The 48001-nt window shown below is 32.0% G+C and carries 55 protein-coding genes and 1 tRNA gene; 32 read left to right on the forward strand and 24 right to left on the reverse strand.

Features of this window, described 5'->3' with window-relative positions; all coding sequences use genetic code 11:
- The 3 genes from DEA20_01430 to DEA20_01440 all read right to left on the reverse strand — a co-directional run.
- The coding region (locus DEA20_01430) for a hypothetical protein (protein ID HBS47841.1) at positions 1–848 on the reverse strand (848 nt) is incomplete at its 3' end.
- A 43-nt stretch (positions 849–891) separates the two neighbouring features.
- Positions 892–1464, reverse strand: coding sequence for a hypothetical protein (locus DEA20_01435; GenBank protein ID HBS47842.1), 573 nt, complete (start codon positions 1462–1464; stop codon positions 892–894).
- A 131-nt stretch (positions 1465–1595) separates the two neighbouring features.
- Complete coding sequence (locus DEA20_01440) at positions 1596–2279, reverse strand: ribonuclease HII (protein ID HBS47843.1); 684 nt, start codon at positions 2277–2279, stop codon at positions 1596–1598.
- Between the two features lie 137 nt (positions 2280–2416).
- Here DEA20_01440 and DEA20_01445 point away from each other — a divergent pair, with 137 nt between their 5' ends.
- From DEA20_01445 to DEA20_01460, 4 genes are all read left to right on the forward strand, one after another.
- Entirely contained in the window at positions 2417–3088 is a 672-nt protein-coding gene (locus DEA20_01445) for a hypothetical protein (GenBank protein ID HBS47844.1), read from the forward strand.
- A 276-nt stretch (positions 3089–3364) separates the two neighbouring features.
- Entirely contained in the window at positions 3365–3778 is a 414-nt protein-coding gene (locus DEA20_01450) for a hypothetical protein (GenBank protein ID HBS47845.1), read from the forward strand.
- A gap of 15 nt (positions 3779–3793) precedes the next feature.
- On the forward strand, positions 3794–4081 hold the full coding sequence (rpsR, locus tag DEA20_01455) for a 30S ribosomal protein S18 (protein HBS47846.1): 288 nt from the start codon (positions 3794–3796) through the stop codon (positions 4079–4081).
- A 70-nt stretch (positions 4082–4151) separates the two neighbouring features.
- Positions 4152–4649 (forward strand): hypothetical protein, encoded by a 498-nt coding sequence (locus DEA20_01460; GenBank protein ID HBS47847.1) that lies wholly within the window; start codon positions 4152–4154, stop codon positions 4647–4649.
- A gap of 82 nt (positions 4650–4731) precedes the next feature.
- On the opposite strand, the gene DEA20_01465 is transcribed toward DEA20_01460, so the two are convergent.
- From DEA20_01465 to DEA20_01480, 4 genes are all read right to left on the reverse strand, one after another.
- Positions 4732–6366, reverse strand: a complete 1635-nt coding sequence (locus DEA20_01465) for a hypothetical protein (protein ID HBS47848.1) — start codon at positions 6364–6366, stop codon at positions 4732–4734.
- Positions 6367–6459: 93 nt separating this feature from the next.
- Positions 6460–7017 (reverse strand): hypothetical protein, encoded by a 558-nt coding sequence (locus DEA20_01470; protein HBS47849.1) that lies wholly within the window; start codon positions 7015–7017, stop codon positions 6460–6462.
- 16 nt (positions 7018–7033) lie between these two features.
- Positions 7034–7639: a hypothetical protein gene (locus DEA20_01475; GenBank protein HBS47850.1), complete on the reverse strand. Its 606-nt coding sequence runs from the start codon at positions 7637–7639 to the stop codon at positions 7034–7036.
- Between the two features lie 96 nt (positions 7640–7735).
- Complete coding sequence (locus DEA20_01480; GenBank protein ID HBS47851.1) at positions 7736–8704, reverse strand: hypothetical protein; 969 nt, start codon at positions 8702–8704, stop codon at positions 7736–7738.
- Between the two features lie 118 nt (positions 8705–8822).
- Between DEA20_01480 and DEA20_01485 the strand changes: the two genes are divergently transcribed.
- From DEA20_01485 to DEA20_01530, 10 genes are all read left to right on the forward strand, one after another.
- Positions 8823–10235, forward strand: a complete 1413-nt coding sequence (locus DEA20_01485) for a polynucleotide adenylyltransferase (GenBank protein HBS47852.1) — start codon at positions 8823–8825, stop codon at positions 10233–10235.
- A gap of 167 nt (positions 10236–10402) precedes the next feature.
- Positions 10403–11131, forward strand: coding sequence for a hypothetical protein (locus DEA20_01490; GenBank protein ID HBS47853.1), 729 nt, complete (start codon positions 10403–10405; stop codon positions 11129–11131).
- A gap of 12 nt (positions 11132–11143) precedes the next feature.
- Positions 11144–11551 carry a hypothetical protein gene (locus DEA20_01495; GenBank protein ID HBS47854.1) on the forward strand — a complete coding sequence of 136 codons (408 nt, stop codon included), beginning with the start codon at positions 11144–11146 and terminating at the stop codon, positions 11549–11551.
- A 10-nt stretch (positions 11552–11561) separates the two neighbouring features.
- On the forward strand, positions 11562–12569 hold the full coding sequence (locus DEA20_01500) for a hypothetical protein (protein ID HBS47855.1): 1008 nt from the start codon (positions 11562–11564) through the stop codon (positions 12567–12569).
- Entirely contained in the window at positions 12566–13939 is a 1374-nt protein-coding gene (locus DEA20_01505) for a hypothetical protein (GenBank protein ID HBS47856.1), read from the forward strand. The genes DEA20_01500 and DEA20_01505 overlap by 4 nt, the downstream gene beginning before the upstream one ends.
- Before the next feature lie 131 nt (positions 13940–14070).
- Complete coding sequence (locus tag DEA20_01510; protein ID HBS47857.1) at positions 14071–15954, forward strand: hypothetical protein; 1884 nt, start codon at positions 14071–14073, stop codon at positions 15952–15954.
- 15 nt (positions 15955–15969) lie between these two features.
- Positions 15970–16764, forward strand: a complete 795-nt coding sequence (locus DEA20_01515) for a hypothetical protein (GenBank protein HBS47858.1) — start codon at positions 15970–15972, stop codon at positions 16762–16764.
- A gap of 95 nt (positions 16765–16859) precedes the next feature.
- Positions 16860–17057: a 50S ribosomal protein L28 gene (rpmB, locus tag DEA20_01520; protein ID HBS47859.1), complete on the forward strand. Its 198-nt coding sequence runs from the start codon at positions 16860–16862 to the stop codon at positions 17055–17057.
- A 36-nt stretch (positions 17058–17093) separates the two neighbouring features.
- The gene (locus DEA20_01525; protein ID HBS47860.1) at positions 17094–17378 is read left to right on the forward strand and encodes a 30S ribosomal protein S20; all 285 of its coding nucleotides are present in this window, start codon (positions 17094–17096) and stop codon (positions 17376–17378) included.
- Positions 17379–17419: 41 nt separating this feature from the next.
- Entirely contained in the window at positions 17420–17986 is a 567-nt protein-coding gene (locus tag DEA20_01530; GenBank protein ID HBS47861.1) for a hypothetical protein, read from the forward strand.
- Between the two features lie 68 nt (positions 17987–18054).
- On the opposite strand, the gene DEA20_01535 is transcribed toward DEA20_01530, so the two are convergent.
- Positions 18055–19008, reverse strand: coding sequence for a hypothetical protein (locus DEA20_01535; GenBank protein ID HBS47862.1), 954 nt, complete (start codon positions 19006–19008; stop codon positions 18055–18057).
- A gap of 87 nt (positions 19009–19095) precedes the next feature.
- Here DEA20_01535 and DEA20_01540 point away from each other — a divergent pair, with 87 nt between their 5' ends.
- Positions 19096–19542 (forward strand): D-tyrosyl-tRNA(Tyr) deacylase, encoded by a 447-nt coding sequence (locus tag DEA20_01540; protein HBS47863.1) that lies wholly within the window; start codon positions 19096–19098, stop codon positions 19540–19542.
- Positions 19532–20020: an NUDIX hydrolase gene (locus DEA20_01545; protein ID HBS47864.1), complete on the forward strand. Its 489-nt coding sequence runs from the start codon at positions 19532–19534 to the stop codon at positions 20018–20020. Before DEA20_01540 ends, DEA20_01545 begins: the two co-directional genes overlap by 11 nt.
- On the opposite strand, the gene DEA20_01550 is transcribed toward DEA20_01545, so the two are convergent.
- A complete protein-coding gene (locus DEA20_01550; GenBank protein HBS47865.1) occupies positions 20010–20345 on the reverse strand; it encodes a hypothetical protein in 336 nt (111 codons plus the stop codon). The genes DEA20_01545 and DEA20_01550 overlap by 11 nt on opposite strands.
- A 213-nt stretch (positions 20346–20558) precedes the next feature.
- Between DEA20_01550 and DEA20_01555 the strand changes: the two genes are divergently transcribed.
- Positions 20559–21080, forward strand: a complete 522-nt coding sequence (locus tag DEA20_01555) for a hypothetical protein (protein ID HBS47866.1) — start codon at positions 20559–20561, stop codon at positions 21078–21080.
- Here DEA20_01555 and DEA20_01560 read toward each other — a convergent pair.
- The 3 genes from DEA20_01560 to zwf are packed head-to-tail and all read right to left on the reverse strand — an operon-like array spanning position 21070 to position 23989.
- Entirely contained in the window at positions 21070–21699 is a 630-nt protein-coding gene (locus DEA20_01560) for a cyclase (GenBank protein ID HBS47867.1), read from the reverse strand. The genes DEA20_01555 and DEA20_01560 overlap by 11 nt on opposite strands.
- Positions 21699–22598: a decarboxylating 6-phosphogluconate dehydrogenase gene (gnd, locus tag DEA20_01565; GenBank protein ID HBS47868.1), complete on the reverse strand. Its 900-nt coding sequence runs from the start codon at positions 22596–22598 to the stop codon at positions 21699–21701. The genes DEA20_01560 and gnd overlap by 1 nt, the downstream gene beginning before the upstream one ends.
- The gene (gene zwf, locus DEA20_01570) at positions 22595–23989 is read right to left on the reverse strand and encodes a glucose-6-phosphate dehydrogenase (protein HBS47869.1); all 1395 of its coding nucleotides are present in this window, start codon (positions 23987–23989) and stop codon (positions 22595–22597) included. The genes gnd and zwf overlap by 4 nt, the downstream gene beginning before the upstream one ends.
- A 237-nt stretch (positions 23990–24226) precedes the next feature.
- Between zwf and DEA20_01575 the strand changes: the two genes are divergently transcribed.
- The 4 genes from DEA20_01575 to DEA20_01590 all read left to right on the forward strand — a co-directional run bounded on the left by DEA20_01575 (position 24227) and on the right by DEA20_01590 (position 28803).
- A complete protein-coding gene (locus tag DEA20_01575) occupies positions 24227–25387 on the forward strand; it encodes a hypothetical protein (GenBank protein HBS47870.1) in 1161 nt (386 codons plus the stop codon).
- Position 25388: 1 nt separating this feature from the next.
- On the forward strand, positions 25389–26810 hold the full coding sequence (locus tag DEA20_01580) for a UDP-N-acetylmuramate--L-alanine ligase (GenBank protein HBS47871.1): 1422 nt from the start codon (positions 25389–25391) through the stop codon (positions 26808–26810).
- A 62-nt stretch (positions 26811–26872) separates the two neighbouring features.
- Positions 26873–27427 (forward strand): hypothetical protein, encoded by a 555-nt coding sequence (locus DEA20_01585; GenBank protein ID HBS47872.1) that lies wholly within the window; start codon positions 26873–26875, stop codon positions 27425–27427.
- 326 nt (positions 27428–27753) lie between these two features.
- On the forward strand, positions 27754–28803 hold the full coding sequence (locus tag DEA20_01590; protein ID HBS47873.1) for a hypothetical protein: 1050 nt from the start codon (positions 27754–27756) through the stop codon (positions 28801–28803).
- Positions 28804–28936: 133 nt separating this feature from the next.
- On the opposite strand, the gene DEA20_01595 is transcribed toward DEA20_01590, so the two are convergent.
- The 6 genes from DEA20_01595 to DEA20_01620 all read right to left on the reverse strand — a co-directional run bounded on the left by DEA20_01595 (position 28937) and on the right by DEA20_01620 (position 33361).
- Positions 28937–29488 (reverse strand): hypothetical protein, encoded by a 552-nt coding sequence (locus DEA20_01595; GenBank protein HBS47874.1) that lies wholly within the window; start codon positions 29486–29488, stop codon positions 28937–28939.
- 43 nt (positions 29489–29531) lie between these two features.
- The gene (gene rplS, locus DEA20_01600; GenBank protein HBS47875.1) at positions 29532–29924 is read right to left on the reverse strand and encodes a 50S ribosomal protein L19; all 393 of its coding nucleotides are present in this window, start codon (positions 29922–29924) and stop codon (positions 29532–29534) included.
- A 114-nt stretch (positions 29925–30038) separates the two neighbouring features.
- Positions 30039–31376 (reverse strand): tRNA (guanosine(37)-N1)-methyltransferase TrmD, encoded by a 1338-nt coding sequence (gene trmD, locus DEA20_01605; protein ID HBS47876.1) that lies wholly within the window; start codon positions 31374–31376, stop codon positions 30039–30041.
- Positions 31376–31627, reverse strand: a complete 252-nt coding sequence (locus DEA20_01610; GenBank protein HBS47877.1) for an RNA-binding protein — start codon at positions 31625–31627, stop codon at positions 31376–31378. The genes trmD and DEA20_01610 overlap by 1 nt, the downstream gene beginning before the upstream one ends.
- 44 nt (positions 31628–31671) lie before the next feature.
- Positions 31672–31917 carry a 30S ribosomal protein S16 gene (locus DEA20_01615; protein HBS47878.1) on the reverse strand — a complete coding sequence of 82 codons (246 nt, stop codon included), beginning with the start codon at positions 31915–31917 and terminating at the stop codon, positions 31672–31674.
- Between the two features lie 121 nt (positions 31918–32038).
- Positions 32039–33361 carry a signal recognition particle protein gene (locus tag DEA20_01620; GenBank protein HBS47879.1) on the reverse strand — a complete coding sequence of 441 codons (1323 nt, stop codon included), beginning with the start codon at positions 33359–33361 and terminating at the stop codon, positions 32039–32041.
- A 132-nt stretch (positions 33362–33493) separates the two neighbouring features.
- On the opposite strand from DEA20_01620, the gene DEA20_01625 reads away from it, so the two are divergent.
- Together DEA20_01625 and DEA20_01630 are read left to right on the forward strand one after the other, a co-directional pair.
- The gene (locus tag DEA20_01625) at positions 33494–33931 is read left to right on the forward strand and encodes a hypothetical protein (protein ID HBS47880.1); all 438 of its coding nucleotides are present in this window, start codon (positions 33494–33496) and stop codon (positions 33929–33931) included.
- A gap of 38 nt (positions 33932–33969) precedes the next feature.
- Entirely contained in the window at positions 33970–35046 is a 1077-nt protein-coding gene (locus tag DEA20_01630; GenBank protein ID HBS47881.1) for a choloylglycine hydrolase, read from the forward strand.
- 18 nt (positions 35047–35064) lie between these two features.
- Here the strand turns inward: DEA20_01630 and DEA20_01635 are convergent.
- A tRNA-Phe gene (locus DEA20_01635) sits at positions 35065–35140 on the reverse strand.
- 409 nt (positions 35141–35549) lie between these two features.
- On the opposite strand from DEA20_01635, the gene DEA20_01640 reads away from it, so the two are divergent.
- Positions 35550–35744 carry a hypothetical protein gene (locus DEA20_01640; protein HBS47882.1) on the forward strand — a complete coding sequence of 65 codons (195 nt, stop codon included), beginning with the start codon at positions 35550–35552 and terminating at the stop codon, positions 35742–35744.
- 8 nt (positions 35745–35752) lie between these two features.
- Here the strand turns inward: DEA20_01640 and DEA20_01645 are convergent, their stop codons facing one another.
- Positions 35753–36067, reverse strand: a complete 315-nt coding sequence (locus tag DEA20_01645; protein HBS47883.1) for a hypothetical protein — start codon at positions 36065–36067, stop codon at positions 35753–35755.
- On the reverse strand, positions 36064–36519 hold the full coding sequence (locus tag DEA20_01650) for an AraC family transcriptional regulator (GenBank protein ID HBS47884.1): 456 nt from the start codon (positions 36517–36519) through the stop codon (positions 36064–36066). Before DEA20_01650 ends, DEA20_01645 begins: the two co-directional genes overlap by 4 nt.
- Positions 36520–36664: 145 nt before the next feature.
- On the opposite strand from DEA20_01650, the gene DEA20_01655 reads away from it, so the two are divergent.
- Together DEA20_01655 and galU are read left to right on the forward strand one after the other, a co-directional pair.
- Positions 36665–37696 carry a phenylalanine--tRNA ligase subunit alpha gene (locus tag DEA20_01655; GenBank protein HBS47885.1) on the forward strand — a complete coding sequence of 344 codons (1032 nt, stop codon included), beginning with the start codon at positions 36665–36667 and terminating at the stop codon, positions 37694–37696.
- A 32-nt stretch (positions 37697–37728) separates the two neighbouring features.
- Complete coding sequence (gene galU / locus DEA20_01660) at positions 37729–38649, forward strand: UTP--glucose-1-phosphate uridylyltransferase (protein ID HBS47886.1); 921 nt, start codon at positions 37729–37731, stop codon at positions 38647–38649.
- Here the strand turns inward: galU and DEA20_01665 are convergent.
- Positions 38644–39849: a hypothetical protein gene (locus DEA20_01665; protein ID HBS47887.1), complete on the reverse strand. Its 1206-nt coding sequence runs from the start codon at positions 39847–39849 to the stop codon at positions 38644–38646. The two genes, galU and DEA20_01665, sit on opposite strands and share 6 nt — an antisense overlap.
- The gene (locus DEA20_01670; protein HBS47888.1) at positions 39846–41306 is read right to left on the reverse strand and encodes a hypothetical protein; all 1461 of its coding nucleotides are present in this window, start codon (positions 41304–41306) and stop codon (positions 39846–39848) included. Before DEA20_01670 ends, DEA20_01665 begins: the two co-directional genes overlap by 4 nt.
- Positions 41307–41394: 88 nt before the next feature.
- On the opposite strand from DEA20_01670, the gene DEA20_01675 reads away from it, so the two are divergent.
- Together DEA20_01675 and DEA20_01680 are read left to right on the forward strand one after the other, a co-directional pair.
- The gene (locus DEA20_01675; protein ID HBS47889.1) at positions 41395–41691 is read left to right on the forward strand and encodes a hypothetical protein; all 297 of its coding nucleotides are present in this window, start codon (positions 41395–41397) and stop codon (positions 41689–41691) included.
- On the forward strand, positions 41672–43324 hold the full coding sequence (locus DEA20_01680; GenBank protein HBS47890.1) for a hypothetical protein: 1653 nt from the start codon (positions 41672–41674) through the stop codon (positions 43322–43324). The genes DEA20_01675 and DEA20_01680 overlap by 20 nt, the downstream gene beginning before the upstream one ends.
- 64 nt (positions 43325–43388) lie before the next feature.
- On the opposite strand, the gene DEA20_01685 is transcribed toward DEA20_01680, so the two are convergent.
- Positions 43389–43838, reverse strand: coding sequence for a hypothetical protein (locus DEA20_01685; protein HBS47891.1), 450 nt, complete (start codon positions 43836–43838; stop codon positions 43389–43391).
- A 438-nt stretch (positions 43839–44276) separates the two neighbouring features.
- Between DEA20_01685 and DEA20_01690 the strand changes: the two genes are divergently transcribed.
- From DEA20_01690 to DEA20_01705, 4 genes are all read left to right on the forward strand, one after another.
- Positions 44277–45437 (forward strand): hypothetical protein, encoded by a 1161-nt coding sequence (locus DEA20_01690; GenBank protein HBS47892.1) that lies wholly within the window; start codon positions 44277–44279, stop codon positions 45435–45437.
- 110 nt (positions 45438–45547) lie between these two features.
- Positions 45548–45838 carry an acylphosphatase gene (locus tag DEA20_01695; GenBank protein ID HBS47893.1) on the forward strand — a complete coding sequence of 97 codons (291 nt, stop codon included), beginning with the start codon at positions 45548–45550 and terminating at the stop codon, positions 45836–45838.
- A 126-nt stretch (positions 45839–45964) separates the two neighbouring features.
- The gene (locus tag DEA20_01700) at positions 45965–46648 is read left to right on the forward strand and encodes a hypothetical protein (protein HBS47894.1); all 684 of its coding nucleotides are present in this window, start codon (positions 45965–45967) and stop codon (positions 46646–46648) included.
- A 40-nt stretch (positions 46649–46688) separates the two neighbouring features.
- Positions 46689–48001, forward strand: a 1313-nt coding sequence (locus tag DEA20_01705) for a hypothetical protein (GenBank protein HBS47895.1), incomplete at its 3' end; no start/stop codon positions are given.

Here is a 48001-nt window from a genome sequence, read left to right on the forward strand (position 1 = left end):
GTAAAAATTACACCGTTAGAAGCTGAAGCTTTTGTAATAGTATGTCCTGCTATTTCTAAAGGTTGAGGACTAGATAAAGTCTTGTCAGGATTTATAGTCAAAATTTTGTAAGTATTATCTTCTAATCTAGCAACAATTACACCGTTAGAAGCTGAAGCATTTATAATAGTATGTCCCGCTATTTCTAGAGGTTGTAGGCTGTTGTCAGGATTAATAGTCCAATATCTGTAAGTAAAATCGTCTAATGTAGCAACAATTACACCGTTAGAAGCTGAAGCACCTCTAATAGTATGTCCCGCTATTTCTAGAGGTTGTAGGCTGTTGTCAGGATTAATAGTCCAAGCTCTTGTAGTATGATCTTCTAATGTAGCAATAATTACACGGTCATAAATATTAGCAAATTTAATAGTATGTCCCGCTATTTCTAAAGGTTGTAGGCTATTGTCAGGATTTATAGTCCAATATCTGAAGGTATTATCTTCTAATCTAGCAACAATTACACCGTTTTCAGTTGAAGCATATTGAATAGTATGTCCCGCTATTTCTAAAGGTTGAGGATTAGATAAACTATTGTCAGGATTTATAGTCAAAATTTTGTAAGTATAATCGTCTAATTCAGCAAAGATTACACCGTTAGAAACTGAAGTATATCTAATAGGATGTCCTGCTATTCCTAAAGGTTGAGGACTAGATAAACTATTGTCAGGATTTATAGTCAAAACTCTCCAAGTATTATCTTCTAATTTAGCAACAATTACACCGTTTTCAGCTTTAGCACCTCTAATAGTATGTCCCTCTATTTCTAAAGGTTGAGGACTAGATAAACTATTGTCAGGATTTATAGTCAAAATTTTGTAAGTATAATCGTCTAATTCAGCAATAATTACACCGTTAGAAGCTGAAGCATCTCTGAATAGTATGTCCCGCTATTTCTAAATCGTTAAGGAAGCAGTAAAAATTAGAATTTTTTGTAAGTTGCTTCAATAAATCATGTGGTAAAAAATTTGTTGCAGTATTGAATTCTTCAGATTCAATAAAAGATTCGGGATTTTGTTTAAATCTTTCTATTAATTCTGTAGAGTTACTTATTTGTTTAATTGTTTCATCGCGGATTTGTGGAATATTTAAGAAGTCAACCGCAAGTAAAAGTTGCCTTTGTTGTTCTAATGGATAGTTTTTTATTTTAGTTGCTAATTCAGTCTCGGTATGCCTTGGATTTGCAATTACCCAGCAGGGCATTAACAAATTCATTTGTTGGAGTGTGATATTTGGTAAAGTAATTGCGTCTTCCTGAGCATCTGAAACTTCAATCATACTTTTTAACATTTGAGATTTTTGTATTAGTGTATTATTGATATCAAAAGTTTCTCCGTTTTCTAATTTAAAAGGCAAAGCATTCATTGTGCTTGCAATCAAAACAGATCCAAGCAATGCGAATTTAACGATTTTTGACATATTTTTCATAAATAACTCCATTTTTCTATATTTATATACTAATTGAATTTACGGTATAAACAATCATAGCTTAATAAATTATAATTGCAACGAGGGGGGGGTATGCAAAAATTGTGGGTTTTTGATGTATTTTAAATTTATTAAAACAGATTTTGCTGATTTTCTTTGATTTTTTCGAAATTTTTGAGAAATGAGTCGCGATGAATAATTGATTTTTGATTATTATTCAAAGCTTCATAATGTTTGGATGTTGCGTATCCTTTGTGGTCAGAAAAATAAAATCCAGGAAAATTTTGATCAAATTCGTTCATTAATCTATCACGAGTTACTTTTGCAACGATAGAAGCAGCTGCAATTGATTTTGACAAGCTTTCGCCGTAGTTGAAGTGATAAGTTTCTAGAATTTGTGGCTTTGCAGAATCTGAAATTTGTAGGGGCATAGCATCGATAAGTAAAAACTGTGTTTTTTGAAATATTTGCTGTGGAATGATGCTAAAAAGTTGAATTACTGATTTATGCATAGCGTGCAATGTTGCCTGATAAATATTTATGTTATCGATGGTTCTGTGGTTTATAGCTGCTGTAGAAAAATAACAATTTTGTATTATCCATTCGAAAGCCGCATTTCGTTCATCTTCAGTCATCTGTTTGGAATCCTTTAGAAGTTTATGAGAAGCGTTTTGTGGCAAAATAACAGCCGCGACAATAACCGGTCCGGCTAAACATCCGCGCCCAACTTCATCAACTCCGCAAACAAAATTTTCATTTGCCCAAGCTGTTTTTTCATAAAAATTGCGTTTTTTTTGAAAATTCAATGTTTTCATGCTGTATTTTCACATTTTTTCTATTTGACACGATATATTTTTTATGTAACTTTGAAAGTATAGCAAAAATCATACTATTTTATATATAGTACAAATTCGGAATTTTTGATGTTTTTATTAGTTTTTAGGAGGCAAATATGTCATCAATAGGATTAAGAGTAAGAGAGTTACTCAGAGAGAGAAGCTGGACGACTAAGGTTTTGGCAGAAAAAACCGGCATGTCTGAAAGTTATTTAACTCATATAAAAAATGGAACCAGAAGATGGAACGAAGATGCACTCAAGAAACTTGCATGTGCATTTGAAATTCACCCTGTAGATCTTTTTGCAGAGAGAAAGACTCGAACCGATGATGTTGATAAGAATGTTACAATGCCTGAATCTACAAACGTAGATTTGAGACTTAAAGTTGTTCCTGTTATGGGAGACATTCCTTCAATTCCTTCTCCATACAATAACCAAATTATGCAAGTCACAACTGGATTTAAAGATATTTTTGTACCAGTTTTCAACAAAGATGACGATTCAATGTTTTGTCTTTGTGTAGAAAACAACTCAATGGCACCAAACTTTGTTAAAGGTGATTTATTGATAGTTTCTCCAGAAGAGTGGACAAGATCCGGCGACGTAGCAGCAATAGAGTACGGAAATGATAATCCTATAAGAACCATAATGAAAGTTACTTATATGGATGATTTTATAGTCTTAGAAGCTGTAAATCACAAACAACCTCCGATAGCTCTTGTTCGCGGTAAAGATCATGTAAGAATTGTTGGAAAAGTAATTCACAGATATCAACAATTTGAATAATTAAATTCATATCGAATTTATAGAAACACCCAAAATGTGTAAAATACATTTTGGGTGTTTTGTTTTGGCGGCGTTTATGGTTTAAAGTTGGCCTAATTCCTTTCCAAAATAATGATTTGTAAAATCATATTTTTCATAGTAATATAAAGCGTAATTTTGACATTTTTGTGTAAAAGGTACCGTTAGTGGCTAACCTGCTTAAAAGGCCTGCTGCTATCTCCTTTTTTCCACACAAATTTATTAGTAACTGTTTAATTTGTTTAGGAGAACCTTTTTATGTTGAGATATGAGGTATTAATTCTTGCTAATCCAAATATTGGAAGCGATGACGAGCTGAAATTGCAAGAGTACTTTAAATCGCTTGTTTCTGGTGCTAAAGGTGAATTCATTTCTTTTGACAAATGGGGAAAATATTATTTATCATTCCCTGTTAAAAAACAAGAATATGGTGTTTACTTTTTAATTCGTTTTACTCTTCCGCACGATGTTGTGGTTGGAACTTTGAAAGATATTGAATCTTTCTTCAAAATTAAATTCAATGATGTTGTCATGCGTTATGTAACTAGAAGATTAAAAGAAGGCGTTTCTTTGGAGTATCAAAAGCCAGATCCAATTGGTACAGTAAGAACACCAAGTTTTGATGATTCTAGAGCCGCTGATTCTGATGATGATTTAGAAATGGAAAATTAATAGAAGGAAGATGATATGTCAAAGTTGAAATTAAAAGTTAGTTCCAGATTACTTAGAAAAAGAAAAGTTCGTAAAAAAGCTTTTGCAGGTCCAAAAACTTGCAGATTTTGTGCAAATAGAGAACAAGAACGATCACTTGATTATAAGAACATTAATTTGTTAAGAAGTTTTATCACAGAACGTGGTAAAATTCTACCTTCAAGAGTTTCAGGAAATTGTTCTTTTCATCAAAGAGAACTTTCAGCTGAGATTAAAGTCGCAAGAGCAATGGCTCTTTTGCCTTTCTGTCAGTTGCACAGATAAATTAAATTTAATTTATTTTAGGGGCTATAAAAATAGCCCCTTTTTTGTTGTCTAAATTTAGGAGAAATATATGAAATTTACGCGATTTGTTTTAGGTGCTTTATTTTTTTCGATAAATATTGGTGCTGCAACCGTAGGCCATCTTTGTACTTGTGATTTGAATGTAGGTCAAACAAAAGAATGGAATTTGCATTTTAAACATGAAAAACATGATGATGTAATGAATTTATCTTTAACTTTGCGTGAAAATGGTAAAGTTGTTGTTGTAAGAGCGTTTCCTCAGTTTAGAATTGCTGGAAGTTTTGATTTTTTAAAACCTGTAGAATTTGTCAGAACCGAAAAAGTTGATGTTTACGCACACGATTCTAATTTTATTGATATTGTTTGTTATGTTCCTTGCATTATTCAGCAAACTTTTCAGACATACAAAGAAGCAGGGCCTATAGAAAGTATAAATGTTGTAGATACAAACAGTTCTTGTGACATTGTGATTGTTAAATATGAAAAGAATTGGGTTAGTTTTTGGGTCATTGATTATTATAATTTATATAAAGTTTCGTTAGAATAAGTGAAAAGTTAAATTCATCCAGTTTACAAAAAAAGAGCAGCTACAAATGCTGCTCTTTTTTTGTGTTTTAAAGCTAGTAAAATTATTTTTTTTGCATCCAATTTCGAATTGCCAAAATTGTAAAACTTATTATGATTCCGCTTCCAAGAGATATTGCAAGGTTCGCACTATAAGATAAATTGTTCAAAAATCCAGCAAATAAAAATGCAATAGATGTACCTATAAAAACTGGTAGAGCATAAGTGAGCTGTGTTTGAATATGATCCATTAAATGACACCCGGAACTTTTTGCAGACATGATAGATGTGACTGCAACTGGTGATGTATGATCGCCGAAGACGGCACCGGCTAGTATCGCACCAAGTGTTGGAAATATTCCAATAATATTTGTAACTTCAGCAGGGGTTGTTGCATGCGAAAATGATATTAACATAGGCATCGCAATCGGTAGTAAAATTGCCATTGCGCCCCATGATGAACCTGTCGAAAATGATGTGATAGCACCGGTTAAGAAAAATAAAAATGGTAAAAACCGAATATCAACTGAGCTGATAAGATTTTGTGCAAGATACACGCCGGTTTCTAGATTTTTGCTTAAAATGTCTCCGAACGTCCAAGCCAAAATCAAAATGATAATTGATGAGAACATTAAAACCGTTCCCTCTTTGCAAATTGAAGGAAGTGAAGAGATGTTAATTTTTTTGCGAATTAAAAAAAATAAAGTTGTAACAACGACTGTGAATAAGCCGCCTAAAAATAATGCTTTAGAAGAATTAATGTTTTGCAATGCATTAAGAAATGAGTTGCTCCCGCCAAACAGATAAAAATTACCACAAAATAGCATGCTCAAAAAGACTGCGCCAATTAACATCAAAATTGGCAAAAACATATCTATTGCGTTGCTATTTTTTTTGTTAGCTTCTTTTACAAGAGGCATTTCATTTTTTAGTTCTTTACTATTACCAAATAAATTTCCAGTTTTTTTTGCAGATTCTTCATATTTGCGCATTGAGCCAAAAGAGATTTTGCGACGAATTATGAAAAATACTGAAGCGATCAAAATGATAGAGTAAAAAACATATGGAAGCGTGTGCAAATAAACATAAAATGGTTGTGCGTTGATAAGATTTGAATTATTTGCTGTGGATGTAGATATTCCTGATTTTTGCATTTGCATTAAAATGAAACCGGCCCAGCTTGAAATTGGTGAAAGAATGCAAAGCGGTGCTGCCATCGAGTCAACTAAAAATGCAAGTTTTACACGCGGAATTCTAAAAGCATCTGTGAGCGAATGCATTACAGATCCAACCGTAAGGCTATTGAAATAATCATCGATGAAAAGTGAGCTGGAGAGAAAAAATGTGGCAGTTTCTGCAGCTTCTACATTTTTTATTTTCTTTTTCATTAAATTGCTGTAGGCAAAAGCGCCTCCGCTATGCGCTATCAATGTTATAAGTATTCCAACAATTATTAAAAAGCTATAAATAAAAAGACTGGAGCTTCCCCAAAAACTTGACCAGGAAGAAAGTAATCCTATTTCGGAATTGTTCCACATTTTTATAAGAACAAGTTTTATTGAATCGATAACTGAAAAATTGGTTGCGATCAAGCCTGCTGCAAAAATTCCAAAAATAAGAGAGCGTACTATTTTTTTTGTGATAAATGCGGATACTAAAACTATGAAGGGTGGAAGTAATGATAGCCAAGTTGGCTGCATAATAATTCCTTTTTTATTTTGGTTAAGTTGTACAAAACAGGACTTATTTTAGCATTTTTTAAATGAAAATCGAAACTTAAAGTATTTATGCTTTTAGACTCGAATATTTAGGATTTTGTTTTGTAATATTTCTAAAAAATGTGAAGCAACTTTTAATAATATTTGTTCTTTATCTTGCTTGGAGATTTGTAAATTTATTAATACAACTTGAGGATTTCCTGGGTTAAAATATATAAAAGAAGATGGCATTTGCCCAAGAGTTTCCTTTAATTCTTGTTCAAACAAAAATTGAATTTTATAAGTAATGTCTTTATTTATGAATAACATCAAATGTGTATTTGAACTTGCTGGATATGCTAAAACAATTTCATGAAATTGTGGATTTAATTTTTGTTCAAATAATTCTTTTCTTGCGCATTTATCGTTGGATTCTTTTATATGATTTATTAAAAATCTTAGTTCGTTACAGACTATTTGTAAAAAAATAGGAGAATTTTTGTAAGTGTTTAATATTTCTTGAGCTTCCCTTTGATAAATCAGATCAGCTACTAAAGTTTGTGCTTTTTCTTCGATAGATTTACTTAAAAAACCGCCAGCATGACAATTGTTTGTTGATGTTAAAAAAATTAAAAATAAAAAAAACTTTTTCATAGGTATTTTCTAAATATTACCCTGTTTTTTCCATTGCTCTATAATAAACTGTTTTTATGGCGTTTGCTAGCATTACAGCAATAATGCGATCACGCCCGAGCTCTTCTAGATATGGTGTAGATGACTTGCGGCGGTATTCATTAAATTCGTCCTTACTAATGACTTCAAATTCTTGAGTATTGTTGTCGAATTTTTTAAACATCTCATAATTTGTAAACTCTGTATGTGTTTTTTTATACAGTTTGCACCTGTTGTAGTCGGTAAGTAGGATAAAAATGTCATGAAAGACATCTTGAATTATTTGAATATTGGTTTCTGTTATTTTTAGAATCATTGAAACCTTTTTGATTTCTTTTGGGTCATCCCATCCTAGCATAATATCTCTTTCTAGAGGCGATGTTGCTTCTAGGTCTATAATATAGTGTGCAAAGAAGTAAAAATATTGTAATTGAAATGTTCGATTTTCAAAGAAATGTTGTACTGTTTTTTCGCATAATTGATCAGATATTACTACATTCGAAGAAGATTCTCTTACAGGAAAAGCTCTTGCTGAAAGCATGGCATTACATTTATTTCCGGTAATCAAAAGCAAAAGGGTTAAAAATAAGAATATTTTTTTCATTGAATTTTTCTTTACGTTAAAGTTTTTAAACAAATTATTTATATGATTTTATAGAAAATAGTAGAAGTATTATTTTTTGACAAATTTTGCTGGGTTTTAGTTTCCTAAGAAAATATTGAAAAAATAACCAGTGATCATAATTCCTAATCCAACAGTAGAAGCAAATATTATCAAAAGTTTTGTTTTCATTATTTTTCTTAAAATCATAAATTCTGGTAAGGAAAGTCCAGTAATCGCCATCATAAATGCTAAAGTTGTGCCTATCGAAACACCTTTTTGAGTTAAAACTGAAACTATAGGAATCACTCCCGCAGCGTTTGAGTAAAGTGGTATGCCTATTAAAGTTGCTAATGGAACGGCATACCATTTGGTTTTATCTGCATAAGTAGTCAAAAAATCTGTTGGAACGTAGCCGTGAATAAACGCACCAACCCCTATTCCTAGAATTACGTAACCCCATACATTTTTTAAAATATTTAACGTATAAGTTTGAGCAAATTTTATACGCTTGATAAACGATAAAGTTTGGTTTTGTGGGCCAAAATTTTGTTTGGAATCTGTCTTGAAATTTAGTAAATGTTCGAGCTTTAGTTTTTCTATAATTAATCCAGAACCGACCGCGATTGTTAATCCGCTAAGTGCATAAGTTAATGCTGTTTTCCATCCAAACAATCCTAAAAGTAGCACAAGTGCAACTTCGTTAATCATTGGAGATGCTATTAAAAAAGAAAAAGTTACTCCAAGCGGTATTCCAACTTCTATAAAACCCATAAAAAGGGGAATTGCGCTGCAAGTGCAAAACGGTGTAATAATTCCAAGTAAACCTGCAATTATGAAATTTAAAATACTTTTATTGCTGGATAAAAGAGCTTTTATTTTTTGTGGGGGAAAAAATGATCTGACTATTGACGTAATAAAAATGATGAATGTTAATAATAATAATATTTTTATAGAGTCAAAGATAAAAAAGTTAACAGCTTCTGCGATTAAAGAGTTTTGCTCAAGATGTAAAAGATTGAACGTTATCCAATTTGCTAATAGTTGAACAGGATAAAAAAGTTCCATAATTTCCTTTTCGTAGTTTTTATTTTTGCCAATGATTTTGTTTTTGATTAAAAAAAAATGGTAACATTTTTTGTGTGTTAATAAAAAGATTAAATTAGAAAATAATAGGAAAGTTTTGATGAGCACATTTATCGATGTTAAGAGATTTGATTTCTTAAAAAATAATGAAAAATTAGTTTCGGTTTTGAAAACAATTTATAAAGAAGGTGGAGTTGCTTATTTAGTTGGTGGGAGTGTTCGTGATTTGATTTTAAACAAACCACTAAAAGATTTGGATATAGAAGTACATAAGCTGCCGCTTGAAGATTTTCAAAATGTTTTAGAAAAATTTGGTTTTGTAAAATTGGTTGGCAAGCAGTTTGGAGTTCTGCGGCTTGAAAATGTCGATGTTGATTGGTCTATTCCACGCCAAGATAGTAAAGGGCGAAAACCACTTGTTATTTTTGATCCTTATATGACTTTAAAAGATGCATGTAAGCGTCGAGATTTGACGATAAATGCGATGGCGATTGATTTGAAATTTTTGACCGAAAAAAATGCTCAAGAACAAATAGAAGTTCTAGATCCTTTTGAAGGTTTTGAAGATTTAAAAAATAAAAAGTTAAAAGCTATTGACAACGTTTTGTTTTTGGATGATCCACTGCGTTTTTTTCGCGTGATGCAGTTTGTTGGTCGGTTTGAGATGGAGCCTGACGGAGAGTTAAATGAGATTTGTAAAAAAATAGATCTTAGCGAAATTGCGCGGGAGAGAATTTTTGAAGAATTGTGCAAGCTTTTTTTGAAATCCCGGCGACCATCTCTTGGAATACGATGGTTAAAAAAAATTGGAAGATTAAAAGAAATAATGCCAGAAGTTTTTGCACTTGTTTCTGTGCAGCAACGTAGCGATCATCATCCAGAAGGGAATGTTTTTGAACATACTATGCAGGCTTTAGATGCCGCTGCAATGTCTGATAAATATGAAAGTGAAAAAGAAAAGTTAACCATGCTTTTTGCTGCACTTTGCCATGATTTTGGAAAACCTATTGCTACGACTGAAGATTTGCGTTCAATTGGACATGAAAAAATAGGGAGTGAGATGGTGCAGCCTTTCATGAAAAGATTTACCGAAGATTATGAAATGATAAAGGCGGTTGAAAAACTCGTTCTTTATCATCTTTTGCCTTGGGAATTTGTTGAGCAAAATTCAAGCTTGAAAGCTTACAAAAGGTTAGCTCTAAAACTTTCGCCTCAAACAAATTTAAGGCAACTTGCATTACTGCAAATGGCGGATTCTCGCGGAAGAAATGCAAAAAGTGATTTGCCTCTAGCGGGACAAGAAGAAATTTTTGAAAAGTTTATGCAAAAAGCAAAAGAAGCTTTTGTTGAAAATAAACCAGAAGTTCCAGTTTTGCACGGGCGAGATTTAATGGATGTTATATCTCCTGGGAAGGAAATGGGCGAACTTTTGAAAAAAGCTTATGAAATTCAAATCGATGAGGGGATAAAAGATAAAGAAGAATTAAAAAAACTGATTTTAAAAAAAGAATAAATATATGGCTTAAAGCTACTAGATTAAACAAAGCATTCATTTAAAATTTTATTTTTCGTATACTGAATTTCAAATTGAGAAATTTGAATAATTCTTAAAATTTGGGGCATCAATTTAAACCAATTTTTGCTTGAGTAGTATTAAATAAATTTAGAGAGGGCTTTATAATGTTAAATGTTTTTAAATCTTCTGCGTGGGAACTTGTCGCACAGACTGATAAATTTTCAAAATTGATATTAATAGCATTGCTTGTAGTTTCTGTAATTTGTCTTGCTATTTTTATTATTAAATATTTTTTTTACAAAAATGAACTTGCTGCTGTAAAAGTTTTGAAATTTAAAATCAAGCATATAAGAGATTTCAATGAGCTTATTTCGCTGCGAAAAGAGTTTGAAGAAACTTTGAGCGGAAAATTCTTGGAAGAGAATTTACTTGAACTTCGAAAAATTATAGAAAGCAAAATAAAATCTGCAGAATCTGAACTGTTAAACAGTGAAAAAATTCCAACAAATAAAGTAACTTTAACTCAAGAAGATTTGGAAGATTTTAGTGAAGTTTTAGACCATTCATTATCTGATATTAATTACGAATCAGAAAAATATTTAACATTTCTTTCTACGAGTATGACAGCAGGTCCGCTGATAGGACTTTTTGGAACTGTCTGGGGGTTGATCCACGCATTTATAAATATTAGTCATGAAAAAGTTGCCGATATTGCAACAGTTGCTCCTGGTATTGCAGAAGCTTTGATCGTAACTCTTGTTGGTTTGGTAGTTGCTATTCCCGCTATGATATTTTTTCATTACTTTGTAAGCAAACATAGAAGATTAGAGCAAGAATTTATAGATATAGCAGACTTTTTTTTCTTGAAAATAAAACAAACTTTTTCTAAATAAAAGGAATATTTTATGTTCAAGCGTCAGAAAAGAAAAATTAAACCGATCAGCATTCCGGAGATAATGCTTACACCTCTTATCGATACTGCTTTAACTTTGTTGATTATTTTTATAGTTACTGCACCTATGGTGCAAAATAATGTAAAAGTTGATTTGCCTTTTGGAAAAAGCAGAGAAGCTTCACATCAACAAGAATACATTGTTTCAATAACCAAAAATCATGAACTTTTTTTTAATAGTAATCCTGTAAAAAAAGCAGAATTAACTAACATGGTGAGGGAGGCTTTGGGCGGAAATGTTGATACTCCAGTTTATGTAGAAGCGGATAAAGCTCTATCTTATGGGCAAGTTGTTTCCCTTATCGATGAGTTAAAGGGTGTTACAAAGGTTGTTGTTTTGTCTACAAAAAGTGCTGTATAGGCAAATTTAGATGAAGAATGAACTGAATTTAAGAATTATTTTATATTCTTTTCTACTACATATTTTTATTTTAGTTTTTGCAAGCTTCATTTTAAAGGAGCGATCTCCTGTCAGAATTTTTATAAAAGGTGATGCAACATCTACAAGATTTTGGGCTTCGCGAAAACATTTGAAGTCTATCGCTTTAGTAGATTTTTCAAAAAAACGAAAACGTCGATTTGCTTTAAACAAAAAAATTTCTAGTAAGGTAACAAAAAAATTTGTGCCTAAAACTATTAAAGTTGCACAAAAAACAAAAATTAGAGTTGCAAAAAAAGCAAATTTTGTGGATGAGTTTTCAGGTAAAATAGCTAAAAATAAAAAAATTGTTAAACAACAAAAGCAAGTATTGCTTGAAGAGCAAAAAATGTTAGACGCTGAAAAAAAAGAACTGCATAAAAAAGAAAAACAATCACAAGCGAAAAGTGAAGAAGTTAAAAAAATTGAGACTGCTGAAAAAGAAGAAATCAAAAAAATAGAACAGAAAACAGAAGACGTTAAACCTTTGCAAGAAGATATTAAGCCGCAAAAAGAAGAGATTAAACAAGAAGTTGCAGATATTACTTCTCAAGAAGATCCGACAGCTGTTGAAGCGGAAGTTTCTTCTGAAGGTATCGGAAGTTCAAGCAAACCAATTTTGGGAAGAGAAGAAGACTTGGGTGTTAACATCGAGGGGGAGAATATAGATTTTGCAACCGCAGAGAGATTTTCAAAAGAGTTTGGAGGCAAGCTTCGCGCGGTACGTTTATTTAGAGAATTTAATATGCCGGTTAAATTTTTAGTTTGCTCTGATGGTAAAGTAAATGATATAAATTTCCCTAAAAACGTTGGTACAAAAGTAGATCAGGTTGCTATCATCAGAGCTTTGAGACAAATTGATTTTGCAAAAGATTATCCTGATATTTGTGGGCGAGAAATGTTCTTGGTATTTAATAGAAATAAAAAAGGAAAAATTAGCATAGGTGGAGATTTGGCATGAGTTTAAAATTTTTAAAAGTTATTATTTTTGCATCTTGTTTTACAACTTCTTTTTATGCGGCTGATAATGATCAGATTAAACAAAGTGATTCAATAAAAAAAACATATTTTGAGGGAAAAGATTTTTCCGCACAAGCAGGGAAATCGAAATGTTTTATTTTTTGTTTAAATGACGATGAAAATTTGGCAAAGATGGTTCAAGTAATTGAAGATGATCTTAAAATTACGGATGTTTTTGAATTTGCATTGAAAAAGTCGGATAGAATTTTTGATCAAAAAGAGCATTTTGTTTTGTTTGAAAAAGAGCAAAGCGATTATAGCTTTTATTTGCAAAGTTTTCAGGATTCAAAAATTGATAGTTTAAAAATAAAGATTGTTATCAAGAATAATTATTCGAATGCGACAGAGTTTGAAAATGTTTTTGAAGGTAAGAGAAAAGATTTAGTGTGGCTAGGGCATAATATTTCAAATAATATCATGGAAGTATTAACCGGGAAAAAAGGAATATTTATGCAGCAGCTTGTTTATTGTAAGTTTATTTCGCAGTGGCATAAAGTTATAATGATTTCTGATTATCGCGGTAATGGAGCTCATGAACTTGTATCGGGGAAAGGAATAAATTCAGTTCCGACCTGGCATCAATCGTCACCTATTTTGTTTTATACGAAATTAATGCCTTCAAAAAGTTATTTGATTGCAGCAGATTTAAAAACTAATAAGCACAAAATAGTCTGCGATTTTGACGGATTAAATATGCAGCCTTCAGTATCTCAAGATGGTAAGAAAGTTGCTTTGTGTCTTGCAAAAACAGGAAATTCAGAAATATATCTTTTTGATAAAGATGAAAGTGAAAAATTAAAAAAGAGAGCTTATAAACAGATCACAAAAAATAGCGGAAATAATGTCTCCCCAATCTACTTGCCAAATGGGAATCTTATTTTTTGTTCTGATTTTGAGATTGGAATACCTCAAATTTATCATATGGATATGAAGACAAATAAAGTTAGAAGATTAACAAAAGGTTCTTATAGTGCCGCACCTTCTTATTGTAACGAGCGAAATTCAATAGTTTATACAAAGGTAGTCGACGGAATTTTCCAGCTTTTTACTATGGATTTAAATGATTTGGATAAAAAATCTATAAAGGAAGAACAATTGACCTTTGGAAAGGGTGATAAGCAAGATCCATGCGTTGCTGATAATGGAGATTATATTTATTTCTCGTATAGATGTCCTGATAGTTCTAAAAAAAATAGAACAATGCAAATAGCAGTTTTAAATATAGCAAGCAAAAATACACATGTGTTAACTGATGGCAAAGATACAAAAAGCTTTCCAAAATTGAGTATTTTAGAAAAGGTTTTATCTTAAAAATTTATTTGTTATACTGCTTTTTCCTTATTTTTTAGAATTTAAAGTTTATTTTATTTTTCAATTAAAACGTTTTATTGGATTACTAGTAGTATTAATTGGTGGGAGATTTCATGAAGTTTAATTTTGATATGAAAAAGAAGCCTGGTGGAAACAAAAAAAATAATTCTTTTTGGCTAGTTTTAGTTCTTTTAGGCATATTTTTTAGTTATTTGATTTGGTTTAATCAGGTAAACAAAACTATGGAATCGATAGATTATTCCGAGTTTGTTGAGCAGGTAGATAAAGGGAATATCGAATCTGTTTTGATCAAATCAAATCATGTCCAAGGCGCTTTTAAAACTCCTGTTAATTTTAAAAAAGAGGGACAGGTAAAAAAAGTTACCAATTTTGATGTAGTTGTAATACCTAGTGATACTTTATGGGATAAGCTTGTAGATAAAAAAGTACAAGTAAAAGTGTTATCTTCTGAAACGAGTCAGACAGCGGGCTGGGTTTTTCTATTTTTGACTCTTATTTTGCCACTTTTAATTTTTGGATTTTTTATATTTTTCTCAAAGCGAGATAATCAATCTTCTGGTGGCGGTAAAATTTTTAACATTGGCAAAAGTAAAGCTAGATTCTTTTATCCAAATGAAATCAAAATAAAATTTAAGGATGTTGCTGGAGTCGAAGAAGCAAAAGAAGATTTGCGCGATATTGTAGATTTTTTGAAAGAACCTACAAAGTTCAAAAAAATTGGTGCTAAAATTCCTAGAGGAATTCTTTTGACTGGAGCGCCGGGAAATGGAAAAACTATGCTTGCAAAAGCTGTGGCAGGAGAAGCAAATTGTCCATTTTTCAGTGTTAGCGGATCAGATTTTATGGAAGTTTTTGTGGGAGTTGGAGCTTCAAGGGTAAGAGATCTTTTTGCCCAAGCAAGAAAACATGCTCCTTGTATTGTTTTTATAGATGAAATTGATGCTGTTGGTAGACATCGTGGTGTTGGAATTGGCGGCGGAAATGATGAGCGAGAACAAACATTAAACCAGTTATTATCTGAAATGGATGGATTTGCAACGGAGCCTGGTGAAGTTATAGTTTTGGCTGCAACTAACAGATCAGACATTTTGGATAAAGCTTTGATGCGTCCTGGAAGATTCGATAGAAAAGTTGAAGTTCCTTATCCAGATTTGGTAAGCAGAGAACAAATTTTAAAGATTCATGCTAAAAATGTAAAACTTGCCGATGACGTAGATTTTAATAAAATTGCTCGAGGTACTCCTAGATTTAGTGGCGCCGATCTTGCAAATTTAATCAATGAAGCCGCCCTCATCGCTTCAAAACAAAATAAAGAACTTATTGATATGAATGATTTTGAAGTTGCAAGAGATAAGATAATGGTCGGAGCAGAGAGGAAGAGTCTTACTCGAACACAAGAAGAGCTTCTTATGACCGCTTATCATGAAGCCGGTCATGCTTTAGCTATGATTTTAGCTTCCAAATTTCATCCTTTGCATAAAGTTACAATTCTTTCACGAGGCGGCACTTTGGGTGTTACTTGGTATTTGCCAGAGGGGGATGAAACATCTCATTCACAATTGCAATTTATATCCGAAATTAAAGTTTGTTTGGCGGGAAGAATAGCGGAAGAAATTATTTACGGCGTTGAAAATGTAACCTCTGGCGCTGCACAAGATTTAAGAGTTGCTACAAAAATAGCGCGCGATATGGTATGTCTTTTTGGTATGTCAGATCTTGGTCCTGTTGCGATGGTGAAGCAAGATGAATATGGCAAAGAGTATTCAGAAGGAACGGCTCAAAAGATCGATGAGCAAGTTTCAAAAATTATGCATGAGAATTATGAAAAGATGAAGAAGATTCTTATTGATAATAAAAATAAATTGGATAAATTGGCTAAGAGTTTGGTAGAAAAAGAAACTTTGATGGCAAAAGATGTTTATGAAATAGTTGAGGTCGAAATGCCTCAAGATTTAAATAAAAGCTTTGCTAGAGTAGAAGGTCTTGAGTGTTAAGAAAATTTATAGAAAATGAATGATATTTTTTTAAAAAAAGAGTTTGTAGAAGCGTTAAAGCAGATAGTAAGAGAAGCTGGTGACATTCTTTTGACTTTTATTAATAAAAAGCATGTTTATACATACAAAAAAGATGGAAGCTTTGCTACTGAGGTAGATCTTGCATGTGAAACTTTTTTGATAGAAAAATTATCAAATTTGTTGCCACAAGCTTCTTTTGTGGCGGAAGAAACATCGAATTCTTATCGCAGTGGAGAAATTGATTGGGTTTGGGTAATCGATCCGATAGATGGAACTACCAATTTTGCCTACGGATTTCCTCATTTTGCTGTTAATGTAGCATTAACATATAAAATGGAGCCTGTTTTGGGAATTACTTATAATCCTTGTACAAACGAGATGTTTTTTGCTTCTTTGGGACAAGGAGCTTTTTTAAACGATGAAAAAATAATGGTAAAAAATAGGACGGAGATTGAAAAATCTTTAGTTTCTATGGCTGTACCTTGCGAACAAAGAAATTGTTTAGCTTTTCAAGATATTGTAAAAACATTGCAGACAAAGATTTGTTCTTCAATTCGAAAATTTGGATCTGCGAGCTTAGATTTGGCATACGTAGCAGCTGGTAGGCTGGATGCAGCTGTTATTAAGTATGTTTATTGGTGGGATATAGCCGCTGGAATAATTTTAATTAGAGAAGCGGGGGGTGTCATAAGTGAGTTTGATAAAGATACAATCGACATAAATTTTGTTTCTTGTCTTGCTTCCAATAAAACTTTAGCTCCAAAATTCAAAGAATTACTTAAAAACTGAGGTTTTTTCTTAAAAATCGAATTTTGAAAAATTTAATCTTTTTGCTACAATCTAGAGATAACTTTTGAGTATAGGAAAGAAAGGATATAAAAATCATGGCAAATATTTGTGTAATTTGTGACAAGCGTCCGCAGGTTGGTAACTTAGTGAGTCACGCTAAAAATAGAACAAAACGGCTTCTATTTCCCAATGTTCATGTAATCAGATACAGATTTCGTGGACAAAGTAATGTTTTCAGAGGCGCTGTTTGCACAAAATGTGTAAAAGCTGGAAAAGTTGAAAAAGTAGTTTAATTTTAAAGTTTTGAATATTTGGTAAGGGCATTTTAAATGGCAAATATAAAATCTGCTAAGAAAAAAGCAAAACAAAGTTTAGTTCATAGAGTAGTAAATCTATCTAGAAAGTCGGATTTAAAGACATCTTATAGCAAAGTTCTCGATGCAATAGAAGCAAAAGATGTAAATCTTGCAAAAACTTTACTTAAAGAAGTAGAATCTAAAATATCAAGAGCTAGCGGAAAGGGATTGCTTAAAAAAAATACAGCTATAAGAAAAATTAGCCGAGTTGCAAAAAAAGTTGCAGATTTAGCAAAAACCTCCGCAAAAAGCGCTTAACGTTTTAAGTTCGTTTTTGTAAAAAAGGAGAGAGGTTGTCTATGATGAAGTCTGCCAGCCCAGTTTTAATTGTAGATTCTGTTGCAGTTGCTGTTAAATTTTATACCGATAAATTGTCTTTTGATATCGTAAGTATAGGATTATCAAAAGAAGGTCATTCTTTGAATTATGCCGAACTGAAAAAGGGAAAAGCCACTTTGATGTTGCTTACTCCCACCGTTGAAGAGATGGTAGAATTTAGTCAAATAAAACATTTGGCTAATAGATCTTCCGGTGCATATTTTGAAATGAAAAAAGGAATTGAAAAATATTTTGAGCGTTGCAAGACTAAAGGTGTTCAAATCATCGAAGGTCTAAAAGATACTCCTTGGGGGCACAAAGTATTTAAAGTTCGAGATCCATTCGGATTTAAATTAGCATTTGCACAGCCTATGGAAAATTTTAAAGCACCTGCAAATAGCTTCTGTGGGATTTCAATAGATTTAACAAAAGATCTTGAATCAAATTTAGATAGAATGATAGTTCATGTTAGAGGATTTGGTTTATCACGAAGAGCTGCTAAGAAATATGCAAAATCTTGGTTAAAGGCTTTAAAAAAATCTCGCTAAATTTTATCAAAAATAAATAAAAAAGGCGTTGNNCAACGCCTTTTTTATTTATTTTTGTTTTAATATTTTTAATAGCAATCAACTAAGTCTTCTAAAATTCCTGGATATCGTAAATAAGTTCTACCATTTTTTATAATAAGATCATGGTTTTCAATGCTCAAAATTGGAAGTGGAATTTGACGAAGATTTATTTGAAACGCTTCTAATTCAACTGTTAAAAAATGTTCGAAAATGTTTGTTTCTTCGTTTTTATTATAAATGACAATTGAATTATTTGCTCCGTTTAAGGCTGCAATTTTAGAATCAGTCATAACAAATCCAAATAACAGCCAATCGTGATAATTAATTGTTTGTGCGGTATAGCTATTTTCTCGGGTTATTAGGATAGTTATTTCTTTTTTAATTGTGTTACTTATGAGAATAGATTTGTTTGGAGATACAGCAAGAGAACTTGCTATAAAATCAAAAGTTTTTGTGTCATGCGATTCATACCTCGAAGTATGCACATTGAATAGCCAGATTTTTAAGGTTGTTTGATTTTGACTGATTTTTGCGGTTGCAATAGTATTTAAATCTTTTGTGCTTGCAAATATACAATGATTTTCGTTATTAAAACATAAAGTGTATTGATTTTGTTCTGCATTAAATCTCCATATTTTTAAATCTCCAAATTCATTATTTTGGAGTATTTTATCACCTAAAGGTGAAATTTGTAGATCGCTTGTAGTTTGTCCGGTATTGATAGTTTGAAGTGGAGCTGAAAAATTGTCTGAATTATAAATAAAAATTTTATTTTCTTCACCAAGTTTAATTGATGAGCATATTAAAATTTGTTTTCTTGCTGAAAATGCATATTTACCAACTTCAGCAATACTGCCATCTGCTTTTGTAAAATTTATTTTTGCATAAATAGAATAAGGTAAATTTTCTGTAAGGGCTTCATAAGCTGGTGGTGTTGCTTGGATTAAAGAAATACCTAAGGTAAGCTTCATTAAAATTAAGAATTTTTTATTTTTTATCATCACTACTCCTTAAAACATTTAGTTTAAATATTAGATTAAAATTTTGTATAAACTATCAGATTAAGTTTTTTATTTAAAGGAATTTTTATGAAAATAGTTGTTCAAAAAGTTTTATCCGCCTCGGTTGAAGTTGAAGGTAATTTAATTGCAAAAATTGATACAGGTTTATTGGTGTTTGTTGGTTTAAAAAAAGGAGATGATGAAAAGCTTTTTGATTGGTTTATAAATAAAATTAAAAACTTGCGAATATTTGATGATGAAAATGGCTTAATGAACAAAAGTGTAATTGATAATAATTTTGAAATTTTGCTTATTTCACAATTTACTTTGTATGGAGATGCAACTAAAGGAAATAGACCTTCTTTTTTTGAAGCGATGTCATCAGTAGACGCAAAAAATCTTTATGAAAAATTTGTTTTAGATTTCAGCAATTCTTATGACAAAGTTAAAAAGGGTGTTTTTGGAGCTCACATGAAGATATCATTAATAAATGATGGACCTGTTACGATAGTGATTGAAAAAAATGAAAACTAAAATGTGGGGGGATTTAATGAAAGAAGTTTTTGAATTTCATCTTCGAGTTCGAGGTGTGATCTTACAAAATAATAAATTGCTTGTTGCTAGGTCGCGAAATGGTAAATATGTTTTTTTGCCAGGGGGACATGTTGAAGGTAATGAAAGTTTAATTTATGCCCTAAAGAGGGAGTTTCAAGAAGAGGCTAATTTAAAATGTAAAATAAAATCATATCTTGGTTTAATAGAACATGATTATAGTCGAGATAATGTGAAACATTTTGAACTAAACCATATTTTTGAAGTAGATGCAGCTAATTTTCCTCTTTCCAAAGTTGAATCTATGGAGCCACATTTAGAGTTTTTGTGGGTTGAAACTAACAAACTAGAAGAGGTTAATTTACAGCCTTATCCTTTGGTTGAGCTAATAAAAAATTATGCTCAAAACAAATCAAATAATGTTTGGTTTGCGAGTACAGTGAAAAATTTTATTGGTTAGGTTTATCCGTAGCAATTAGTGTGTTATAAATACATGCAAAAAACATAGCAAGTGAATATCCAATAATAAAAATCAAAAAGATATAAAAAAACAATTTAATTATTAGTGAATAATTGAAAGCTATTCCCCAATATTGATATTTAGAGCTATCAAAAATATCAAAAACCATACCGAGCATTGGATACCCATTTGAGTTTACCTCGATTAGTTGGATTTTTGGTTGTACTTGTGGAGTTGTAAGCCAGTTAAAAAAATCCATACAAAATCTTAGAGGAATAGCTGTTATTCCTATGCTAAAAGCAAATTTAGTTATATTCAATGACATTTTTACTCCTTTTGTGTTTATTAAAATTACAGATTTTGAATATATATAGATTCTTTTTTATTAAGAAATAGATTTGAAGAAAATTATTTTTATCCTAGATAAACCTTGTATTAAAACAGAAGTGTAAAATTTTTAAGAAGTATTTATTTTGCGTATAAATTTCAATTAGAATATAAATACATTAAAGTATGATAAATTTAAATGGGGGTTTAAATGAAATTATTTTTGAAAATGGTTTTGTTAGGATTTTTTATTTTTTTTGATTTAAATGCTTTTAAAGTTGTTTTAAAAGATGGAAAAATTTTTGATTTGCCTGATGTTAAAGCTTTTGATTTTTCTTCTTCTTTTGGCATGAAAAAGGAATTTCAATTTTCAGAAATATCAATAGAACAGTGGAATTTATTTTTTAGATTTTTAACAATTTTTAATGATACTTGGAAAGTAGACGAAACTAGGACGGATGTTTATGTTACAAAGCTTTTTACTCCATCATTTATTGAAGATCGAAAAAAAAGAATGATAGACGAAATTAAAAGGCAATCTCTTGAGAAAAGATTATTACCTAAGCTTTTTAATGAAATAAAAGTAGGAGATTTATTTTTGAGTGAAATATTTGTAACTCGACAAGTTTGCGATATTTTGATGAAAAAATACGGATTTGAAAGGTTTGTAGAGTTAAAGGAAGTTGTACGTTTTTATTTAAGAGAAGATTATAAAATGGATTTTATAAATTAATTTCCATTAAAATTGTTCTTGCGGGTGAACTTTCAATATTTTCTATTAAAAGTGGTAAACATGTAAAAATATATTTTCCGCTTTTCACTTCTTTTAATCTTAAACCTTCTATGATTAAAATATTTTTTTCGAGCAAAATTTTGTGAGTTTCATGTCCGGGTTGGTTTCTCTCAATTCCTAAATAATCAATTCCAACCGCTTTTACTTTTTTTTCTGTCAGAAATTGTGCACCATCAGTACTTAGATAAATGAAATTTGGATCAAACGTTTCAAATGCAGCTTTATTGCTATTTTTTGTTTTTAGTAAAATTATTTCATCTTTTTTTATCTCAAATTTTTCCAAATCTTGTGCTGTTATCTTTTCGTTTATGTGCGATAAATCTAAAACATTTGCTGGCCCGATTAGCGACGAAAGTGGAATTTTGTCTAAAGTTGTACCGTGTTGCAAATAATGTGCGGGAGAGTCGACATGCGTTCCGCTGTGGGAACCTATTGTGATTAGGCTTTCTCGAAAATAATCTTTTTCAAATGTTTTGGTTGGTATGATTTTGATTTCTTTTTTAGTTTTGTATTGAGTTGTTTGCTCACTTATTGGCCAACTGATATCTATTATTTTCATTATTTATCCTGTTTTTTAACTTCATGTCCGCCAAATTTATTTCGAAGCATAGCGACAACTTTAGTTGCATAATTTCCGCCAGATTTTCTTGACCATTCTCGAATATCAAGTGATTTTTTGATCAGGTCTAGTGGAATATTTTGTTTTTCAGCTTCTTGCTCTGTCCAGCGACCGGTTAGATTTTCGCCAATTTCACCACTAATATTTTTTAGTTCTTGGTCTTCTTTGAAAATTTCTACTGACAAATTTAAAATCCATGATCGGATAATTGAACCATGATTCCAAACAGATGCTATTTTTTCTAAATCTAAATTTTTGTAATGACCATTTTTTAATAAATTAAAACCTTCTCCATAAGCTTGCAAAAGTGCGTATTCGATTCCATTGTGTACCATTTTCACATAATGTCCTGCGCCTGCAGGTCCAATATGTTCGTAACCATTTTTTGCTGTTATTGCTTGAAATATGGGTTTTAACTTTTCAAAAATATTTTGATCGCCGCCGACCATGAGTGAAAAACCGTTTTCTCTGCCGTGTAAACCGCCGGAAGTTCCGCAATCAACGAAATTAATTTGATGTTTTTTTAGAAAGTTATAACGACGAATTGAGTCTTCAAAGTTGCTGTTTCCGCCGTCGATGATTATTGAATCTTTTTTTAAATGAGGTAGTAATTTTTCAATTGTTTCGTCGACAATTTTACCAGCAGGAACCATTAACCAAATGATATCTACTTTTTGAGATATTGCTTCTATTTTTGATGAAAATTCTATTTTTAGTTCGGCAGCAATATTTTTCGCATTTTCGGATGGGTCAAATGCCAAAATATTAATATTTGCTTTTTGTAGTCGGTAAGCGATAGCGCTTCCCATTCTTCCTAAACCAATTAATCCAATTTTCATGATCTCCACCTTACAATTTTATTTGGTTCTAATTTTTCAATTTCTTTTGGACCAGAGCTTTCTTTTTCATAAAAATATAATTTTTCTGATAATTTTTTAATCTCTTGAACAATTCTCCAGGATTCTTCGATTTCATCTTCTTGCAAAAAGAAAGATTGATCACCTGACATCACATCTGAAAGTAAAATTTCATAAGCTTGAAAGCTATTAGGACCGAAAAGGCATTCATGACAAAAGTCCATTTTTACAGGAATTACTTCATTAGTTCCAGGAACTTTTGAGTTTAATTCAAGGAAAAATCCTGCATCAGGTTGTATTTTGATTGTTAAATAGTTGGAATCGGAAGGACAGCATTTACTCAGTAAGCATTTTACCATTTTGAAGCGAATGTGAATTGCAGATTCTTTATTACTTAAAAACTTTCCTGTTTTGAGATAGAAGGGAACATTTTTCCATCTTTTGTTGTTAATGTGCAGAGCGATAGCTGCGAATGTTTCTGTGGCTGAATCTGGATTTACGCCATCTTCTGATCTGTAACCAAGGTATTGTCCCAAAATAGTGGAATATGGTTTTATCTTTTTTAATACTTTTATTTTGGCATTGTGTATGAATTTTCCGCTTAGTTGCTTTGGTGTTTCCATAGCGATTAAACTTAAAACTTGTAGCATATGGCTTTGCATCATATCATTTATTGCGCCACAAGAATCGTAGAATTTTCCACGATTTTCTATACCGAGTTTTTCATTTATAATTATTTGGATCGAATCTATATTTTTATTATTCCATAACGGTTCAAATACGCGATTGGTAAATCTGACTAAAGATATGTTTCCAACTAATTCTTTGCCTAGGTAGTGATCTATTCGAAAAACTTGATCTTTTTTGAAGGTTTTCAAAATTGTTTTATTAATTTTTTTTGCAGATTCTAAGTCATAGCCAAATGGTTTTTCGTAAACTACCCGCGTCCAACCTTTGCAAGAATCGTTTTTTTTGGGTTTTATGATGCAACACTTTGATAAATTTTGAGTTATTATTTCAAAATGTTCGGGCATAGTTGCAAGATAAAAAAGTCTGTTTTGTGGTAATTTGTGTTTATTTTCTACCTTTTCAATAAGTTCTTTAAGGTGTGAAAATTCTTGTTCATTGTAAAAATTTACCGATTTGTAATAAAAAACCGATTTTAGCTTATTCCAGCAGTCTTTATCGATATTTTTAATGAACTTTTCAGCTTGTGCAAGAATCTCTTCTGAAGTTGTTTGCGAAAGTGCAGCGCCAACGATCGCAAAATTATCTATTTTTTTGTTCTTTATCAGGTTGTAGATAGCCGGAATCAGCTTTCTCTTGGTAAGATCACCTGTTGCTCCAAGTATTATAAATATGCAAGAATTCATGAAGGTCCTTTAAATTTTATTTGTAAATTTTTAGGCGTAAATTTTTTATTTTTATGTATAGCTTTTATATTTCAATTAATTAAGCAATTAATAATTTGCTTGAACTTTAAATTTATTTTACCTTATTTTTATATTTGATTTTGCAAATAAATAGCTTATAAAGCTAAATTATGAAATTAATTTTTGTAGGTAAAATTTTAGTATATCGTTCACTTTTAAAATATAAAGAAGAAAACTATGTTGGAAGTTAAATTTTCTGGAATAAAAAGAATGGAATTGTTAGCTCAACAAACACCAGGAGTGTTATCTTTATCTCAAGGTAGTTTGAAAGTTGGGGGAATTCCTACTGATATCAAGACTCATACACAATCTCTTTTGAATTCAGACAAAACTGACTATTACGTAAGCACTTATGGTATTACTCCACTTAGAGAGAAAATAGCAGAAGTTCTTTCCTTGCAGCACAATGTGAATATTTCTATGGATCAGATTTTGGTTTCTCATGGAAGTAGTTCTGCCGTCGCAGCTTTGATGCTTATGCTTCTTAACGCAGATGATGAAGTTTTACTTCCTGAACCAACATATCCAGCATATGCAAATTTAGCTCGCGTTTCTAAAGCAAATCCCAAATTTGTTTCTTGCTTTCTCAAAGAATCAACATCTTTTGGTGAAGTAAAGTGGGAATTTGATGTTGAAAAATTTAAGTCAGCAGTAACACCAAAGACAAAAATGGTTGTTATTGCAAATCCTTGCAACCCAACAGGAATTATTTTGCCCGAGAAAGTTGTTAAGGAATTAGTAAATTTTTGCGAAAGCCGCGGAATTTACCTCTTAATTGATGAAGTTTATGATGATTTCATTTTTGAAAACGAACCTTTTTATTCCGTAACACCTTTTGTTGCAGATCATTCATTTATCATTCGAACTGGTTCATTCTCCAAAAATTTTGCTTTAAGCGGTTGGAGAGTCGGGTATATGGTTGTTCCTAAACATCTTCTTAATGCAGCTTGCGCTATTCAAGATTCTCTTTTGGTTTGCGCATCATCTATCGCACAATATGCAGCTTTGTATGCGATGAATCACCCAGAACTTACAAAACCAATGCAAGAAATAGTTTATAACAATTTACTTTATGCAAATGCAGTTTTGAAACCTCTTGTTGATAAAGGTTTGGTAGCTTATCAATCTCCAAAATCGGCATATTATATTTTTCTTAAAACTAAAGAAGAAGAAACTACCAATTTATGTTTAGATATTTTGCAAAAAGCTAAAGTAACCGTTGTCCCTGGAAGTGTTTTCGGGCCTACAGGTTCACCTTTTATTCGAATTTGCTATGCAAGAGAGCCTCACATTTTACGAGAAGCGATGGACCGATTTGTAAATTATTTTGGAATATAAAATGTTTAAGCAAAAACATGTCCATTTCATAGGAATTGGCGGAATAGGAATGAGTGGAATTGCAGAAATTTTAAACCTGCAAGGATACAAAGTTTCTGGATGTGATTTATCGTCAAAAGATTCTAAGGTTTTGGACCATTTAAAATATTTGGGATGCGAAGTTTTTGATCAGCACTCAGCGGATCATTTGCAAGATGTCGATGTTGTTGTTTACTCATCTGCTGTTCGCAAAGATAATCCTGAAATAGTTGGCGCCATAGAGCAGGGTATTCCTGTAATACCACGAGCTCTTATGCTTGCAGAGCTTATGCGTGCTAAAAATGGAATTACGATTTCCGGAGCGCATGGTAAAACAACTACAACATCTTTGATTTCTCACATCTTGATCGAAGTTGGCCAATCTCCAACGGTGGTTGTAGGTGGAATTCTTAAAAATATTTCTAACAATGCGTTGATTGGAAAAAGTAATTTACTGATTGCAGAAGCAGATGAAAGCGATCGGTCTTTTTTGTATCTTAATCCAACCTATGCGATAGTAACAAACATTGATGCTGAACATCTTGATACTTATAAAGATTTGGACGATATTAAAAATACATTTAAAAGTTTCCTTTCAAAATTACCTTTTTATGGTCGTGCGATAGTTTGTATTGATGATGCTTCTGTTCGTTCAATTTTACCACTTAATCACGTTCCAACAATCAAATATGGTTTGTCCACGGATGCGGATGTTATGGGTGAAATTTTAGAAATTGCACCAAATTATTCACGCTTCAATGTTTATTTGCAAAATCCATCAAAACTTCGACACCATTCTTTTAATGTAGAAGGTAATCAGTCCATCAAGCTTGGCGAGGTTTTATTAAATATTCCTGGTAAATATAATGTTTTAAACGCGCTTGCAGCTATTTCACTTTGTTTAGAATTTAAAATTCCTTTTGAGCAGATTGAAAAATCTATCGAAAGTTTTAAGGGAGTTGAAAGACGTTTTGAATTTAAAGGAACATTTAACGGTGCAGAGCTTTACGATGACTACGGACATCATCCTACAGAGATTAAGAATGCTCTTACCGTTGCAAGACTTAAGAAAAAAAATAAACTTGTAGCAATTTTCCAGCCACATCGTTTTAGTCGAACATTTAAACTGTGGGATGATTTTGTAGAGACATTTTCAGGTAGCGGAATCGATGTTTTGTACATAACAGATATATATCCAGCAAGCGAAGATCCTATAGACGGAGTAACTAGCGAACGTTTAGCCAAAGCAATAGCTCAAAAAGATCCGCTAATCAAAATCATTTATTTTCCAACATATGATGAAATTGAAGCAGATGTTAGAAATGTTTTGCAACCCGATGATTTGCTTTTGACCATTGGCGCAGGAAAAGTTAATAAGATTGCAGAACATTTAGCTAAGAGTTAAAATATATTCTGATTTTAGCTAATAAAAACGACTTTAATATAGTTTATAAAGAAAGGCATTTTGTGAAAAAAATAATTATTTTAGTGGTAACATTATTTATTGCAAGCGGAAATTTTGTTAATGCGGGAAGATCTGCGAATGAGCAAGAAAGGCTCGAAGTGATTGAGTTTAGGAAAGTTTTCCATTTTACAGGCGAAAGTTTCAACAGCCATTTTGTATTAAAAATTTGTGAAAAATTTGATTTAAAAAATTTTTCACAAGAGTTGGAACATTACGATATGAATAATATTGAATCACTTGCTCATATATCTAGTGAGTTAACCCGGCTTGATGAAGAGATGTGCGAATCTTTAGCAGACATGCTGAATATTACAGAAGAAAAAGGTCGCAAGTGGTTTGCTTCACATTGGGCTACAGATGATGCTGTTGGCAGTGGTAGTAGAACAGGTTTTGCAATTTTCATTGTGGTTGGTTATATGAAAGGTTCGCCACTTGAGCAGGATTTTAGTAGCATTGAATCCTGGATATCAGAACTGAAATGCAAGATAGAAAAACAAATTTCTAAATTAGAGCAGGCTAGACAAGCTGTTGAACCGGGAGATTGTTATTCCATATAAGAATATATTTAATTAAATATTAAATGCGAATTCTGATTTGCTGTCACATATGAAGAGATTGAAGCGGATGTTCGAAATGTTTTGCAGCCAAATGATTTGCTTTTAACCATTGGAGCTGGAAAAGTTAACAAGATTGCGGAGCATTTAGCAAAGAACTAAATTTATTCTAATTTTCAAATAAAAAAGAAGGCCTTAAAAAATTAAGGCCTTCTTTTTTATTTTAAGTTGAGCATTGTTTTGTTAAGCAGATTTTCACAATATTTCGTTTGTATATTCAACTCCAAATATTATTAATTATAATAATATCGATATAAATGGGGGTGAGGATGAATATATCAAAGAAATTATTTTTTAAAGTACTATTTCTAGCATGTCTTTTTCATGGGAATTTAAAATCGATTAAATTTTTAGAGACGTTACAAGATTCTATTGATGAAGTTTTCGAACATGTTGTGTCAATGAAAAATGAACAAAAATATAAAGAATATGGTTATAGAGAAATTATTGAAAAAAATTTAAACGAAATTATAAAGGAATTATTTAAGTCTTTTTTGGAAATAGTAAATGCGGTGGTTACCGATTCTGCCGAAGTCAAACAAATAATAGAACTTGCTAAATGCAAAACGTATAAAAAATTACAAACATTGTCACAGCGATTAATACCAATTTTAGAAACTGATCCTTTTTTAAAATTGAGCTTGGAAGACGAAGTTTTTGTTTTAGATATTTTGCGTAAAAAAAATATAGATTCAATAAAAGTTTTTTATGCTCCAGATTCAAGTCAATCAAAAGTAAATTTTAAATCTTATTTGGGACTTATTTTAATAGAACATTTTGCATTGTATGAAGATAAAATTATTCCTATTTTTTCATTCGGCCATGAAATAGAACATAATTTGCATGAAGATTGTTGGGATGTTTTTTTAACCGAATTAATAAAATTGTTTATGCAATACTATGAAAAATACACTATACAAAATATTGATTTACAACAATGTATGAGCAAAATATCAAATGATAAAATTAAATCTTATTTAGAAGACCCTATTAAGAGATTTATGTTTTATCAGCAAGGTAATAAATATTTAGAACAGTTTTCGCAAGATGATTTAAAAGAAAAATTAAAAATTTCTACAGTCATTGACTCTTTAAAATTCATTAAAATGTTGATAATTTTTGAAGTTGAAAAACGTGCCGATCTTCTAGCTTGTTTTGAAGGAGATATGTTTGATGTAGTATCTAAATATTTTGAACAACATTCTCAAGTTGTTTCAACTTTGAAATATGAAGATTTTTTCGTACAGTTTCGGCATCCTTCAGATAAAAGAAGAGCTCAATTTTTACAAATGGCTAAAGAAATTTTTGTGAGAAATTGAATATGTCATTAAGAATAAATTTAGCGATATTATTTTTTGAAGATTTTATGAATGATTTTTACCAAAGATAAGTAAACCATAGGAATTATTAGCGCTATTGCCAAAAATAATATTATTACTTTAAAAATGAAACTTAGCATAAATATCCTGAAGGACTAATGAAGTTTTTATTTAGTTTTTTAGAATTTATTAGGTCTTCTTCTTGTTGAGGCTTATTGGAGCCTTTTTCTTTTGGATTTTCAGTTTTTAGAACAATAGAAAGTGATGTTTTATATTTACCACTTATTTTATGTGCAGAAATAACACAAGATTTTTTATTTTTGTAGCAAGTTATTAATATTTTATCATTTGTAGATAGATTTTCTGTTTCCCATCCAAATTGGTTAAGATTTTGCTTGTAAAATTCCAAAACTGCTTGAAGATTTTGGCTGCCCTTGTAATTGAAAGTTGTTATAGTTGTGTTTTTTTCGGGATCCTGCTTTGAAGTTTTATTTATAAAATGAAAACCTAATGGTGTTGGAATGTCTGGGTGATTAACAGTTTCAGTGACTTTTTCTTTAGAGCTGTTTTTTATTTTTGTTAAATCGGTTTTGTGTTGTTGTTTGCATGCAGAGAATGTGATAAGAAGTACAAAGAGTGAAAAACTAATTAAATTTTTATAAATTTTATTCATTTTTATTTTCACAAATTAAAAAGGGCCAATTTTTATTGGCCCTAAACTTTTAGTTTTAATCTTGTAAGTGCTCTTTTTGAGTTCTTGTAAGAACTTTTTCTTGAATTCGAGCAGCTTTACCAACTCTTTTACGAATGTAGTATAATTTTGCTCTTCGAACGACACCTTTTTTGACTAATTTGATTCCGCTGATGATTGGTGAGTAGTAAGGTAGAATCTTTTCTACGCCAACGCCGTTGGAAGCGATTGTTCTTACTGTGAAAGTGCTTGAAATACCGTTATTATGCATTGCGATAACATCGCCGCTGAATAATTGAATTCTTTCTTTATCACCCTCTTTTACGATGAGTGAAACGTCGATGCTGTCACCAACGTTGAATGTTGGAAAGTTTCTATTTTCTAAATCTGAATATAAAATTGTTTCTTTAGTTTGAAAGCGCGCTTTCATGCAAATTCCTTTTGTCAAAAATCAAATAAATTTCTAATTTAAAAGTAAATAATGAGTAATATATATTTGTTTAATTAATTTATCAAGTTGAGCTTGTGATATTAAAAAAAACGCTTATTGTTGCGATATTTCATTAATTCCAAGCCATCGGTCTAAAACTATAGCGGCTGCGGATCTTACCGATAAATGGTTATAGTTTGGAATGCCTCTAACCGGTCCGAGCATATAGTCACATTTTTCTAATAATTCTTCGCTTAAACCTTGTCCTGTGCCAAAAATTATCAAAACTGGTCTATTTTGTTCCCAAATCTTGCCTTGCGAATAAAAATCAACCATTGGAACTTTTGAGTGGCTTTGGGCAGATGTTGCTATCAAAATTGGCTTTTTGCCTTCGATAGTCTCTATTTTTTGGAGAGCTTCATCTAGAGATTTTGTAGGCTCTACTCTCGATACTGCATTGTAGCGTGAAAAATTGTAGCTTTTACCTTCAGGTGATTTCCAAAATTTTAGAAAAGTTTCCAAAATCATATGCTGATCTTCAAGCCGTGAAACTACAAAGTAATTTTTTATTCCATATGTTGCTGCCGATCTTGCTATATCATGGATGTCTATTGATGTGATTGATGTGTCGCCGCATCCTTTAGATTTTACAACAACATCTGAGTGCATAAGCGCTACATAATGCGAAGGTATAAATTTGGAAACGAGTGCCATATCTTCTTCTTTTTTTACATTTTTACGTAGCCAGTCAAATCGCTTTAAGATGGTTTTTTGAGTAGCATTTTCGCTTCGCCATTTTTCGATTTCACCATGATTTCCGCTACGTAGAACAGCGGGAATATCTTGATTGTTCCAGGTTTCTGGAAGTCCAAAATTGGAATAATCTAAAAAGGGACCTTCAAATGATTCTTTTTCAACCGATTCCGCTTTACCAACGATTCCAGGAATTAAGCGTAGAAAACCTTCAAGAAATACTTGAGCGGGTAAATCTCCGCCCATCAAAACATAATCGCCGATTGAGATAATCTCATCAGCAAAAGATGTTTCTACTCTTTCATCCATACCTTCATATCGAGCACAAACTAAAATGATATGTCCCTTTTGTGATTTTTCATCGTTTTCGTTGGAAGGTTTAGATGTGGTTTCTTTTGCTATTTTATTTAAAATGTTTTGATCTAAAACTTTGCCTTGTGGGGAAAAGAATATTTTGAATGCTTTTCCAAACTGCTTTTCGCAGCTTGTTATAGCTTTTTCAACAATTTGAGGTTTGATAATGACTCCAGCCCCGGGGCCTACGCAAGGTTCATCAATGCGTTCTTTGGGCTCGCAAAAGGAGGAGAATTGGACAATGTTGAATCTAACAAGATTATTTGAAATAGCGCGACCGACCAAGCTAGTTTTTAGGAAGTTTTCATAAAATGAAGGGAAAACCGTAATGATCGAAATCTGCACTATTTTGGGTCCTTGGCTTGTTCTAAAATATCCAAAGTTGCATTTTGGCCTTGTTGAGCTGCTGTTAAATGTGCAAGAGTTCTGATGACTCGCGCCATTTTTCCCTCTTTACCAATGATTTTGCCAAGATCTTCTGGTGCTACTTTGATTTCTACGTGAATTGTGTGATCTACCAAAGATTCTTTGATTGATATCTTATCTGGGTGATCGACCAGTTTTTTGAGGATTGATTCGATCAAATCTTTTAACATTTTTTACCTAAATTTAATTTTTGGTTTTTGTTTTAAACGAAAAATTAAGCAGTTTGATTTTTGTGAAGCTTGATAATTTTTTTAACTGTGTCGGAGCAAAGTGCGCCTTTGGAAACCCATTCATTAAGCTTGTCTAAGTGAAGTTGTACAATTATTTTTTTGATAGGGTCGTATGTGCCAAGATTGTCTAAGTATGCGCCATCTCTTTTTTTTCTAGAATCCATTGCTACGATCTTCCAGCAAGGGGTATTTTTTTTACCGATTCTGCTTAAACGTATTTTTACAGCCATTTTAAAATCCTCGTAAATTTAGTAATTGTGTTTGTTTTTAATAACATGTTTCATATTCTAATTTAAAAAACTATTTATTTCAAAATTTTGTACCCGATTCAAGATTTTTAGGTCAAAAATTTTAAAATCCTCTAAAATTCCCCATTTTTTTGAAATTTTTTACAAATTGCTTACTTTGCTCGAATCTGGCAAGAAGTTGGTTCACATCTTGAGCGCTAGTTCCTGAGCCTTTTGCAATTCGTTGTTTTCTAGAAGCATCTAATATTTGTGGGCAAATTCTCTCTTTTTTGGTCATTGAAGAGATTATAGCTTTAAAGATTTTCATCTCTTTTTGCCCTGAGTCAAGCTTGTCCGCTGGGATTTGTGAAACTCCAGGAATATATTGCATTATCTTTTTTAATGATCCCATTTTGTCAATGTATTCAATCTGTTTTGCGAAATCCTCTAAGTTGAAATTACCTTCAAACAATCGTTTTGAGAAATCATCTTGTTTTTTGGTATCGATTGTTTCTTCAGCTTTTTCTATTAATGTTAAAATATCACCCATTCCCAAAATTCGTGAAGCCATACGCTGAGGTATGAATGATTCTAAATCTTCAATTTTTTCACCGAATCCGACAAAGGAGATTGGTTTTTTGAGCGCATAACGGAATGCAAACGCAGCTCCGCCGCGAGCATCACTATCCATTTTGCTCAAAATGGCGCTATTAAAGCCAACTTTTTCATCAAACGTTTTAGCAACGCGAAGTGATTCTTGTCCTGTCATGATGTCTAAAACTAAAATTTTGTATTTTGGAGTAATTATTTTTTCGATTTGTACCAGCTCTTGCATCATATTTTCGTCAACCTGGAGTCTTCCAGCCGTGTCCAAGAATAGATGTTCAAAGCCATTGTTTTTGAAATGATTGTAAATTTCTTTGGCCGCTTTGATCGGATCTGTGGAGGGAGCTCTGAAAAAAACGCAATTAACTTTTTTAGCAAGTATTTCTAGTTGGTCAATAGCTGCGGGGCGATAAAAGTCGACGGATGTTAGTAAAATATTTCTTTTTTTATTTTTCTTTTGAGCTTCTTTTTGGCACCAGTGTGCGAGCTTTGCGATGGTTGTTGTTTTACCAGATCCTTGTAAACCCATTACCATAATGACTGATGGGATTTGAAAAGATGTTGCTACGCTAGATTCACCGCCAAGGAAATTTAGCAATTTATTGTAAACGATTTTGATGAAATGTTGACCGGGATTTAGTGTTGTGGTTACTTTTTGGCCTACTGCTTCACTTTTTATTTCTTGCAAAAAGGTATCAACGATTTCGTAGGGAACGTCAGCTTCGAGTAATGCGTCTTTAACTTGTGCAAGTGCTTGCTCAACATTTTCTTCTGTTAATCTTCCTTTATCTTTCAACCAACTCAAAACGCCAGAAAATTTTTGTGATAGAAATCCAAACATGGTAAAAAGCCCTCAAAAATAAATTTATTTCGTAAAAACAATTAGATAATTATAAAATTGTTGCAATAAAAAGCAAATTCGCCTTTGAATGAAGTTTTAATAATTTAATATTTAATGCGAAATAGGAAGTTTATGAAAAAAATATTAATTTTAAGTCTATTTTTATTTGTGAGCAGCATTGGCATAATTAAAAGTGGACCATTGGTTGAAAAATTTCAAAAAATATTTTCTTTTTCATTAAATGAAGATGCGAAAAAGGAAATCATTTTAACTTTGATTTCTGAATACAATAAGAAAGAGAAAAAAGATGGGGAGCTTGAAAGAGTAGGGTGCACCATAGATGCATTAAAGCTTCTTGAAAAAGGGTTTGATAATAAAAAAGCTGTTTGTGCAACTCTAAAAGCTATAAAAGAGGTATTGACTGATATGTTGGCTAAAAATATGGATAGCCCTAAATATATAAACACACACATATTGATTACTTTAATACAACAATTAAATGGTTTAGCTTGCGATGTGGTGACATTAAATATTACAAGGTCTCGTGGGAAGTTATCTGGTAGTTGTTAGATTGTGGTTAGTTAATTTTTTAAATAGGAGGATGAGTGATGAAGAAATTATTATTTATTTTTTTGATTTTGGGGTGTTTGAATGAGCAAATATTTGCTTGTACTAGTTTCATCATTAAAGCTAAAGACGGTACCGTTGTAAAAGCACGTTCAAATGAATTTAGTATTTCTGCAAATTCAAATATTATTGCTGTTTCAAAAGGTTATAAATTTGTAGGGACTTTGCCTGATGGCGGAGTTGGGCTACAGTGGGAAACAAAATATAATTTTTTAGGATTAGATGGTTTTGGTTTGCCTATGGTTGGTGATGGAGTCAATGAAAGGGGTTTAACTTTTTCAGGTCTTATGTTCAGAGCATCTACAAGTTTTGAAAAACATGATCCAAAAGATAATTCTAAAATATTAGCACCATGGGAAGTTGGAACTTGGATTTTGTCCATTTGTGCAACAATCGATGATGTGATTGTAAATTTAAAAAAAATAAAAATTGTTTCTTCTATTTGCAAATCAGTTGGTAAAGAATTTCCTTTTCATTATTTTGTTGTTGATAAGACTGGAAGAAGTGTGGTCATTGAGCCTAAAGATGGTGTTATTAAAGTTTTTGAAAATCCTGTTGGCGTTGCTACTAATGCACCTTCTTTTGATTGGCATTTAATTAATTTACAAAATTATATGAATGTTACAGCTAAAGATGCTGAAAGTATGATGCTAGGAGATTTAAAGATTACTCCTTTTTCTACTGCCAGTGGTATGCGAGGGTTGCCTGGAGACTGGACTTCGCCTTCAAGATTTGTCAGAGCTGCTTTTTTGAAAACTTGGGCTTTGCCTGTAGAAAATAGTGAAGAGGCTGTTTTAAATGCGATTAGACTTCTCAATACTTTCTTTATTACCAAGGGGATGACTTACGGTATTCAGGATGGTAAAACTGTTTTTGAATATACTCAGTGGGAGACTTTTACAGACTTAAAAAATCTAAAAATTTATTACAGAACCTACAATGATATGAATATCAAAGTAGTGGATTTAAAAAAGATTAAATTTGTAAAAGGAACGATCAAACGTTTTCCTATAGAGGATAAAATTCATTTCGAGGATGTATCAAGTAGATTAATTTAGATTTTTATTTTAAATAGATGGTGCCGAAGGGCGGAGTTGAACCGCCGACACACAGATTTTCAGTCTGTTGCTCTACCACCTGAGCTACTTCGGCACTTAAATAATCTGAAATTTCAAATTATAGAGCCAAGATTACAAATACAATTAATTGTTGTCAAATAAAAGTTTAGCGAAGGGGTTGATCACCCCTTCCTTATATCTCGATTTTTAACATTTGTTATTTGATTTTGTTTTTTATTCTTCTGCCGCTTCTCTATTTTATTTATTTTATCTATAGCTGCTACGCGCAGTGCGGCAATGGGTGGGTGTGCACCCTTTGCAATCACACATTAAAGAGGTTTCTTTAAAATCTCTACAGCACTAAACTCGCCGGGATACAACTACGTTGTACTCCGACTCAAACAGGTAGTGCTGGATCAGAATTTTACAAAATATATAAAGGCCGTAAGTCCAAAATAAGAATGTAAACTCCAAATTAGCCTGGCTGTTAGAACCGCAGTCCAGTGAAGCTGGATGCGGGAGTTTCAGGCGTAAGGAAATCCAAAAGTGCTCTTTTGGCGCATGGAGGATGCAAGGAGGTTTTTGCGACAAAATCTCCTTGCCCCACTGCGGGAGCAGCCAGAAATAAAATTAAAGATAAAAACAAACTTAAAACAGAAAGAAGAATAATAAAAATAGGAATAATTATTAAGGGATGATCAATCTCTTATTTTGTTTCTTTCTCAATCCAGTTTAGATAAGCAATAAAACCATTAACAATAGGAAGAGCAATTATTTGAGGTGTCTGGTAACAATGATTTTTAACGATGAAATCTTCAAGTTCTTTATATAGAGATTCTTTTGTTTTTATTGTTAGCTGAAACTCTTGTGCTGATTCTATTTTACCTTCCCATCTATAAATACTTTCTATTGATTTTATAGAACAGCATCCTGCAAGCTTATTTTCGATGATCATAGTGGCGATTTTTTTGGTCTCTTCTATTTTTTCAAAAGTTGTAATTACTTCTATAAACTTTGTCATTTTAATCCGATATAAATTTCTACTTCAGTTTTGCCGTCGATCGTTTTCCAAATTTCAAAGTCGCAGATATAAGATCTATCAAGGTTAGAGTTCCAAATTTTTTGCCAAGTGTTCATAAGTTCGTCTGGCATTTTGCCTTCTGCTTTGAAAAAAGCATAATTGCCTGAAGGGATAATTTTGTGAGAGAGCGTAGAATTTTCTGTAGATGTTTTAACTTCACATCCTATGACGCATTTATATGGCTTTGTAAAATCGCCTTCGTAGTCGGTGTAAAGCACATAAATATTTTCATTTAATTTGTTAGTAATTTGAGATGGAATATTTTCGCTAAGAAATTTATTCCATAAAATTCCTAAATCTTTTTGTGCTTGATTATTCTGATTAGTTGTTTTGATAGAAATACCTTCTATTTGAATAGGGCTAGTTAAAAGCGTTATTTTACAATCGCACATATGGGACCTTTCTTTTTTGAAAAATAAAAAACAAATTAAGTTTTATAAAAAATATAAAAAAGTACAACTTTTATTTATTAAGTGTTAAAATTTTCTCTAACGCCGATAAATTGAAAACGTTGCAACTATTCGTTGGAGGCTTTAGATGGGGAATTTAAAGAGTAAAATTGAATTACTTCAAGTACAGTTCGGACAGGAGCTAGCAGCTGCTGTTGCATCAAAAGATTTGGAAAAAATTCGAATTTCTTTCTTGGGTAAAAAAGGTTTTATCACAGAAATTTTGTCACAACTAAAAGATCTATCTGTTGAAGATAAAAAAATAATTGGTCCGCTTTTAAATAGTTTTAGATCCGATGTTGAAAGTAAAATTAAAGAAAAAGAAACTTTAATTTTAAAAAGTGAAATTGAAAAAGCTGATCTAAAAAAACAAAACTTTGATTTTTCTGTTTATAAAACTGATGCAAATAAAGGTTCGCTTCATCCATATACTCAAGTCATAGAAGAAATAGAAAATATTTTTATTTCGATGGGATATGAAGTTTTAGATGGTCCAGAGCTTGAATCAGAACATTACAATTTTACAGCTTTAAATATTCCGCAAGAACATCCTGCGCGAGATATGTACGACACATTTTGGGTAAATTTACCAAATTATCTTTTGCGCACTCACACCTCTCCTGTTCAAGTGCGAACGATGGAGTCGAAACAGCTTCCGATTGCAGCAGTTATTCCTGGCAGGTGCTATAGGCATGAAGCAACCGATGCAACTCATGATTATATGTTTATGCAATGCGAGGGTTTTTTGATTGATAAAAATGTTACAGTTGCAAATCTTTTTGCGACAGCAAAAACATTCTTAGAAGCGTTGTTTAAAAAAAGTTTGGACATTCGAATTCGTCCTGGATTTTTCCCTTTTGTCGAACCAGGATTCGAAATTGATGCACGTTGTCCATTTTGTAAAAATGGATGTTCCGTTTGTAAAAAATCTACATGGATAGAAGTTTTTCCTGGCGGTTTGATTCATCCGAATGTTTTGAGAGCGGGTGGTATTGATCCTGAAGTATATTCAGGTTTTGCATTTGGATTTGGTCTAACTCGACTAGCTATGCTTAAGTATGGAGTAAATGATATTCGTTTGTTCCACAGTGGCAAAGTTAGATTTTTAGAACAATTTTAAAATTTAATAAAAAACTAAAAAAAGGATGAGTGATGGAGATAAAAAAGGCGATAATTCCTGCTGCAGGTTTAGGTACTCGTTTTTTACCAACTACAAAAGTTATTCCCAAAGAAATGCTTCCTCTTCTTGATAAGCCTGCTATTCAGTGGGTAGTTGAAGAGGGTGTTCGATCTGGTATAAAAAATTACATTTTAGTTACGGGTAAAAATAAAAAAGCAATCGAAGATCATTTTGATTCAAACCATGAATTAGACCATATGCTTAAAGAGCGAGGACAAGAAAAATATCTTGATGCGCTTTCAAAAATTATGCGAATGGCAGAATTTACAAGTATCCGGCAACATGAGCCACTTGGTCTTGGACATGCTGTTTGGACCGCGAGACATGCAGTAGGCAAAGAGCATGTTGCAGTTTTGCTTCCGGACGATATTTTTTTAGGTCCACTTCCAGCAATTGCGCAGCTTGCAAAAGTTGCAGAACAAGAAAAATGTAATGTTATAGCGGTCAAAGAAATGCCAATGGATTGCATTTCGCGCTATGGTGTGATCGAAATCAAAAAACAAATTTCTACAAATTTATTTCAAGTTAAACGTCTTGTTGAAAAACCAAAAGCTATCGATGCTCCTTCAAATTTGGCGATAGTTGGAAGATATATTTTGTCACCAGGAATTTTTGAAGTTTTAGAAAGTACAGAGTTTGGTGTTGGTGAAGAGATTCAGCTTACAGATGCAATTCAGAGTTTAATTTTGAATGGTGAAAAAGTATTTGCGTACAAAGTGCAAGGTTCACGGTATGACACTGGAACAACAATTGAATGGTTGAAATCAAATATTGCACTTGCGCTAAAACATCCAGATTATTCTGAAGTGATAATGGAATATTTAAAGCAGATTGATAGAGATATGATTTTTCTTGAAGGCAAAGCTGATTTGCTTAAGCAAAGACAATTATAAAAGATTACTTTCGGAAATTTCTTTTTGATCTAAAATCATTTTACGATAAATTCCAAAATTAATTGGATTATTATTTAAAATTAAAAATCCCTTTAATTTGTTTTCATGCAATAAAAATTTACGATAATAGTTTATCCCATCAGATTTTACGATATGTTTAAAGTTTGATGGGGTATTTGCGATTTGGCCACAGCTTGCAAAATAAGTTTCAAAAATTTTACTGCTAAAAGAAATTAATGCTCCTTTGTATTCTTTTCTTTTGTTTGTGATTGAATTTGCAATCAGTATTCCTTGCATTATTGCATCCGGCCAGGTGCAGCTTGAGATAATATTTCCACTCAAAATATCTTTGACAGCTATGGCATCTCCCGCCGCATAAATATCTTTTATATTTGTTTGAAAAAATTGATCAACGACTATGCCTTTTTCACAGATTTCAATTCCGCTGTTTTGTGCTAAATCTAGATTCGGAGCGCTTCCAGATGCGATTATCAATAAGTCAGTTGAAATTGTTTGGTTGTTTTGCAATTTAACTTTTTTGATTTTGTTATTTTCGCAAGTTACATCTTCGAGTGTTTCATTTTTATAAAAAGTTATGTTTTTATTTTGTAATTTTTTTTCAATTATTTCTGCCGCGTCGTTATCAAGAAGTTTTGACATTAATTGGTTAGAGCGTCCTATCAAATTTACTTTTAGTCCAAGTTTAGAAAGTGATTCTGCAATTTCCATTCCAACTAGCCCTGTACCCAAAACGGTTGCGGTGGTGCAATTTTCTTTTTTTATAAATTGTAAAATGTGATTTGTATCTTCTAGTGTTTTGAAAAAGAATATTCCGATATTTTCTTGGATATTTACATTTGATGGGATGATATTGTTTGCGCCGACTCCAAGTGTTAGTGTATCGAAAAATATTTTTTGATTATTTTGCAAAATTACAAATTTATTTTTGGTATCGATGTTTGTAACATTACTATTTTTTAAATATTCGATTTTGCTTTCAGTGAAAAATTTTTCATCTTTTATTGTGATATCTTCTAAAGTTTTTTCACCTGTCAAATAATCCGCAAGCAAACATGTGTTGTATGGGTAAAATTGTGATTTGGTGATGCAAATGATTTTTGAGTTTGCATCTAACTTGCGCAGTTGAGATAAAACGCTTATGCCGACTGCGGAGGAACCAATGACTATATGTGTTTTCATTTTATTAAATTTTCAATTTCCTCTTTGAAAGATTCATAGCTTCGTGAGCCAATAATCGGTTTAATAATTTTTCCATTTTTAAAAAATATAAAATTAGGGATTGATTGTATTTGATATTTTACTGCTAACGCCGAATTTTCTTTGACATCTATTTTTACAAATTTTACTTTTTTGTCAAAATCCATTGAAAGTTGTTTGAACACAGGTATCATCTGTCTGCAAGGTGGACAGGTGTATGAGAAGAAATCTGCAACAATTAATTCTTTTGTATTTTTTAGTATTTTTTCAAAGTGTTCTTGTGAGTGAATTTCTGTTACTGTTTCTTCTTTTGCTATTTGTTCTTCTGCTTGCGCAACAGAGAGAGGTGTTTTGTCTGCAAGCGTAGATTCTTTTTGTTTTTTATATCCAATATTTTCTAAAAATTCGATAACTTGATGCGCCGCTCTGTTACCATCACCTGCTGCCGTTGTAGCTTGTCTAAATTTGTAGTCGGAGATTTCGCCTACGGCAAAAATTCCTTTTTTGGATGTTTCTTGAAAGTTAAATAATTTTATATATCCACTTTGGTCGAGTTCAAGTTGATTTTGAAATATTTCGCTATTTGGTTTTGACCCGATTGAAAGAAATAATCCATCAATTTCAAAAGTTTTTTGCGAATGAGTTGATTTATTAAATGTTGAAATTGATTTTATATTTTTTCCATCACCTTTGATCTCTTTTATTTCCGTGTTGTATAAAACTTCTATGTTTTGCATTGATAGCAAGCTGTTTTTTCTTGAATAATTACCTTTTAGTTTTTCGCTTCGGACAAGAATTAAAACTTTTTTAGCAACATTTGATAAGTAAAGTGCATTTGCAATTGCGGAGTCTCCACCACCGACTACAGCAACGGTTTTGTTTTTATATAAGCTTCCATCACAGGCTGCGCATGTTGATACTCCTTTGCCAAAATATTGTTTCTCGCCTGGAATGTTTAAAAAATTTGGAGTCGAACCCATTGCGATAATGCATGACAACGCTTGATATTCATATTTTTGATTTTCGTTTGACACATCTTGGGTGTAGATGGTGTAAGGCCATTTTGAGAAATCTACTTTGTAAACTTTTTCGATTTTTGTTTTGGCGCCTACTTTGAGTGCGTGATTTTTTATTTTTTCCATTAATTTTATACCGGAAATCTCGACTTCGCCTGGCCAGTTGTGTACAGATGTCGAATGTGTAAGCAGGCCTAAAGATTCACCCATGATTAAAAGGGGTTTATAGCTTGCAAGTCCTAGATCGATCGCAGCTGTTAGCCCGCCAACACCTCCGCCCAAAATTATTGTTTCATGAATATTGGAATCATTTTTTAGATTTGTTGTATCGAATTCTGTTTTAATTTCTTTTGTTGTCGAATTTGAACATCCGAAAAACAAAAAAATTAGTGAAAATGAAAAAATTGATTTAATGAACTTCATTTAAATCTCCTTTATTAACTGAATCTATAGAAAAATTTGTATCAAATTTGTAGCTTAAGTTTAAAGCTTAAAATAAAAAGGAGAATTTATGAACAGAAAATCTTTTTTTCTTGTTTTCATTGGTTTAAATGTTTTTTTAGTTTTCTTTAAGATTTATCAGCATAATTTGATTGTTAAAATTTTGTACAAAAAACAAAAAATAGAGAGAGAAGTAGACCTTTTAACCAATGAAAAAAATAATTTACTTGTACGTTATAACAAATTAAGAGATCCAAAAGTTGTTTATGAAAAAGCAAAAAACGATTTTGGGTTTGCGCGAGTGCCCCTAAACAAATTCTTATTAATTTCAGAAATATCAAAAGTGGATGGAGGGCCAAATGCTTAAGGATCGGAGTGCCGTTTCTAATTTTAAAATTAGAGTGTTTTTTGTTTTTTTGTTTTTTGTTTTACTATTTTTTTTAGTAATAGCGCGGTTGTTTTTTCTGCAAGTGGTACGAAATCAATTTTTTACAAACATGGCTAGTCAGCAGTATGATTTTCAATTTTTTATCACTCCTCCACGAAGCCAAATTTTCGATCGGAATAATTTCCCTCTGACTTACAACAAAAAAGTAAAATCTGCATTTGTTGCGCCTCATGAATTTCGGGAAAAAGAAAAGACTATGCAGTTTTTGCACAAAAATTATCCAAAAGTTTATAAACAAATAAATGATTATCCTAAACGTAAATTCTTTTGGGTTGAGCGTAAATTGTCCGAAGAAAAGTTGAGCTTTTTGGAAAAAAATAAAACGGAAGATATTAATTTTATAGAAGAAAACCAGCGATTTTATCCAATAGTTTCTCTTGCGCCGCTTATCGGTTTCACAAATATTGATAATCAAGGAATATCTGGACTTGAGTTACTTTATAATGGTCAACTTGCTGGATCGGCTGCAATGATAAAAGCTGAAAAAGATGCAAGAGCAAAAAAATATTATTTTACAAAAATGGTAGAAGAAGATGGATTGCTTGGTAAAGATTTGCATTTAACAATTGATGAAAAGCTGCAAGCACTTGCAAATGCAGAACTCGAAGAAGCTATAAATAGTATCGGGGCAAAAGAGGGTGCCGTTGTTATCATGAATCCGCAAAATGGTGAAATTTTGGCTATGGTAAGTTATCCAGCTGCAAACCCAAATGAAGAAATTAAAAGTTTGGAAGATACGAAAAATAGGATAATTAGCGACTGTTTTGAATTCGGTTCGGTTGTTAAAGCGTTCTTGGCTCTTGCCGCGCTCGAAAAAGGAGTTGTAACTCCAGAGGAAATAATTGATTGTGAGGGGAAATCAACTTACATTGACCATTTTCTTGTAACAAACTGGAAATCTGTAGGAAAAATCTCGTTTAGTGAAGTACTACAACATTCAAGTGATGTTGGAACCGCAAAAGTTGCAAAAAGGGTCGGCGAAGATCTTTACAAATATTATAGAAAGTTAGGACTTGGTAGTTTGACCGGCTTAGGTTTTCCTGGCGAGCGGTCCGGTTTTGTAAATCCTCCAGGCAAGTGGTCACGATCATCTATTCTTGTTCTTTCTTTTGGTTATGAACTTAATGGTACATTGCTGCAAATTGCGCGAGCTTTTTCCATAATTGCAAATGAAGGCTATGATGTTCGGCCTAAAATAGTTTTAGATGAAAAAGATTCTAAATCGGTGCAAGCAAAAGGTGAAAAATTATTTAGCGACAGGGCTATTTCGCAGCTTAAAGATATTTTGCAAACAATTGGTGAGAAATACAAAGTGAGCGGCTTTAGAGTTATGGGAAAAACAGGAACGGCAAGATTGCTAGATCATGGACATTATTCCAAAACGAAACATATTTACACATTTGCGGGTATTGTAGAAAAAGGTGATTACAAACGAGTTGTTGTGACATTTATCAAAGAGCCAAAAAGCGCATCGCTCTGGGCATCAGAGACAGCAGCTCCTCTTTTCCAAAAAATAGCAGAAAAAATGGTTTTGCATGAAAGGTTAGGATAAAAAAAGAAGGGACTTTTTAGGTCCCTTCTTTTTTTATTTTTAATATTTAAATTATATTAGAGTCTTATTCGTGCGCAGGTTCTGCTGCTGCAGAAAATAAACTTCTGTTAAAGAATAAAAGAGCTGCTATTGCTATTGTAATTTTACCGCTATTAGATGTGCAAGCAGATATTAACGCGTTTGAGGAAGTTGAAAGCGCTGAGCCTAAGCCATTTGCGGTAGCCGCTGTTGTAGATCCCAATAAATTTCCGATTGCTTTTCCCGTATTGCTACTTGCAAATTTAGTAAAAAGATAAATTGCTGGTAGGCCAGTTCCTACTGTTCTAATTATTTTATTTTGATTGCAGTTCCAAGCTGTTGTGGCAATTGAAGTTACTTTTTCTTTAGCTTTATTAGCATTTTCTTTTATACTCGTCAAAGAAAATGTATTCCAACTTATTGCATTTACATCTGTACTTGCGAAAATTGTTCCTGCAAGTGTTAGTGTTAAGATCGTCTTTTTAAAATTAAACATATTTATAATCCCCCTTGGATTGTTATTAAACTAAACTTAAAAACTAGCTAAAATAGCCAATTTTACATTCTATGTTTTATCAGCCTAAAGCGCTTAGATTTTAATGCAAATGGGCAATAGGGTCTTGGTGGTATTTACCAGAAAAATAGGGTTTTTTATGAAAAATCATCAAAAAGTGGAGAAAGATGTAGATTGTTGAATGTTTAAAAGTAGTAATTATAGTATGTTTTTTGTAGTTTTGTGCGAAATTGCCAGTTAACTACAAAATATGTACAAAACTAAATTTTTACTCTTTTTAAATAAAGCTGTTGTTTTTGACAATATGTAACATAATTCAAGGTTAAAATTTGCAACAAATTAAATGAGGGGTTAAATAAATTTAATGGTAAAATATCAAAAGTTTTTAAAATATTGAGGTTTTGAAGGGAGAGGGTTTTTATGAAAAACAAAAATCCGCATGTTGTACATATTATTACAAGACTTGATCTGGGCGGCGCTCAAAAAGTTTGTCTTCTTATTTTTAAGAATTTGCAGCAAAGCGGTCAAGTTAACGGTGCATCGTTAATAGCGGGGGAGGGTGGCGGTTTTGCAGATTCGGTAAAAGATTTCGAAAATGTTTATTTGCTCAGAAATTTTAAACATGCGATTGGTCTCAAAGCTGTTTTTTATGATTTAGCAGCTTTTTTTCAAATGATTTTTATCTTGCGAAAATTAAAGAAAAAATATTCAAATTTGATAGTTCACACGCATACGCCAAAGGCGGGAGTTTTTGGAAGATTTGCAGCATTCTTTGCCGGTGTGAAAGTGAGAGTACATACAATTCACGGTTTAAGTTTTAATGAATTTCAGCCAAAGCCGATTCAACTTGTGATAAAACTAGTTGAAAAGTTTGCTGGATTTTTTACCACACATTTTATCTGTGTATCCAAAGCAGATTTTGAAATTTGTAAAAAAATATATCCAAATTTTGAAAAGCGAAGTTCAATAATTTATCCCGCTGTGGATTTTGCAAATTTTGCTCCAACAGTCAAAACAAATTTTGACAAAGCAACTGAAGGCAAAAATAAAATAACTTTGGGTGTTGTCTCTTGTCTGAAGGGTTTGAAAAATATTCAAGAACTGCTTGAGATTTTTGCAGAGCTTGATAAAAAATTAAATGAAAATTTTGATTTAAATTTGGAAATTGTTGGCGATGGTAAATTTCGAGTTGGTTATCAGGAATGGATTACAAAAGAAAAATTGGGAAACAAAATCAAGCTTTTGGGTTGGCGGGAAGATGTTGCGGTGCTGATGAAAAACTGGGATATTTTTGTTTTGCCTTCGCTCAAAGAAGGTTTACCATGTTCAGTCGTCGAAGCACGATTTGCAAAGTTGCCAGTCGTTTCGTATGAAGTTGGCGGAGTAGGCGAAATCATTGAAAGTGGAAAAAATGGATTTGTTGCAAAATTGCATGACAAAGAAATTTTCAAACAAAATCTGAAAAAATTAATTATCAATAAAAATTTGCGCAAAAATTTTTCGCAGTTTGAAGACAATTTAGAAATGTTCAAAGATAGCTTCATGTTCGAAAAACATACAGATCTGTACAACAAATTATAAAATTAAAGTTATGAATTAAAATCATAATAATAATTTTATTTATATTTTTTGACATTGATGAAAAAGGTTTGATATGTTACTGCAAGATTTTTATTTTAAGAGAGGTAGTGATGAGGAGATGTCTTAAAATTTTAGTTACTGGAAAAGTTCAAGCTGTTGGCTATCGCAAATATGTGCAAGCGCAAGCTACTCAACTTGACATTGAAGGTACTATTCAAAATATTAATGATGGTTCGGTAAATATTCTTATTTGTGGAAAATCAACAAATTTAGATGAATTTATAGATGTTTTATACAAAGGAACAAAAGGATCAAAAGTAGAGAATGTTCTTGTCGAGCCGTTAAGCCAAACAAAAGATTTCCGTGGCGTTTTTAGAATAATTGGAATGGGTGAAGAGTAGTTTTATTAAAATTATTGCTTTTTATTTTTTGTAAATAATACAATAGCAAAAGTTGTTATTTTGCATAAAAAGCAATGCCTGTAGTTTTAATATTTGGGTAAGTATTTTATAAAAAGGAGAATGAATATGATGAAGAAATTATTAATTTTTAGTTTTTTGTTTTTTCAAACAATATCTGCGGAGCCAGCTGAGGCCGGAATTCGGGTCAATCAGTTTATAAATGATAGTATATGGCTTGGAAAGAATGGGGATTCAATTTGGGGTGGTTCTATTACTGGTTCTGTTAGTGTGTACACAGATAATACTTGTAGCGCAAGTATAGGGTTGTTTGGGGGATCAATTGGAGATTTGATTTTAAATAACCCTAGAAGCGGTCTAATTTATACACCATTGATAGTTGGTGGTGGTGAGTTGGTTATCACAGGAAGTCTTAAAATTGAGAGTGCAGATGCAACTTTATCCACGTCTCTTCCGAATGCAACTCAAAGTGATGATACTGCTGTAATTCGATTTATAAAAGATCAATGGATTTCTCCTGGGAAAACTTTATTTATTGATAATAAATTTATTTTTGATGGCAGTGGGATGTCTTTTTCTATAGATGGGATGATTGCTGTGGATGAAAGTAGTGATTCTTTAACTTTAAGGAATATGACTTTGAGAGGGCTACATAGCGGGTGGATAAATGCTATATACGCAAATCAGGTAATTTTGGATAATGTAAAAATAGTAGGGAATAATTTACAAGCACCTCTATTATGGGTGGTGCCTGGCTCAATTTCAGGTTTTGCAGAATTTATAGACGCGTAAATTGATTTTGTATTTTTTAATATTAAAAAAGGAGTAGAGGATGAAGAAAATATTTTTGTGGATTTTTCTGCTACAGAGTTTTGCATTACTGCACGCGACACTAGTCCTGGATGGCAATGGGTCTACTATGGACTTAAGTTTAAATGCATTAGAAATCGGCTCTGGCCAAACAGTTCTTTTGAAGAATTTTATTTTAAATAATTTGCAAGGTAATGATAATACTGGACGAATTATAATGTATGATTCTACATCATCGTTAACATTGCAAAATTGTACATTGAATTTGTCTGGAGATTATACATATACACATGGATATTGGACAATTCGTGGAGCAAACAAAATAAATGGTTATGGCAAAAGGTTTACGGTAAGCCCTGCGGATTTTATTAATCATTTAAGAATAGAAGCTAATGCATCACTAGAAATTGGAGATGGTGTAAAACTTGAGTTTGATGAAGCAATTAGTGATACTTTTGCTATTATTTTTGATTCAACTACTTCAAGCTCTGGAAAATTAATATTGAGTGATGCAACTTTATATGCAAACATACCCGGCGGCCTTACATTCACCAATGGTGAATTAGTAATTCGAGGTGAATCTACCATAGATGGTGATACAACACTTACGCTCGGATGTGGAATAGCTGCAAATGATTGTTTTTTAACAATTGAACCATCTGCAAAATTACATCTTGCTGCTGGTAGTGGAATAACATGGATGAATGCAGGTGTAGAATCATTTGATACATCAGAATCTGGAATTTTGGATGTTAAAAATGGCGCAGCGTTTAATGATCCGCTTACTCCTATAGATTTTAATCATGAAACTATGATTTTGGATTCAGCAACCTTTGATGGTACAACTTCAATAACATTAAAAAATGTAACCACATTGCTTCGACGTGATTTGAACTTAAATCGCGACATTACATTGAATAACGTAATTTTAAATGGACAAGATAATCAATTAACTCTTGCAACAGCTACAAAGCTGTTTGTTGATAGTGGGGCAACAGTTTCTCTGCAAAATTTAGATTTGGTTAACGCAACAAATAAAATCAGATTTAATGATGCATCAGGCAAAATTTGGCTTGATGATGTGAAATTAGATAGTGATATTTATAGTCCATTTTATATCAGTCCATACAGCATAGAGTTTACAAATTCTGATTGTATGTTCAACGCAGGTTTAACTCTTCCAGTAAATTTATCTTATGTTTCAAAGTTTCCATTCGGTGGAACATTGAGTTTCAATGAACATAATTTAACATTAAGTTCCGATTTGATAATGGGAGCAAATGGAAGATTAGATTCAACAACAAATGGAACAATATCAACAGATGCAGATGCAAA

The sequence above is a fragment of the Candidatus Dependentiae bacterium genome (assembly GCA_003511165.1).
Taxonomy (GTDB): domain Bacteria; phylum Babelota; class Babeliae; order Babelales; family UBA12411; genus UBA12411.

Bases quoted from the DNA above. Each gene is read 5' to 3' on its own strand.
- DEA20_01435 (HBS47842.1), bottom strand. From the start codon at position 1,464: ATGAAAAATATGTCAAAAATCGTTAAATTCGCATTGCTTGGATCTGTT.
- DEA20_01440 (HBS47843.1), bottom strand. From the start codon at position 2,279: ATGAAAACATTGAATTTTCAAAAAAAACGCAATTTTTATGAAAAAACA.
- DEA20_01445 (HBS47844.1), top strand. From the start codon at position 2,417: ATGTCATCAATAGGATTAAGAGTAAGAGAGTTACTCAGAGAGAGAAGC.
- DEA20_01450 (HBS47845.1), top strand. From the start codon at position 3,365: ATGTTGAGATATGAGGTATTAATTCTTGCTAATCCAAATATTGGAAGC.
- rpsR (HBS47846.1), top strand. From the start codon at position 3,794: ATGTCAAAGTTGAAATTAAAAGTTAGTTCCAGATTACTTAGAAAAAGA.
- DEA20_01460 (HBS47847.1), top strand. From the start codon at position 4,152: ATGAAATTTACGCGATTTGTTTTAGGTGCTTTATTTTTTTCGATAAAT.
- DEA20_01465 (HBS47848.1), bottom strand. From the start codon at position 6,366: ATGCAGCCAACTTGGCTATCATTACTTCCACCCTTCATAGTTTTAGTA.
- DEA20_01470 (HBS47849.1), bottom strand. From the start codon at position 7,017: ATGAAAAAGTTTTTTTTATTTTTAATTTTTTTAACATCAACAAACAAT.
- DEA20_01475 (HBS47850.1), bottom strand. From the start codon at position 7,639: ATGAAAAAAATATTCTTATTTTTAACCCTTTTGCTTTTGATTACCGGA.
- DEA20_01480 (HBS47851.1), bottom strand. From the start codon at position 8,704: ATGGAACTTTTTTATCCTGTTCAACTATTAGCAAATTGGATAACGTTC.
- DEA20_01485 (HBS47852.1), top strand. From the start codon at position 8,823: ATGAGCACATTTATCGATGTTAAGAGATTTGATTTCTTAAAAAATAAT.
- DEA20_01490 (HBS47853.1), top strand. From the start codon at position 10,403: ATGTTAAATGTTTTTAAATCTTCTGCGTGGGAACTTGTCGCACAGACT.
- DEA20_01495 (HBS47854.1), top strand. From the start codon at position 11,144: ATGTTCAAGCGTCAGAAAAGAAAAATTAAACCGATCAGCATTCCGGAG.
- DEA20_01500 (HBS47855.1), top strand. From the start codon at position 11,562: ATGAAGAATGAACTGAATTTAAGAATTATTTTATATTCTTTTCTACTA.
- DEA20_01505 (HBS47856.1), top strand. From the start codon at position 12,566: ATGAGTTTAAAATTTTTAAAAGTTATTATTTTTGCATCTTGTTTTACA.
- DEA20_01510 (HBS47857.1), top strand. From the start codon at position 14,071: ATGAAAAAGAAGCCTGGTGGAAACAAAAAAAATAATTCTTTTTGGCTA.
- DEA20_01515 (HBS47858.1), top strand. From the start codon at position 15,970: ATGAATGATATTTTTTTAAAAAAAGAGTTTGTAGAAGCGTTAAAGCAG.
- rpmB (HBS47859.1), top strand. From the start codon at position 16,860: ATGGCAAATATTTGTGTAATTTGTGACAAGCGTCCGCAGGTTGGTAAC.
- DEA20_01525 (HBS47860.1), top strand. From the start codon at position 17,094: ATGGCAAATATAAAATCTGCTAAGAAAAAAGCAAAACAAAGTTTAGTT.
- DEA20_01530 (HBS47861.1), top strand. From the start codon at position 17,420: ATGATGAAGTCTGCCAGCCCAGTTTTAATTGTAGATTCTGTTGCAGTT.
- DEA20_01535 (HBS47862.1), bottom strand. From the start codon at position 19,008: ATGATAAAAAATAAAAAATTCTTAATTTTAATGAAGCTTACCTTAGGT.
- DEA20_01540 (HBS47863.1), top strand. From the start codon at position 19,096: ATGAAAATAGTTGTTCAAAAAGTTTTATCCGCCTCGGTTGAAGTTGAA.
- DEA20_01545 (HBS47864.1), top strand. From the start codon at position 19,532: ATGAAAACTAAAATGTGGGGGGATTTAATGAAAGAAGTTTTTGAATTT.
- DEA20_01550 (HBS47865.1), bottom strand. From the start codon at position 20,345: ATGTCATTGAATATAACTAAATTTGCTTTTAGCATAGGAATAACAGCT.
- DEA20_01555 (HBS47866.1), top strand. From the start codon at position 20,559: ATGAAATTATTTTTGAAAATGGTTTTGTTAGGATTTTTTATTTTTTTT.
- DEA20_01560 (HBS47867.1), bottom strand. From the start codon at position 21,699: ATGAAAATAATAGATATCAGTTGGCCAATAAGTGAGCAAACAACTCAA.
- gnd (HBS47868.1), bottom strand. From the start codon at position 22,598: ATGAAAATTGGATTAATTGGTTTAGGAAGAATGGGAAGCGCTATCGCT.
- zwf (HBS47869.1), bottom strand. From the start codon at position 23,989: ATGAATTCTTGCATATTTATAATACTTGGAGCAACAGGTGATCTTACC.
- DEA20_01575 (HBS47870.1), top strand. From the start codon at position 24,227: ATGTTGGAAGTTAAATTTTCTGGAATAAAAAGAATGGAATTGTTAGCT.
- DEA20_01580 (HBS47871.1), top strand. From the start codon at position 25,389: ATGTTTAAGCAAAAACATGTCCATTTCATAGGAATTGGCGGAATAGGA.
- DEA20_01590 (HBS47873.1), top strand. From the start codon at position 27,754: ATGAATATATCAAAGAAATTATTTTTTAAAGTACTATTTCTAGCATGT.
- rplS (HBS47875.1), bottom strand. From the start codon at position 29,924: ATGAAAGCGCGCTTTCAAACTAAAGAAACAATTTTATATTCAGATTTA.
- DEA20_01610 (HBS47877.1), bottom strand. From the start codon at position 31,627: ATGTTAAAAGATTTGATCGAATCAATCCTCAAAAAACTGGTCGATCAC.
- DEA20_01615 (HBS47878.1), bottom strand. From the start codon at position 31,917: ATGGCTGTAAAAATACGTTTAAGCAGAATCGGTAAAAAAAATACCCCT.
- DEA20_01620 (HBS47879.1), bottom strand. From the start codon at position 33,361: ATGTTTGGATTTCTATCACAAAAATTTTCTGGCGTTTTGAGTTGGTTG.
- DEA20_01625 (HBS47880.1), top strand. From the start codon at position 33,494: ATGAAAAAAATATTAATTTTAAGTCTATTTTTATTTGTGAGCAGCATT.
- DEA20_01630 (HBS47881.1), top strand. From the start codon at position 33,970: ATGAAGAAATTATTATTTATTTTTTTGATTTTGGGGTGTTTGAATGAG.
- DEA20_01645 (HBS47883.1), bottom strand. From the start codon at position 36,067: ATGACAAAGTTTATAGAAGTAATTACAACTTTTGAAAAAATAGAAGAG.
- DEA20_01650 (HBS47884.1), bottom strand. From the start codon at position 36,519: ATGTGCGATTGTAAAATAACGCTTTTAACTAGCCCTATTCAAATAGAA.
- DEA20_01655 (HBS47885.1), top strand. From the start codon at position 36,665: ATGGGGAATTTAAAGAGTAAAATTGAATTACTTCAAGTACAGTTCGGA.
- galU (HBS47886.1), top strand. From the start codon at position 37,729: ATGGAGATAAAAAAGGCGATAATTCCTGCTGCAGGTTTAGGTACTCGT.
- DEA20_01665 (HBS47887.1), bottom strand. From the start codon at position 39,849: ATGAAAACACATATAGTCATTGGTTCCTCCGCAGTCGGCATAAGCGTT.
- DEA20_01670 (HBS47888.1), bottom strand. From the start codon at position 41,306: ATGAAGTTCATTAAATCAATTTTTTCATTTTCACTAATTTTTTTGTTT.
- DEA20_01675 (HBS47889.1), top strand. From the start codon at position 41,395: ATGAACAGAAAATCTTTTTTTCTTGTTTTCATTGGTTTAAATGTTTTT.
- DEA20_01680 (HBS47890.1), top strand. From the start codon at position 41,672: ATGGAGGGCCAAATGCTTAAGGATCGGAGTGCCGTTTCTAATTTTAAA.
- DEA20_01685 (HBS47891.1), bottom strand. From the start codon at position 43,838: ATGTTTAATTTTAAAAAGACGATCTTAACACTAACACTTGCAGGAACA.
- DEA20_01690 (HBS47892.1), top strand. From the start codon at position 44,277: ATGAAAAACAAAAATCCGCATGTTGTACATATTATTACAAGACTTGAT.
- DEA20_01695 (HBS47893.1), top strand. From the start codon at position 45,548: ATGAGGAGATGTCTTAAAATTTTAGTTACTGGAAAAGTTCAAGCTGTT.
- DEA20_01700 (HBS47894.1), top strand. From the start codon at position 45,965: ATGATGAAGAAATTATTAATTTTTAGTTTTTTGTTTTTTCAAACAATA.